The organism is Flavicella sp. IMCC45537, from assembly GCF_057197705.1.
In genome coordinates, this window is sequence record NZ_CM170067.1 from 2,537,541 (window position 1) to 2,595,211 (window position 57,671).

The 57,671-nt window shown below is 33.8% G+C and carries 56 protein-coding genes and 1 tRNA gene (2 of these 57 cut by a window edge); 17 read left to right on the forward strand and 40 right to left on the reverse strand.

Annotated elements, in window-relative coordinates; translation table 11 throughout:
- A protein-coding gene (locus tag AC2DGP_RS10350; protein WP_484489988.1) for a Crp/Fnr family transcriptional regulator crosses the window boundary here: on the forward strand, positions 1–247 show its final stretch. It extends 386 nt beyond the left edge of the window; 247 of the gene's 633 nt are visible here — the last part of the coding sequence; its start codon lies off the left edge, out of view; its stop codon occupies positions 245–247.
- A gap of 1 nt (position 248) precedes the next feature.
- Here AC2DGP_RS10350 and AC2DGP_RS10355 read toward each other — a convergent pair whose 3' ends face one another.
- From AC2DGP_RS10355 to AC2DGP_RS10420, 14 genes are all read right to left on the reverse strand, one after another.
- Positions 249–758: a hypothetical protein gene (locus tag AC2DGP_RS10355; protein ID WP_484489989.1), complete on the reverse strand. Its 510-nt coding sequence runs from the start codon at positions 756–758 to the stop codon at positions 249–251.
- Positions 759–768: 10 nt separating this feature from the next.
- Positions 769–1,215 (reverse strand): DUF2846 domain-containing protein, encoded by a 447-nt coding sequence (locus AC2DGP_RS10360; protein WP_484489990.1) that lies wholly within the window; start codon positions 1,213–1,215, stop codon positions 769–771.
- Positions 1,216–1,402: 187 nt separating this feature from the next.
- On the reverse strand, positions 1,403–2,758 hold the full coding sequence (locus tag AC2DGP_RS10365; RefSeq protein WP_484489991.1) for a T9SS type A sorting domain-containing protein: 1,356 nt from the start codon (positions 2,756–2,758) through the stop codon (positions 1,403–1,405).
- A 258-nt stretch (positions 2,759–3,016) separates the two neighbouring features.
- Positions 3,017–3,877: an ATP synthase F1 subunit gamma gene (gene atpG / locus AC2DGP_RS10370; RefSeq protein ID WP_484489992.1), complete on the reverse strand. Its 861-nt coding sequence runs from the start codon at positions 3,875–3,877 to the stop codon at positions 3,017–3,019.
- 109 nt (positions 3,878–3,986) lie between these two features.
- Positions 3,987–5,567 carry a F0F1 ATP synthase subunit alpha gene (gene atpA / locus AC2DGP_RS10375; RefSeq protein ID WP_484489993.1) on the reverse strand — a complete coding sequence of 527 codons (1,581 nt, stop codon included), beginning with the start codon at positions 5,565–5,567 and terminating at the stop codon, positions 3,987–3,989.
- 22 nt (positions 5,568–5,589) lie between these two features.
- Positions 5,590–6,147, reverse strand: a complete 558-nt coding sequence (gene atpH, locus AC2DGP_RS10380; protein WP_484489994.1) for an ATP synthase F1 subunit delta — start codon at positions 6,145–6,147, stop codon at positions 5,590–5,592.
- A 6-nt stretch (positions 6,148–6,153) separates the two neighbouring features.
- Entirely contained in the window at positions 6,154–6,654 is a 501-nt protein-coding gene (locus tag AC2DGP_RS10385; RefSeq protein WP_484489995.1) for a F0F1 ATP synthase subunit B, read from the reverse strand.
- An 80-nt stretch (positions 6,655–6,734) separates the two neighbouring features.
- Positions 6,735–6,926: an ATP synthase F0 subunit C gene (gene atpE, locus AC2DGP_RS10390; protein WP_139957468.1), complete on the reverse strand. Its 192-nt coding sequence runs from the start codon at positions 6,924–6,926 to the stop codon at positions 6,735–6,737.
- A gap of 33 nt (positions 6,927–6,959) precedes the next feature.
- A complete protein-coding gene (gene atpB, locus AC2DGP_RS10395; protein WP_484489996.1) occupies positions 6,960–8,072 on the reverse strand; it encodes a F0F1 ATP synthase subunit A in 1,113 nt (370 codons plus the stop codon).
- Between the two features lie 111 nt (positions 8,073–8,183).
- The gene (locus AC2DGP_RS10400; RefSeq protein ID WP_484489997.1) at positions 8,184–8,573 is read right to left on the reverse strand and encodes a DUF6168 family protein; all 390 of its coding nucleotides are present in this window, start codon (positions 8,571–8,573) and stop codon (positions 8,184–8,186) included.
- Between the two features lie 2 nt (positions 8,574–8,575).
- Positions 8,576–8,803 (reverse strand): AtpZ/AtpI family protein, encoded by a 228-nt coding sequence (locus AC2DGP_RS10405; protein WP_484489998.1) that lies wholly within the window; start codon positions 8,801–8,803, stop codon positions 8,576–8,578.
- The gene (locus AC2DGP_RS10410; RefSeq protein WP_484489999.1) at positions 8,766–9,155 is read right to left on the reverse strand and encodes a bactofilin family protein; all 390 of its coding nucleotides are present in this window, start codon (positions 9,153–9,155) and stop codon (positions 8,766–8,768) included. Before AC2DGP_RS10410 ends, AC2DGP_RS10405 begins: the two co-directional genes overlap by 38 nt.
- Before the next feature lie 31 nt (positions 9,156–9,186).
- Positions 9,187–11,391 carry a type IX secretion system periplasmic lipoprotein PorW/SprE gene (gene porW, locus AC2DGP_RS10415; RefSeq protein ID WP_484492498.1) on the reverse strand — a complete coding sequence of 735 codons (2,205 nt, stop codon included), beginning with the start codon at positions 11,389–11,391 and terminating at the stop codon, positions 9,187–9,189.
- Positions 11,392–11,598: 207 nt separating this feature from the next.
- Positions 11,599–12,552, reverse strand: coding sequence for an NAD(P)H-dependent flavin oxidoreductase (locus tag AC2DGP_RS10420; protein WP_484490000.1), 954 nt, complete (start codon positions 12,550–12,552; stop codon positions 11,599–11,601).
- Between the two features lie 156 nt (positions 12,553–12,708).
- On the opposite strand from AC2DGP_RS10420, the gene AC2DGP_RS10425 reads away from it, so the two are divergent.
- Positions 12,709–13,758 carry a 2Fe-2S iron-sulfur cluster-binding protein gene (locus tag AC2DGP_RS10425; protein WP_484490001.1) on the forward strand — a complete coding sequence of 350 codons (1,050 nt, stop codon included), beginning with the start codon at positions 12,709–12,711 and terminating at the stop codon, positions 13,756–13,758.
- A gap of 79 nt (positions 13,759–13,837) precedes the next feature.
- On the opposite strand, the gene AC2DGP_RS10430 is transcribed toward AC2DGP_RS10425, so the two are convergent.
- The 8 genes from AC2DGP_RS10430 to AC2DGP_RS10465 all read right to left on the reverse strand — a co-directional run bounded on the left by AC2DGP_RS10430 (position 13,838) and on the right by AC2DGP_RS10465 (position 20,476).
- Positions 13,838–14,335 (reverse strand): YybH family protein, encoded by a 498-nt coding sequence (locus tag AC2DGP_RS10430; protein WP_484490002.1) that lies wholly within the window; start codon positions 14,333–14,335, stop codon positions 13,838–13,840.
- Positions 14,336–14,420: 85 nt separating this feature from the next.
- On the reverse strand, positions 14,421–14,999 hold the full coding sequence (locus AC2DGP_RS10435; RefSeq protein WP_484490003.1) for a Crp/Fnr family transcriptional regulator: 579 nt from the start codon (positions 14,997–14,999) through the stop codon (positions 14,421–14,423).
- Positions 15,000–15,019: 20 nt separating this feature from the next.
- Positions 15,020–16,867 (reverse strand): M1 family metallopeptidase, encoded by a 1,848-nt coding sequence (locus tag AC2DGP_RS10440; RefSeq protein WP_484490004.1) that lies wholly within the window; start codon positions 16,865–16,867, stop codon positions 15,020–15,022.
- Positions 16,868–16,887: 20 nt separating this feature from the next.
- Positions 16,888–18,564: a S8 family peptidase gene (locus AC2DGP_RS10445; RefSeq protein ID WP_484490005.1), complete on the reverse strand. Its 1,677-nt coding sequence runs from the start codon at positions 18,562–18,564 to the stop codon at positions 16,888–16,890.
- Between the two features lie 18 nt (positions 18,565–18,582).
- Positions 18,583–19,443, reverse strand: a complete 861-nt coding sequence (locus AC2DGP_RS10450) for an MBL fold metallo-hydrolase (protein WP_484490006.1) — start codon at positions 19,441–19,443, stop codon at positions 18,583–18,585.
- Positions 19,444–19,587: 144 nt separating this feature from the next.
- Positions 19,588–19,661: transfer RNA gene (locus AC2DGP_RS10455), tRNA-Cys, on the reverse strand.
- Between the two features lie 112 nt (positions 19,662–19,773).
- The gene (gene folB, locus AC2DGP_RS10460) at positions 19,774–20,133 is read right to left on the reverse strand and encodes a dihydroneopterin aldolase (protein WP_484490007.1); all 360 of its coding nucleotides are present in this window, start codon (positions 20,131–20,133) and stop codon (positions 19,774–19,776) included.
- A gap of 112 nt (positions 20,134–20,245) precedes the next feature.
- A complete protein-coding gene (locus AC2DGP_RS10465; protein ID WP_484490008.1) occupies positions 20,246–20,476 on the reverse strand; it encodes a hypothetical protein in 231 nt (76 codons plus the stop codon).
- A gap of 176 nt (positions 20,477–20,652) precedes the next feature.
- On the opposite strand from AC2DGP_RS10465, the gene AC2DGP_RS10470 reads away from it, so the two are divergent.
- The 7 genes from AC2DGP_RS10470 (at position 20,653) to AC2DGP_RS10500 (ending at position 28,827) form a co-directional block, all read left to right on the forward strand.
- Positions 20,653–21,705 carry a class I SAM-dependent methyltransferase gene (locus AC2DGP_RS10470; protein WP_484490009.1) on the forward strand — a complete coding sequence of 351 codons (1,053 nt, stop codon included), beginning with the start codon at positions 20,653–20,655 and terminating at the stop codon, positions 21,703–21,705.
- A gap of 92 nt (positions 21,706–21,797) precedes the next feature.
- Positions 21,798–23,891 (forward strand): glutamine--tRNA ligase/YqeY domain fusion protein, encoded by a 2,094-nt coding sequence (locus AC2DGP_RS10475; RefSeq protein WP_484490010.1) that lies wholly within the window; start codon positions 21,798–21,800, stop codon positions 23,889–23,891.
- A 47-nt stretch (positions 23,892–23,938) separates the two neighbouring features.
- Positions 23,939–24,994 (forward strand): nucleoid-associated protein, encoded by a 1,056-nt coding sequence (locus AC2DGP_RS10480; protein WP_484490011.1) that lies wholly within the window; start codon positions 23,939–23,941, stop codon positions 24,992–24,994.
- An 18-nt stretch (positions 24,995–25,012) separates the two neighbouring features.
- A complete protein-coding gene (gene dut / locus AC2DGP_RS10485) occupies positions 25,013–25,444 on the forward strand; it encodes a dUTP diphosphatase (RefSeq protein ID WP_484490012.1) in 432 nt (143 codons plus the stop codon).
- Positions 25,445–25,498: 54 nt separating this feature from the next.
- Positions 25,499–26,869 (forward strand): serine hydrolase domain-containing protein, encoded by a 1,371-nt coding sequence (locus tag AC2DGP_RS10490; protein WP_484490013.1) that lies wholly within the window; start codon positions 25,499–25,501, stop codon positions 26,867–26,869.
- A gap of 3 nt (positions 26,870–26,872) precedes the next feature.
- Positions 26,873–28,033, forward strand: a complete 1,161-nt coding sequence (locus AC2DGP_RS10495; RefSeq protein WP_484490014.1) for a glycerate kinase — start codon at positions 26,873–26,875, stop codon at positions 28,031–28,033.
- A 5-nt stretch (positions 28,034–28,038) separates the two neighbouring features.
- Positions 28,039–28,827, forward strand: a complete 789-nt coding sequence (locus tag AC2DGP_RS10500; RefSeq protein WP_484490015.1) for a PhzF family phenazine biosynthesis protein — start codon at positions 28,039–28,041, stop codon at positions 28,825–28,827.
- A 54-nt stretch (positions 28,828–28,881) separates the two neighbouring features.
- Here AC2DGP_RS10500 and sufD read toward each other — a convergent pair whose 3' ends face one another.
- The 5 genes from sufD to AC2DGP_RS10525 form a co-directional block, all read right to left on the reverse strand.
- On the reverse strand, positions 28,882–30,204 hold the full coding sequence (gene sufD / locus AC2DGP_RS10505; RefSeq protein WP_484490016.1) for a Fe-S cluster assembly protein SufD: 1,323 nt from the start codon (positions 30,202–30,204) through the stop codon (positions 28,882–28,884).
- An 11-nt stretch (positions 30,205–30,215) separates the two neighbouring features.
- Positions 30,216–30,968, reverse strand: a complete 753-nt coding sequence (sufC, locus tag AC2DGP_RS10510; RefSeq protein WP_484490017.1) for a Fe-S cluster assembly ATPase SufC — start codon at positions 30,966–30,968, stop codon at positions 30,216–30,218.
- A 12-nt stretch (positions 30,969–30,980) separates the two neighbouring features.
- Positions 30,981–32,429 (reverse strand): Fe-S cluster assembly protein SufB, encoded by a 1,449-nt coding sequence (sufB, locus tag AC2DGP_RS10515; protein WP_484490018.1) that lies wholly within the window; start codon positions 32,427–32,429, stop codon positions 30,981–30,983.
- A gap of 30 nt (positions 32,430–32,459) precedes the next feature.
- Positions 32,460–32,789 (reverse strand): HesB/IscA family protein, encoded by a 330-nt coding sequence (locus AC2DGP_RS10520; RefSeq protein WP_300326402.1) that lies wholly within the window; start codon positions 32,787–32,789, stop codon positions 32,460–32,462.
- A gap of 177 nt (positions 32,790–32,966) precedes the next feature.
- The gene (locus AC2DGP_RS10525) at positions 32,967–33,497 is read right to left on the reverse strand and encodes a hypothetical protein (RefSeq protein ID WP_484490019.1); all 531 of its coding nucleotides are present in this window, start codon (positions 33,495–33,497) and stop codon (positions 32,967–32,969) included.
- A 195-nt stretch (positions 33,498–33,692) separates the two neighbouring features.
- Between AC2DGP_RS10525 and thiL the strand changes: the two genes are divergently transcribed.
- Entirely contained in the window at positions 33,693–34,751 is a 1,059-nt protein-coding gene (thiL, locus tag AC2DGP_RS10530; RefSeq protein WP_484490020.1) for a thiamine-phosphate kinase, read from the forward strand.
- A gap of 81 nt (positions 34,752–34,832) precedes the next feature.
- Here the strand turns inward: thiL and AC2DGP_RS10535 are convergent, their stop codons facing one another.
- The 3 genes from AC2DGP_RS10535 to AC2DGP_RS10545 form a co-directional block, all read right to left on the reverse strand.
- Positions 34,833–36,224, reverse strand: a complete 1,392-nt coding sequence (locus AC2DGP_RS10535) for a sulfatase-like hydrolase/transferase (protein WP_484490021.1) — start codon at positions 36,222–36,224, stop codon at positions 34,833–34,835.
- 92 nt (positions 36,225–36,316) lie between these two features.
- On the reverse strand, positions 36,317–36,859 hold the full coding sequence (locus tag AC2DGP_RS10540; protein ID WP_484490022.1) for a hypothetical protein: 543 nt from the start codon (positions 36,857–36,859) through the stop codon (positions 36,317–36,319).
- 115 nt (positions 36,860–36,974) lie between these two features.
- Positions 36,975–38,849 (reverse strand): ABC-F family ATP-binding cassette domain-containing protein, encoded by a 1,875-nt coding sequence (locus AC2DGP_RS10545; protein ID WP_484490023.1) that lies wholly within the window; start codon positions 38,847–38,849, stop codon positions 36,975–36,977.
- 196 nt (positions 38,850–39,045) lie between these two features.
- On the opposite strand from AC2DGP_RS10545, the gene AC2DGP_RS10550 reads away from it, so the two are divergent.
- The 6 genes from AC2DGP_RS10550 to AC2DGP_RS10575 all read left to right on the forward strand — a co-directional run bounded on the left by AC2DGP_RS10550 (position 39,046) and on the right by AC2DGP_RS10575 (position 46,391).
- Positions 39,046–40,734, forward strand: a complete 1,689-nt coding sequence (locus tag AC2DGP_RS10550) for an ABC transporter ATP-binding protein (RefSeq protein ID WP_484490024.1) — start codon at positions 39,046–39,048, stop codon at positions 40,732–40,734.
- Positions 40,735–40,926: 192 nt separating this feature from the next.
- Complete coding sequence (locus tag AC2DGP_RS10555) at positions 40,927–41,490, forward strand: hypothetical protein (protein ID WP_484490025.1); 564 nt, start codon at positions 40,927–40,929, stop codon at positions 41,488–41,490.
- Positions 41,491–41,571: 81 nt separating this feature from the next.
- Positions 41,572–42,915 carry a hypothetical protein gene (locus AC2DGP_RS10560; RefSeq protein ID WP_484490026.1) on the forward strand — a complete coding sequence of 448 codons (1,344 nt, stop codon included), beginning with the start codon at positions 41,572–41,574 and terminating at the stop codon, positions 42,913–42,915.
- Complete coding sequence (locus AC2DGP_RS10565; protein WP_484490027.1) at positions 42,902–44,254, forward strand: LPP20 family lipoprotein; 1,353 nt, start codon at positions 42,902–42,904, stop codon at positions 44,252–44,254. Before AC2DGP_RS10560 ends, AC2DGP_RS10565 begins: the two co-directional genes overlap by 14 nt.
- Positions 44,255–44,361: 107 nt before the next feature.
- Entirely contained in the window at positions 44,362–45,132 is a 771-nt protein-coding gene (gene lolB1, locus AC2DGP_RS10570) for a lipoprotein insertase outer membrane protein LolB1 (protein ID WP_484490028.1), read from the forward strand.
- Between the two features lie 170 nt (positions 45,133–45,302).
- Positions 45,303–46,391, forward strand: coding sequence for a murein hydrolase activator EnvC family protein (locus AC2DGP_RS10575; protein WP_484490029.1), 1,089 nt, complete (start codon positions 45,303–45,305; stop codon positions 46,389–46,391).
- Positions 46,392–46,460: 69 nt separating this feature from the next.
- On the opposite strand, the gene AC2DGP_RS10580 is transcribed toward AC2DGP_RS10575, so the two are convergent.
- The 9 genes from AC2DGP_RS10580 to AC2DGP_RS10620 all read right to left on the reverse strand — a co-directional run bounded on the left by AC2DGP_RS10580 (position 46,461) and on the right by AC2DGP_RS10620 (position 55,358).
- Positions 46,461–46,970, reverse strand: a complete 510-nt coding sequence (locus AC2DGP_RS10580; protein ID WP_484490030.1) for an acyl-CoA thioesterase — start codon at positions 46,968–46,970, stop codon at positions 46,461–46,463.
- Between the two features lie 56 nt (positions 46,971–47,026).
- Positions 47,027–48,730, reverse strand: a complete 1,704-nt coding sequence (gene recJ, locus AC2DGP_RS10585) for a single-stranded-DNA-specific exonuclease RecJ (RefSeq protein WP_484490031.1) — start codon at positions 48,728–48,730, stop codon at positions 47,027–47,029.
- A 127-nt stretch (positions 48,731–48,857) separates the two neighbouring features.
- Entirely contained in the window at positions 48,858–49,277 is a 420-nt protein-coding gene (locus tag AC2DGP_RS10590) for an OsmC family protein (RefSeq protein ID WP_484490032.1), read from the reverse strand.
- A gap of 49 nt (positions 49,278–49,326) precedes the next feature.
- Positions 49,327–50,823 carry a GH3 auxin-responsive promoter family protein gene (locus AC2DGP_RS10595; protein ID WP_484490033.1) on the reverse strand — a complete coding sequence of 499 codons (1,497 nt, stop codon included), beginning with the start codon at positions 50,821–50,823 and terminating at the stop codon, positions 49,327–49,329.
- Positions 50,824–52,281 (reverse strand): murein hydrolase activator EnvC family protein, encoded by a 1,458-nt coding sequence (locus tag AC2DGP_RS10600; protein ID WP_484490034.1) that lies wholly within the window; start codon positions 52,279–52,281, stop codon positions 50,824–50,826.
- Positions 52,282–52,318: 37 nt separating this feature from the next.
- Positions 52,319–52,897, reverse strand: coding sequence for a nicotinate (nicotinamide) nucleotide adenylyltransferase (gene nadD, locus AC2DGP_RS10605; protein ID WP_484490035.1), 579 nt, complete (start codon positions 52,895–52,897; stop codon positions 52,319–52,321).
- Positions 52,898–52,901: 4 nt separating this feature from the next.
- Positions 52,902–53,474, reverse strand: coding sequence for a guanylate kinase (gene gmk, locus AC2DGP_RS10610; RefSeq protein ID WP_484490036.1), 573 nt, complete (start codon positions 53,472–53,474; stop codon positions 52,902–52,904).
- A gap of 23 nt (positions 53,475–53,497) precedes the next feature.
- Positions 53,498–54,355, reverse strand: a complete 858-nt coding sequence (locus AC2DGP_RS10615; protein WP_484490037.1) for a YicC family protein — start codon at positions 54,353–54,355, stop codon at positions 53,498–53,500.
- Positions 54,356–54,458: 103 nt separating this feature from the next.
- Positions 54,459–55,358: a DMT family transporter gene (locus AC2DGP_RS10620; RefSeq protein WP_484490038.1), complete on the reverse strand. Its 900-nt coding sequence runs from the start codon at positions 55,356–55,358 to the stop codon at positions 54,459–54,461.
- 108 nt (positions 55,359–55,466) lie between these two features.
- On the opposite strand from AC2DGP_RS10620, the gene AC2DGP_RS10625 reads away from it, so the two are divergent.
- Entirely contained in the window at positions 55,467–56,498 is a 1,032-nt protein-coding gene (locus tag AC2DGP_RS10625; RefSeq protein ID WP_484490039.1) for a glycosyltransferase family 9 protein, read from the forward strand.
- A 4-nt stretch (positions 56,499–56,502) separates the two neighbouring features.
- Here the strand turns inward: AC2DGP_RS10625 and AC2DGP_RS10630 are convergent, their stop codons facing one another.
- Positions 56,503–57,671 carry the 3' portion of a hypothetical protein gene (locus tag AC2DGP_RS10630; protein WP_484490040.1) on the reverse strand. The gene runs 226 nt beyond the window's last position, so 1,169 of the gene's 1,395 nt are visible here — the last part of the coding sequence; the start codon falls outside the window, past its right edge — the gene reads right to left on this strand; it ends in the stop codon at positions 56,503–56,505.

Below are 57,671 nucleotides of genomic sequence, written 5' to 3' on the forward strand. Positions count from 1 at the left end.
AAATAGAATGAAAGAAATGCTAGAGGCAATCGACTCTATTGCTTTTTTAAACATGGATGAACGCCTATTAAAATATCTACGAGATAAAGCCATGGTAAACGGTAATGAAGCCATTAAAGCAACGCATCAGGATATAGCTTTTGACCTACATACCAGTCGAGTGGTAGTATCTCGTTTATTAAAAAAGTTAGAAAAAGAAAGGAAAATAAAACTGAACAGAAACTTAATAACAGTTATTGACCTTTAGTTTATTTAAATCTATAGCCTGCGTGTAATCCAAAAACTGGTGAAACACCGTCATAACCGGTCGCAAAACTAATTCCCATTACACCTCGCAACACCAAAGGAACATCAGCAAATCTATATCCGAAACCTACGTCCCATAATATTGCGCTACCTTTGTACTCACTTCTTCCAGGAAATGTTGTCAATAATTTGGGATTTGTAATTTCTTTATACCCAAACAAAACATCCATATCTAAGAAAAATCTTGATCCGAATCTGATATTTGGACCTAAATAATAGGCATTAAAACCATCACCAAAACCAGCTGAAGCTTTTACTCCCAGTGCTCCTTCATGCATTTTTAAAGCATCATACACACCATGCACTCCAAAACCGTATACAGCATTGCTAAAATCATATTCATCCGGGCCGTTTGTTACAACTCCTGCGTATAAAGTAAATTTCTCACTATTATCGTATTGAGCAAAACTTAAAATTGTCCCCAAAAAGAACGCCAAAATAATTTTATTCATAGTAGTCTATTTAATTTCTGTATGCACTTATTAGTAGCTTTAACTTTTGCATTTCTTTCTTTGCTGTCTCTTCCTTAATTTCAGTCAAGGTAGGTCTATTACCATTCAAGCCCAAACGTTCGTCTTGTCGAATAAAATAATGCTCATTGGCTTTAACATCTAGTTCTATTACAGCAGAACTTTCTGCAGAAAATGCGGCAAATGAATACACACCAGGTTTTAATTCCCATCTAAAAAAAGTACCCGGGCCAGTTCCTCCTGCATCTAAACCATTTATTTTTATATTGGTAGATAAGGCAGCTGCGAACATTCTGTTAGGACGATAGATATATACTACCCCCTTGTCGGATACCTTTGTAAACTCTTTGGCTTTCATACTAGCTTCGTCTGTAGCGTTAGATGTTGATGCACATGAAACCATGAATAGTACCGAAAATAGAATCATTATTTTTTTCATATTACAAAATTAAATATTTTTTACAATCCTAAAACTAATCATGTGTAACTTATTCATATCAAAATACTCTAACTATCGTAATATATAAAGAATTGTAAATTCAACCATCCAATTCTGTTAGTGAATGGTAGGAATAAACAAATAAATGCCCCAATTTACATTGAGGCATTTATTATTAATTTTGAAGCTATCTTTTCACAAACTTCATCGAGAGGTATTTATCATTCGTTTTTATTCTCGCAATGTAAATGCCTGTGGAAAGTTGCGAAACGTTAAGTTTCTTTTCTCCTATTAAATTGGAAACTATCAGATTCCCTGAAAGATCAAATACTTCCATTTGTTCAATAAAAGCCTGACTAATAATTTCTAATTCTTCTTTAACAACATTTGATTTCAGTCTAAAATCTATATTTTCAACAGAAGAATTTGAAGCTGTAGCAGCAACAACTAAATATCCCTGTGAATCCAATTCTAAAGAATTACCTAATCCCGCACCATCAGCAACAAACTGGGATAACTGGGTACTTGTTAAACCGCTAGCATCTGTACCAAAACGGATTACATTTTCTTTGAACCCTGTAATATTTACCACAGCACCAACATCAAAAGTAAAACCATCTGAGGCATCAAAATTAATTGCCGTTACTGCGTCATCTATATTTAAATTAAATACACAACTAGTACTTTTCATATTCAGTGCTCCTAGGTTACTTAAGTTTGCATTTACATTCATATTTAATGTATTACCATTATTCATTTTAATAGTACTTTCAAGGCAATCTGCAGTATTTATCGTAAGATTATTAGATACACCTTGTCCACTTGATATCCAAACATCATCTGTAACAACATGTGAGGCATCTGTTGCGATAAAAATATTCGTATTTGAATTCATGTAAATCTCCTTCGCTGAAATGGTTGCATTACCTAATAAATTATAAGCTCCTACCTGAGAAAAAGTAAACCTCCAATCTGGAGTACCAGTACTAACCAACTCAGTTGATACAAAATCACCTTTCATATTTACAATCCCCTTATTATTAATAACCATAACACAGTCAAATAACACAGAACACGTTGCTTCAAAATTTAAAGTAGCATCAGTTTTAAAATTTCTAAACGCTAAGGAACCTTTAAAGGTTTTATCCGGTACAAACAAATCATTCTCAATAACAAAATCATTATAAAATGAAAATGAAGAAGTACCTGTTATAACATTATCAAATACAATATTTGCAGCATCCCAATAAGAAGTTGTTGCAACATCAATTTGTAAATGTAACGTCCCAGAATTCGTTTCATTGATTTCATAGTTTCCGGAGGCAGTGTCAGAGATTAATTTATTCCCATAGATATCAGTATCTAAATTAGAAATCTCTTGTTGAACAGTAATTTCTTCTAAAGTCATAGCATCCGGAAGTCCTGCTGACCAATTCAAAGCATCTGACCATAAATTGCCAGTTTGTCCACCGATAAACGTTGTTTGGGCGTACATACCTACCACAAAAAACAACGATAAGATAAATAAGTATTTTGTCTTCATAATGTAATATTTTTTGGTTTTAACCAAAATTAAATTTTACATCATCTATCAAAATAATATTTCGACTAAACAAAAAAAACTATAGATGAATAGACGAAATTCTACTATATAAGAAAAGTTAAATACTGTAAAAAAGAAATCTATCTACAATTCCATCCCATTAAACAACAAAATGGAATAAAGTAATTATCCAATATCATTAAAATAAAAAAGCCGTAACAAAAATGTTACGGCTTTTTAAAAATATGTGTTTTAAAACTATGCATTCAATGCTTCCGCACCACCCACAATTTCTAAAATTTCATTTGTAATAGCAGCTTGACGTGCTTTATTGTATGTCAACAATAATTCATCTCTCAACGCATTTGCATTATCTGTTGCTTTATGCATTGCAGTCATACGAGCTCCATGCTCAGATGCAAAAGAATCACGTAAAGCTTTAAACAATTGTGTTTTCAAAGATTTTGGAATTAATGCTGAAATTATTTCTTCTTTTTGAGGTTCAAAAATATAATCTGAAGAAACATTAACATCACTTTCTACCGGTTTGATAGGCAAAAATTGCTCTACTTGAACCAATTGAGTTGCAGCATTTTTGAAACTATTATAAACTATTTCAATCTTATCATAAGATCCAGCTACAAAAAGCTCCATTAGATTGTCTGCAATTGCAGCTACATTTCCAAAAGATAAATCATCAAAAACTTCACTCTTATTCTCAATAACAGTAAAATCTTTCCCCAAAATATCATTTCCTTTTTTACCAATAGTTAACAAATCAATTTGCTTACCTTGATACTTTTCAGCAACTACTTTTCTTGTTTCTTTGATAACATTAGAGTTGAAACCTCCACACAAACCTCTGTTAGAAGTTACGACAACCATCAACACTTTAGAAACATTTCTTTGCTCTGAATAAACTCCACCTGCATCAGCATCTAAAGTTGCGCTTAAGTTTTGCAACAACTCGGTAAGTTTATTTGAATAAGGACGCATAGCAGTAATTGCATCCTGAGCTTTTTTCAATTTAGCAGCAGAAACCATCTTCATTGCTTTCGTGATTTTCATCGTCGAACCAATAGAAGTAATTCTGTTTCTAATTTCTTTTAAGTTTGCCATTTCTTATTTAATATTTTGTCGATTATGTCAAGTAGTAAACTACTTAAACTTTACAATGACTCAAATTAATATAGAGTAGTCAATCAACTACTCTATATTAACTAATAATTTATGAAGCGTATTTCGCTGAAATTTCAGCAGCAGCAGCTTCTAATACATCTAAAGATGCTTTTTCTAATTTTCCAGATTTCAAAGAATCTAAAGTATCTCTATGCTTAGTATTCAAGTAAGAAATGAAATCAGCCTCAAATTCTTTTACTTTATTTACAGGTACATCTTTCAATAAGTTCTTTGAACCTGCATAGATAATAGCAACTTGATCTTCTACTGTGTAAGGATCGTTTTGACCTTGCTTTAAGATCTCAACATTTCTTTCACCTTTAGAAATTACGTTCATTGTTGCAGCATCTAAATCAGAACCAAACTTTGCGAAAGCTTCTAGCTCACGATACTGTGCTTGATCTAACTTTAATGTTCCAGATACTTTTTTCATAGACTTGATCTGTGCAGAACCTCCTACACGAGATACAGAAATACCTACGTTAATCGCTGGACGAACCCCTGAGTTGAATAAATCTCCATCCAAGAAAATTTGTCCATCAGTAATAGAAATAACGTTTGTAGGGATATAAGCAGATACATCTCCCGCTTGCGTCTCAATAATTGGCAATGCAGTTAATGATCCTCCTCCTTTGATTTTACCAACTAATGAAGGTGGTACATCATTCATTTTTTGAGCAATAGCATCATTGTTGATTACTTTTGCCGCACGCTCTAATAATCTAGAGTGTAAGAAGAATACATCCCCTGGGTAAGCCTCACGTCCCGGTGGTCTTCTTAACAACAAAGAAACCTCACGGTAAGCTACCGCTTGTTTTGATAAATCATCATAAATAATCAATGCTGGTCTACCAGTATCTCTAAAATACTCACCAATTGCAGCACCTGCAAAAGGAGCGTATACTTGCATTGGAGCCGGCTCAGAAGCACTAGCTGCAACAACAGTTGTATAAGCTAAAGCACCTTTTTCTTCTAATAAGTTTACAATACCAGCAACAGTAGAAGCTTTTTGACCAATAGCAACATAAATACAGTAAACTGGGTTTCCTGCATCATAAAATTCTTTTTGATTCAAGATTGTATCCAAAGCTACAGTAGACTTTCCAGTCTGACGGTCACCAATGATCAACTCACGCTGTCCACGACCTACAGGAATCATTGCATCAATAGATTTAATTCCAGTTTGCAAAGGCTCAGTTACTGGCTCTCTAAAGATTACACCAGGAGCTTTACGCTCTAAAGGCATCTCAAAAGTTTCACCTTCAATTGGTCCTTTACCATCAATCGGGTTTCCTAAAGTATCTACAACACGTCCAACAATACCTTCACCTACATTTAAAGATGCGATACGCTCTGTACGTTTTACAGTAGATCCTTCAATTACTGAAGTAGATGCACCTAAAAGTACAACCCCAACATTATCTTCTTCCAAGTTCAATACAATACCTTCTAAACCTGATTCAAACTGAACCAATTCTCCGTACTGTACGTTAGATAAACCGTATACACGAGCAATACCATCTCCAACTTGTAAAACCGTCCCAACTTCACTCAATGAAGCCGATGCTTCAAAATTTGTCAATTGTTCTTTTAAAATTGCTGAAACTTCAGCTGCTTTAATTTCTGCCATCTTGAATTATTTTGATGTATAATTAAATTTTTGCAACAAAATGACTATTGTCAAATTGTCTTTTCAATTCGTTAAAATTATTTGAAATACTTGCGTCGTACTGGATATCACCAACACGTAAAATAAATCCTCCTAAAATATCAGCATCCACCACGTTCTCAACAATGGCTTCATGACCTGTTAGTTCTTTAATTTTCGCTAGTACTTTCTTGTTTAATGCCGCTGTTAATGGCACTGCGGTTGTTACTCTAGCAACATCAATAAGTTTGTCATGGTCAAACAAAATTGTATACTGCTTCGCAACCATTGCCAACAATGGCAATCTTTTATTCTCTCCCAACAATTTGATCGCACCTAAAGTGATTTGATCTACTGCTTCAGAAAAGATAGCATTCAAAGCATTAATCTTAAGTTCTGCTTTGATTACTGGGCTACTTAATACAAGAGCAAGTTCTTCGCTTTCAGAAAGAGTTTTAGCGATCAACTGCATAGAGTTATTCACTTCTGTTTCTTTCTTAGAATCTTTTGCAAGATTCAATACTGCTTTTGCATATCTAAGTGCTGCTCTAGTTCCTTTCATCTTATCTTAGTTTAAAGTAACGTCACCTAACATTTTGTCAACCAATGCTAGTTGATCCTCTTTAGCCGCTAATTCTTTTTGAACTACTTTTTCAGCAATGTCAATTGATAAATGAGCAACTTGAGACTTTAAATGTGCAATTGCAGCTTGCTTTTCTACTTCAATCGCAGATTTTGCAGCATCAATAATTCCACTTGCTTGTTCTTGAGCTTCCTCTTTAGCGTCAGAAATAATTTTTTCTTTTATTTCACGAGCATCTTTTAACAAAGCATCTCTCTCTGCTCTAGCTTCTTTTAAAATTCTTTCGTTATCAGCATTCAAAGATTGCATTTCTTTCTTAGCTTCTTCAGCTGATTCCAATGCATTCTTGATACCTTCTTCTCTATCGTTTACTGCTTCTAAAATTGGTTTCCATGCAAACTTCTTTAACAAAAGAACCAATGCTACAAATAATACTGATTGCCAGAAAAATAAACCTAATGAAAATTGTTCTATTAATTTTTCCATCGTGTGTTTTGTGTTTTTTAATTAATTTTAGGATAAACAATAGCTACAACCAACCGTTGTAGCTATTTGTTTGTTTTGTCTTATGCTGCGAATAAAGCTGCGAAACCGATACCCTCGATTAAGGCTGCTGCAATCAACATAGCAGTTTGAATCTTTCCTGATGCTTCTGGTTGACGAGCAATAGCGTCCATTGCTGAACCACCAATTCTTCCAATTCCAACAGCTGCACCGATTACGATCAATCCTGCTCCAATGTAATTTAATCCTTCCATGATATATATATTTAATTATTAAACATTCAATTTTTAGTGATCATCATGCTCTTCAACTGCAGAACCGAAGTACAACGCAGAAAGCATAGTGAAAATATAAGCTTGTAGCGCCGCTACTAATAACTCTAATAATGATAAAGCAAATGCCAATCCAAATGACAATGGACTACCAATCCAGTTTTTAAAGATGAACATCATTCCAATGATACTCATCAATACGATATGTCCTGCAGTAATATTTGCATACAAACGAATCATCAATGAAAATGGCTTAATGATCGTACCTAACAATTCAATTGGAATTAACAAAATCTTCATTGGTGTTGGTACTCCTGGCATCCAAAAGATGTGTCCCCAGTAATTTTTATTAGCCGTAAATGTTGTCAAAAGATAAGTTATCAATGCTAAAGACAAAGTAACAGCAATATTGTTTGTTACATTAATCCCTACAGGTGTCAAACCTAATAAGTTCACAATCCAGATAAAGAAAAACACAGTTAACAAGTAGCTCATGTATTTTCTGTAGTGCTTTTTTCCAATATTAGGGATAGCAATCTCATCTCTAACATATAAAATCAAAGGCTCTAACAATCTACCAAAACCTTTAGGCAAAGCACTTGTTTTGTAATTTTTTGCCATTCCAGTAAAAACCAAAAACATAAACAAAGAAACCAAAAAGATGAAAGTAACATTCTTTGTGATAGAAAAATCAACTGGCTTTATGTTTGTTGCATGGTGGTGATCATCATAAGAGATAGTCCCTGCTGCATCCGTTTTATAAATTTTACCGTGGTAAAGTTTAAAGAAGTTTCCATTATTCTCTGCAACTGTTTCACCGTGATGAAATTTTGAAGAAGAAAAAACGTTTAATCCAGACTCTGCATCATACAAAATAACCGGTAAAGGCATCCCTACATGATTCTCTTTCCCGTGCTCATCTTCGTAAGAAAACAGACCAAAATCATGAGAATCCAACAAGTGATGGTTGATAAATGCTTTAATTTCCTCCCCTAAAGAAGCCTCAGCTTCTTCAGTATGGCTAGTTGAATGTTGAGTATGTTCATCATTGTGGTGTTGCGCTACCGAAATAAACGAAACTAAAAACAATAAAAACGTAATCTTTTTGATTAAAAAATCTCTTCGCATAATCTATAAATAAACGTGTCTTAAAAACGCTGCAAAGATATATTTTTAAACGTAATGGAAAAATTAATTTTCAGATTATTTTTTTTCCTAAAATCTCAGGCAATTTATTCCTTATTTTTTTGAGAAATTCAAAATCTTAACAACACCCAAAGTCTCTAAAAACAAGCACAATAGATACGGAACAAAGAAAGACAAAAACTCTAATCTAGAAATATCTCCATCCTGTCTAAATTCAGGTGAGAAAAAAATAAAAAACACAGCAAATTTCAACAGGCTTCCTGCCATGAACAAAAACCCTAACTGATCACTGAATTTTTTTTGTAAAAAACTCAAACTTGAAATAATAAAAATTGCTAAAATTACATTTGCATAATACCCCTGAATTATCATGTTTTCATAGGGAGAATAGCCTAAAAACCTCAACAACTCAGTATGAATATAAAAAATAAGACCTGCAATTATTACCAGTCTGACAGAAAAGAGAACCGTTTTTTTTGACATTGTTATTCTTTGTCTTCCATATTTTTTAACTGTTGTAACATACTATACATAGAAATTACAAAAGCAAAAAGCACCAACAATAACGTCAGTGTTTTTTCAAATCCAAAATAAACATCCAATTTTTTGCCTAAATAAGCTGCCAAATAAATGGTTACACCTAGTTGAATCCCTATTCCGGAAAATCTAATAAATTTATGAAGCGGTTTTTTCTGAGGATTTTTTTGAACCATCTTTATTTAATTCTTTAATCATGCCTTTCATACTACATGTTGCATTGAAAGAAGCACCAGGTTCAACGGTTAATTTACCAATCACAACATCACCATGTATCACAGCTGTTGATTTTAAGGTTAACATATCACTTACAGAAATATTTCCGGATACCTCCCCTTCTATATCTGCATTAGTACATTCTATTAAGCCTTTTACATTTCCTTCTCTCCCAATAATGACTCTACCATCCGCACGAATACTTCCTTCTACAGAACCATCTATTCTAAAATCTCCTTCAGAATGAATATCTCCAACAATTGAAGTTTTCTTACCAATTACATTTCTTTCTAGAACAGGACTTTCTTTCATCTTTTTTTCTTTAAACATATTAAGGGGTACTTTATTTCAATTTTCTCATCAACTCCTTCGCTCTTTTGCCTTCTTCTGTATTAGAATAATTTAAGACAATATAGTCGAGAGCCTCCATAAATGCTTTTTTACCTTTTGTTTTTGCTAAGGCATAAGCTTTTAATAATTCAAGTTTTGGTACTATCGGTGTTCCTTCAAAGGTACGCAACGCTTTTGAAATATCATAAATCGTTTGTAAATAGTCTCTAGATTTATAGGTATAATAGATTTCTCTATAAGCACCCTCAGGCGTTTTATCACTCTTGCTATCTATTACCTCTTCTGGGTTTAAAATCATTTGTGCAAATACCGAATTAGGAAAACGTCTTACCACAATACCACTATAATAATCAGCTTTTTCTTGATTCCCCATCGCTTCATATATCCTAAACAAATGGTAATTTGTCCCTAAAACCAATTTATCCTCAGGAAAAATTTCGATTAATGTTTCTAAAGTCTCAGCCGCAAGTTCATATTCCTTAAACTGCTCTTTATAGATTAAACCTAGTTGATAATAAGTACTGCTTCTTAAATTAGAAATACTATCTATCTCTTTCAAAGTAGACGGCAACTGATTTACATAGTACGCAACCTTATACTTTTCTGGCATTTCCTCTTCTCCAGTTGCATTATCTGTTTTCACAACAATCAACTGATCATCTCTCAATCGAGTATTATCAGACCATCTCCAATTATCCGTAAGCTTCCTTGATCCCCATACACGTTTAAACTCCTGCTTCCCAAAACTTACTGTTTGATCACTGTAAAAATACCAATCACCATTTTTATTAGAAGCCTTTACAGCTGTTTGAGCACTAGCAAGTCCTGTTTCTTCATATTTTTTTAAATCCTCTAAAAACTCTGCCTTTTCTTTTGCTTCTTGCTCTTCCTTTTTTAAATTCTCTATATATACTGTAAAATGCTCTACTTGCTCTTCCTTATCCATAGCAAGTACATTCCATATACTATCATTCCTTTTTATCACATCTTCAAAAACCAAAACAGACTCTAGGCCCTGTTTCTTTCTTTTGAGTTTCCTTATTCTTTTTGAATCGATATTTCCTGAAACTTGCAATACACTATCATAAAAACTACTTGCCGTAGCATAATCAGTGTCGTCAAAATAAATATCTCCAGAAGCCTCATATGACAACCCTTTTTGAAAACTTTTGGCATTCTTAGCATGTACGGAATTTTGATAGTTCTGCAGCGCCAATTCTTTGTCTCCATTATTACTTTGTAACAATGCCAAATGATAATAGAGCTCATCTAAATAAGGCCTATTCTCTCTAATTTTAATTAGTTTTTCTAGTTGTGGTATTGCTTCCTCAGGTACGCCTCCTAACTGAAAGTTTTTAACTTTCTCGATTTCTGCATGAATCTTATAATCATAGGGTGCTTTTTTAAAATCTATTATTTCCTGAAAAGCAGTTTGAGAATTATTTAAATCATTCTCTTGACGATACAACTGTCCTAATATAAAAAGGTTTCTAGATTTTTTAGTTGGGTTTTTACTTTCCTCAACAGCACTATGCAAACTACGAATAATCATCTCTGTACTGTCTATCTGACTATATGCCATAGCCATAGTAATATAGGCATCTTCCAAGTTTTTTTGATCTATTGCATCCTTTTCTAAAAAGACTTCTAAAGAAGCAATCGCAACATCTTCATTTTGCATTCTAATATCCGCTTTAGCTTTCCAAACAATAGTTTCATCTATCAAACTTGCTTCTGGATAATTTTTAATAACATAATTAAAAGCTTCCATGGCCGGAACAAAACGACTTGTATAATAACGAGATTTCCCCAACAACAGATACGCCTCATCAATTCGGCTATTTTTCTCCTTCCCTCCAATATTCATGGAATGCTTCTGAACAGCCTTCACAGCTTTCTCCTCTGCCAATTCAAAAGAAGTTAAATTTTTATCTTCCTCCTTTTTCTTTTTATTCTTCTTAGAAGCTTTTGACTTCTTTTTGTAATCAGGAATATCGATTTTACCCTCCTCAATATTCAAAGGCTCTATAGGTAGTATTTCCCAATAATTATCTTGATATTTCTCGTTGATCTCATTCAAACCAGCCTGAAATGCAATCTCACCATTGTACAATATATTGTACTCAGTCGTCATAGCATGGTACTTTCTATTTACGAAGCTGTCTTTTTTAGTACTGCAACTAAAAAGCAACAACACAAGTCCAATACACAAAAAAGGAAGTTTTTTAACCAAGATTAATAGGATTAGAATTCTATTTAAGTATTTTTTTACTCAAACCTAATAACGCAAAACTACAAATAATATTACTCATTCATATCAGCTGATTAAGATAGAGACAAACTAATTAAAAAATCTAGTGTTCAAAAGGAAAGATAAGAAGTAATGGTCGTTGATTTAAATCCATCAAATAAACCTATCAATAATAGTTTTTACCGATTCGATTTTGGTTGTATATTCAATGGTGGGACCTGCTACCCAAACCGTTTTATAGGTTGCTTTCATGGCGGCATTCTCCACATCATTTGTTCCTTTCAAATAACGTAATAACTTTACCCACTTTTTAAGTTTTTTGTTTCTATTTAGCACACACTCAATCCAAGTTTCATGAGTTCCTATTTTTTTCACATACGGTGTATTGATAACAGTACAAGGGGTTCCAGAAATTTTTTGAGTAACCACAATATCATCAGCCCCATAAGAAACGCAAGCTTCTTTATACTCTTGCGATACACCAGCTTCCTCTGAAGCTATAAAAGGACTCCCAATAGAAACACCAACAGCACCATATGAAAGCACCTTATCTAACTCCTGCTTACTTCCAACACCTCCTGCCGAAATTATGGGAATAGAACAATGAGCATTCAATTGAGTTATCAACTCTTCAGGACCAAAATCCCCACGATGTCCACCGGCTTTATTATTTACTGCAATCAAAGCATCACACCCCATATTTGCAACCTTTATTCCATGATTTAAATTTACAACATCACAAAAAACCTTGATCCCTTTTTTATGCGCTTCATCAATAATCAGTTTCGGGTTTCCCAAAGACGTTATAATAAAATCAACCCCTTCCTCACAACATATCCTAAGCTGATCTTTATATTTTAGGTTAGATTTATTCACTATGATATTGATCCCAAATGCCCCCTTTTCCGGCTTCACTTTTTTTAATTCCTGAATAGCAACTCTTAGCTTATCGGTAGTTCGGAAATTCAAAGCGGGTATGCAAGCAGCTACATTTTTTTCCATTGCAGCTTTTACCATAGCCACATTAGACACCAAAAACATTGGCGCTACAATAATTGGATGAGCAATATTTAATAATTCCTCTAAAGTTTGTTTTCCATCTTCCATAAGCTAACACTGAAGCAGTAAATAAAGATAAGGATTTAATAGTGCTTATCACGGTAACAAATGTTAATTAAAGATTTATAGGTATTTTTTTTAAAATCTTCTAAGCACTACTAATAAGTTTCTTATTTTTGCAGCACATTTTATTATACATTACTTATGCCTCATTTTCACACATTAAAAATTAAAGAAATTGTAAAAGAAACAAGCTCTGCTGTCTCTATTCTTTTCAATATCCCAGAGGATTTAAAAAAGGTTTTTGCTTTTAAAGCAGGACAATATCTTACAGTTCGCACAACAGTAGACGGAGAAGAATTAAGACGTGCTTACTCAATATGCTCATCAGAAAAAAGTGGCGATGTAAAAATCGCAGTAAAGGCTATTGAAAATGGTAAGTTTTCAAATTACGCATACAATTCATTAAATTCAGGTGACTCTTTAGAAGTTGCTCCTCCTGAAGGAAACTTTACAATTGACACAAAAAGTGATCAACTAAAAAACTACCTTGCTTTTGCTGCAGGAAGTGGAATTACCCCTGTTTTATCCATGATAAAAACAGTTCTAGAAGACGAACCCAAATCAACATTTACTTTAATTTACGGTAACAAAACAGCAAATAGCACCATCTTCAAAAGTGAACTCGATGCGTTGGCTAAAAAGTTTATTGCTCGTTTTAATATTAAATATGCTTTTTCACAAGAACAAAGCTCGGGAACTATACAAGGTAGAATCGACAAAAAAGCTACCAATTATATCGTTAGAGAAAAATTCAATCACTTAAATTTTGACGATGTTTTTCTTTGCGGACCTGAAGAAATGATCAACGAAGTAAGCACAACTCTTAAAGAAGATGGTTTTTTAAAGGAAAATATCAACTTTGAATTATTTGTATCTTCTGCAGACACTAAAGATGTAAGTTCTGCTGATGGTGTTTCAGAAATTACAGTACTTGTAGACGATGAAGAAACAACGTTTACCATGGATCAAAAAGACACTATTTTAGCAGCATCACTACGTCACAACTTAGATGCTCCTTATTCTTGTCAAGGTGGTGTTTGTAGTAGCTGTATGTGTAAAGTAACGGAAGGAAAAGCTATCATGACGTCAAACAGTATTCTAACAGAAGATGAAATAGAAGAAGGGTTGGTATTAGCTTGTCAAGCTCACCCAACTACAGCAAAAATTGCTGTTGATTTTGATGACGTTTAAAAAACAAGAAATTTCTACATAAAAAAAAGCCGACTAAATATTTAGTCGGCTTTTTTTATATAAATAACTACACGTACAATTATTTCGCGCTTGTCTTATTAAACATATATCTTGCTATCTTCCACTGTCCTAAAACTTTTTTAAACACAAACAACTCTCTATTCGACTCGGGTGCTTTTACTCCATTAGCCAGAATATGAACCGTTCCTTCCGAACTAGTAACAGCAAATGCCATATCCCCTTCAATTTCTATTTCTTTGATATCAAAAACAATATCCAATTGTATTTGAGAAAACACAAATTGATACGATTTTAAAATCTGTTCTTTACCAACTCCACTAGGTGCTTCTGTTGGCATAAATATTCCATCTTTCGTATAAAGAGATTGCGCCAACTTTGCATCTGAATTCACCAATGCTTTTTGATATTCTGCCAACAAAGTCTCTATTTGTTTTCTGTTTTCACTTTTCATAATTTCTGTTTTTTTAGTGTTAATGTTTTCTTTTTCAGGAATTGAATTCTTACCAAAGGCTACCAACAAAATTGCTGAAGCCATAATGATTATTCTTTTCTTCATATTGTATCTTTTTTTGGCTGATACAAATTTCCAGAAAAGAAAACTTCACTACCTATAAGGTATCTTAAGAAAACATTTGAAATAACTAAATTGTTGCAATTTTTTTTCGAATAGTACTTAAAAACTCAGGAGTCACTCCCAAATAAGAAGCAATTTGAACGTTAGAAATGCGTTCAAAAAAATAAGGATATCGCTTTAAAAAATCCAAATACCGCTCCTCTGCAGTGGAACTGATATTTTGAAGAATTCTTCGTTGTGAACTCACCAAAGCATTCTCTGTGAAAACTCTAAATATCCTATTAAATTTTGGATAATCTACAAAAAGACTGAGCTGCCCCTTTTTACTAATTTCTAATACTACAGAATCCTCTAGGGCTTCAATATACAACATACTAGGCTCTTCACTATGAAAACTCCCTATATCACCAATCCACCAATTTTCAATTGCAAACTGCAAATTATGTTGCTTGCCTTTTTCATCAACAAAATACATTTTAAAACACCCTTTTACAACAAACGTATTGAATTTGCATACCTGTCCTTGCTCTAACAAAAAATGTCGCCGTTTAACCGTTCTAAGCTTAAACAAAGAAGTCACTGCACGCTCCTCCTCCTTATTCAAAGTGAGTATCTTATTAAAATACAACAACAAAGAATCAACCATAAAAGTATATTATTTTGCTGTTAGTCAATCTTTATTCTTGGAAAAACATTATTCTCTGAATCCGTGTCTGCCATCAATCGAGAAGGATCAATCTGAACTGACTGAATGTTTTTAGTAGTCACAAATTCATAACCTGGAGCAACCCACGACCAACTTTCCAAACTAGTAGCAGAAGTTGGTTTTGCACCTCTCATCATTTTTAATGGAATATAAAAATCCTCAACCGAACCATCATCATAGGTTACGGATACATCGATAGGCATTGGCATTCTTCCAATTCTATTTAGAACAACCTTATTTGAGTTTTCTACCGAAACAGAATAATCGATAGTGTGTTTAGTTTGAGTCCAATAATTTAAATACCAATCCAACTGAATTCCAGAAATTTTCTCAGCCGTCCTTTTTATATCATTGGGTGTTGGATGCTTGAATTTAAAATCTTCGTAATATTTCTTTAAAGTTTTCACTACATTTTCTTTGCCTATCACATATTCCAATTGAGAAAGAAAAATAGACCCTTTACTATATGCAGCAATTCCATAAGCAAAATTATAATGATAAGCATCTGCCTGTGTGGTCAATGGTTCCTCTATATTATAATTCAATAAATTATAATATCCTTTATATGAACCTTCTAAAGGATTGGTTTTACCCTCCTTTAAAACCATATTCTCAGCATGACTTGAAATATATGTAGTAAACCCTTCGTCCATCCAAGGATGTTTAGACTCATTCGTTGCCAACACAAATTGGAACCAAGAATGGGCCATTTCATGTGCAACTACACCTACCAAACTCCCAAAAGATCGTTCGCCGGTAACCAAAGTACACATTGCATACTCCATTCCTCCGTCACCTCCCTGAATAACAGAATATTGTTTATACGGATAAGCTCCGATATTTTCGTTATAGTATGCAAGTAACTCAGCAGTCTTAGGCTGTAAGTCCCTCCAATTTTTCAAATATTCTTGATCCATTTTTTTCTTATACAGAAAATGCAACACCGTCCCACTTTCAGTATTCAAAACATCATGTTTAAATTTTGGATCAGCAGCCCATGTAAAATCATGAACTTTTGGAGCAATAAAATGCCACGTCAATTTTTTCCCTTTCTGCTTTTTTACTTTGAAACCCTTCTTCTCATAACCATAGCCTACTTCATTTGCGTTTTCAAGATATCCTGACCCTCCAACGATATATTTTTTGTCAATATGTAGCGTCACATCAAAATCACCCCAAACTCCGTGAAATTCTCTTGCTATGTATGCATTCGCATGCCATCCTTCAAAATCATATTCTGCTAATTTTGGATACCATTGTGCCATTGAAAGCGCAACTCCTTCCTTATTATCTCTTCCTGCTCGTCTAATTTGCAACGGAACTTGACCTAAAAACTCCATATACAAAACAGTTGTTTCACCTGACTGGATCGGCGTATTTAAAACTACCTCTAATATCGTTCCATCTAGATGCGTCTCCACTTTCTTGTCATCTTGAACCAATGACAACACCTTAATAAACCCTATTTCATCGGGTTTTAAAACAGAAATTCTACTTGTTACAATAGGTTTTTCTTCTGTACCTGATTTCTCAACCATTCTCCCATCAGGATCTTGAATATTCTGCAAACGAATATCCATCTCACTACCTGGCTGAAATGCATTAAAATACAAATGGTAATAAACCTTATCTAAAACATCAGGAGAATTATTCGTGTAAGTCAACTTTTGTTTCCCCTTGTATTGATACGATTTTACATCCATATCAATATCCATTTTATAGGAAACATGTTGCTGCCAATAGGTTGTATTCTGAGCAAAAGCAACTATTGAAAAACAAATACTAAACAAGGATAGAGCTATTCTCATAAGACTAGGAACCTAAAAATTTATTTTTTCTTTTTCTTAGCAGTCATTTCTTCCGCCATTTTTACTGCATTGTACGCATTGACAATTCTACCAGACACACACAAATCAGATAAATCAACCAATTCGTCTTGAGTTCCTGGTTTGATGACCTTAAAATTAATTACCGTACCAGAATTCATTAAAATATGCTTGACTTGACTTGCAGATAATTCTGGATAGTAAGAGCGAATCATTGCCGCAACTCCAGCAGTAGAAGGAGACGCCATAGACGTACCACTTAAATACTGATATTCACTATTTGGGACAGTTGCATACACATCTACACCAGGTGCAAACACATCTACATTAATTTGACCATAATTAGAAAAAGTAGCCAACATATGCTCATCATAACTAGAACTCATTGCACCAATCGTAATCATATTATCAGAAATTTCTTCCTTCATATCCGGTGCATCATTAGGATAAGATGGAACTTCATCAATATTATCTGCATCATTTCCGGCTGCATTTACAATTAAAACATCGTGCTTTTCTGCATACTTAATTGCATCGTGTACCCAATCCGCATGCATAGAATACCCTTTTCCAAAACTTGTATTGATAACCTTAGCCCCATTATCTACAGCATATCTAAATGCCAAAGCAACATCTTTATCATATTCATCACCATTTGGAACGCAACGAACCGACATCAATTTTACATTTTTTGCCACTCCATCAACACCTTTTCCATTATCATTCGAGGCTAAAATAATTCCAGCGACATGTGTTCCGTGAATTTCATCGTCTTGATGATTTTTCGGGTTTCCATCTCCATAATACTTCGTACTCATATCATTTTCATCATCCCCTAACAAATCTTTCCTTGGATTAAAGTCAAGATTATAATGACTATCCACAGAAGATGTATAATGCTCTACACCTCTTTTGATCTGTTTCATTTCAACCGGAATGGTAGTCCCTCCTTTTAAAACATTCATCGCTAGTTCTCTTTGCTTTAACAACATTGGATCTTCTGTAACAATAGCCTCTACATCCGAAAGCGAATAAGCTTCTTTTCCTGTATTTGCTACCATTGCATTATGAGATGTTTCAAACATATTTAAATAGAAAGCGTATTTTTCTTTTTCAGAAGCAGCTTCTCCTAATTTCTTATCAAAAATCTCTTTCAGCTCCATATATTCATCATACTCCGCTTTGTCTTTATCTTCAATTTGACTTTCTGTTTTCCCATCAAATTTCTGAGACTTTAGTTTGATGATTCTGGTAATCTCAAGATTTTCATCATAAATATCTCCTAAAAAGTTCCATCCATGAACATCATCTATGTATCCATTTTTATCATCATCAATTCCATTTCCAGCTACTTCCTTAGGGTTTGTCCACAACACATCTTTTAAATCCTCATGCTCTAAATCAATCCCAGAATCATTGACTGCCACAATTACCTGTGTAGATTCTTTCCCCTTTAAAAACTCGTATGCTTGCAACACACTCATACCTGGAATGGTATCTGTAGCAATATCTGCATGCCCCCATCTTTGTTTCTCATCCTCTGTTAACGCAATATTTTTGGCGCTAATATTAATCCCATTTTGCACAGCAACTGGAACAGGAATTTTATGAATTGACTTACAACTAACAAGGGTTGCTGTAATTAATGAGGTTACATAAAGCGGTTTTAATAATTTCATATTCTATATTTTAATAAATCAACTGAACACTTCGTTAAAAGTATAACTATTTTGGAGACGCACTCCTTTATCGGTATGTTTTACAGTACACAACTCATGATGAGCATCGTGTTCTAAAAACAAAATAAATTCTTTATCTGCTGCCTCATTTAAAAAAAGGGCTTTCTCATCCATTGTAAGTAAGGGTCTTGTATCATACCCCATTACATATGGCAACGGCAAATGCCCAACGGTTGGCAATAGATCTGCTGCAAAAACAAGAGTTTTTCCTTTATATTGAATATGAGGAATCATTTGTTTCTCTGTATGACCATCAACACTCAATATGCCAAAATTCAATTCAGAATCTGACTGAAAACTTTCTCCTTTCAAATCAACAAACTGCAACTGACCAGACTCTTGGATTGGTAAAATATTTTCTTTTAAAAAAGAGGCTTTTTCTCTTGGGTTGGGAACTGTTGCCCATTTCCAATGTGCTTCATTAGACCAATAAACAGCATTTTTGAAAGCAGGCTGATACCCTGTTTTATTTTTATTCCACTCAATCGCACCTCCACAATGATCAAAATGCAAGTGAGTTAAAAACACATCCGTTATTTGATCTCTATGAAACCCTAATTTAGCCAATGAACTATCCAAAGAAAAATCTCCCGAAAGATAAAAATACCCAAAAAAAGTATTTGATTGCTTATTCCCGATTCCCGTATCTATCAGCATCAATCGATTTCCATCTTCAATCAACAAACAACGCATCGTTAAATCTATCATGTTGTTTGCATCTGCTGGATTAGTGCGCTGCCAAATACTTTTAGGCACCACTCCAAACATAGCTCCTCCGTCTAATTTGATGTTTCCAGTTTCAATCGGGTAAATTTTCATAAAATTTATTTAGAAAGGAAAAACCAAAATACAATTTAATGTGGAAGTTTCCTTGCAAAAACCCTACAAAAATGAGGAATAAATAAATCTCACCATGTTAAAGAAAACAAAAAACCACCTATCGAAATGATAGATGGTTTAAACTGGAGGCGTCGAGCGGATTCGAACCGCTGTAGATGGTTTTGCAGACCACTGCCTAGCCACTCGGCCACAACGCCATTAAGGCTGCAAATTTAGTTATTTTTCTAATTTGCACAAGATTTTTTTATTGAAATATTATTTTTTTCTTGCCCTGACAAGTAAACCCATTATAAATCAACAACAAAGGCTTTATTTCCGTTTCTTTTTAAGCACAATTGTTACTTGCTCTACATCACCTCCAATAGGTGGATTAATCTTAGAAACCGCCGTTTTCACTTTTGAAACCATTGGAATCTCATCTAATACCCTATCTTGAATTCGTTTTGCTACATGCTCTAACAGCTCAGAACGAATATCCATTTCTTCCTTAACAATTAAATTTAAATGTACATAATCAACAGTATCACCTAATTTATCAGATTTACTAGATTTTTTCAAATCAGCTTTCACCTCAATATCAACCCTGTAATCAGAACCAATTTTTGCTTCTTCCTCTAAACACCCATGATATGAGTAGGTACGAATATTCTCAACTTTTATAATTCCCATGATCTTAATTTGAATGCAAATTTAGCAATTCACACTAAAGAAATTGAAATCAGAAAGTCTTATTTTCTAAAAATGTCGAAGTAAATAATTTACTTCGACATTTTCAAAACCACTATAGGGTTCCATCTCTTTTTCGCAATTTTAATCCACTAATATGCTGGGCAACAAAACGCTGAATAAAAGACATACGCTTTAATTCATTTGGTCTAAAAAGATCTGTTCGATAATTTTTTATTTTACGAATTCTCTTTCCTGCATAATGCTGTCTTCCCCATCCTGTAGGTGATTTTAATTTTCCTAAATCACCATTAGACATACTAGAATCTAAAGTTTGGTCCATCATAATACATAACTTTAAGGTGAAACAATAGGTACTAGGCATCAAAAAATGCACTCTATAACATACGAAAAACTAATCAAATATCCAAAAAAATGTTCATTATTGAAGCCCCAAAAGAAGCCCATGAATTATTTTTCATTAAGAAATTGTCGTTTCTTTGAATTCACAAATCATCTACCATGAAAAATACTGAAATTAAAACAACTATTGACAAAGCCTCTGTTAGACTTTCTAAAAAACTAATAAAACTCGACATTTCACAATTAAATCTTTCAGAATACAACACTTCATACTTTAACAAATACCTTGTAGACCTTGAGTTCTATTCCAACCTATACAAGCAACTATTAACCAGAGCAATAAGCAAACTAAAAAAACCAATTCATGAAAGTACATTTATAGATTATGGAGGTGGATCTGGATTTCTATCTTTCTTTGCTAAAGAACTCGGTTTCAAAACTGTTATTTATAACGACCTATATAACTTATCAGTAGTGGATGCTAAAAAAACATCGAAAGCTATTCAAATTAATATTGATTACTTTATTTGTGGGGATTGCGAAGAACTTGTCGAAAATTTAAAATTAAACAAACTAAAACCCGATTTAATTTGTTCGTTTGATGTTCTAGAACACATATATGATTTAGATAAATGGTTTAGGGAAATTTCCGGAATCTCCAATCCATTTGATCTTATTTTTACCACAAGTGCTAATTCTAAAAATCCATTTATCACGAGTCGTCTAAGAAAACTACACCATAGAGCTGAATTCTTAGGAACAAAGAAAACCAATGAATGGAAAAAAACAGACTCTAACCTTGCTTTCTTTGAATTAAGAAAACAAATTCTTCGAGAGAACTTCCCAAAAGAGACACAAGAAACTATTAAAACACTTGCAACCAAAACAAGAGGTCTAAAAAACAACGACATCCTTACTCAAGCGGATAAATTTATTAAAACAGGAAAAATGGACCACCAACCGACTGACCCTACCAACACCTGTGACCCATTAACAGGAAACTGGACAGAAAATTTAATCAATTTAAATCAACTTAAGGCAATCATAAACTCTTACAATATGCAGGTTGAAATAAAAAACACTCAATATGCTTATAATTCAAATAAAAAATTAAACCACCTAAAAAGTATTTTAAATTTTGTTATCAAAACAATTAATTCAGATATTCTATTTCTTTCTCCTTCCTACTCTATAGAGGTGGAAAAAAAATAAAACTAATAAAAAACTTCACCATTCAAAAAAGAAACTATTCCCCCTATTTTCTTTAAATTTGTGCCTTTAATTAACATTTCAACTTGTTGAAGATGACAGAAGAAAAAAAGTCTTTGAACTTTCTAGAGCAAATCATTGAAGAAGATTTAAACAATGGTTTACCACAAGAGAAGCTACGTTTCAGATTTCCACCAGAACCGAATGGTTATTTACATATCGGTCATGCCGCATCTATATGTTTAAATTTTGGATTGGGATTGAAATACAATGCCCCTGTAAACTTGCGTTTTGACGATACAAATCCTGCAAAAGAAGAGCAGGAATATGTAGATGCCATCCGTAAAGATGTAAAGTGGCTAGGCTTCCAATGGGACCAAGAGTTTTTCTCATCTGATTACTTTCAACAACTTTATGACTGGGCTATCCAACTTATAAAAGAAGGAAAAGCTTATGTAGACAACCAGTCTTCTGAAGAAATGGCTTCTCAAAAAGGAACTCCCACCGAACCGGGTGTTAACGGACCTAATAGAGATAGATCAGTAGAAGAAAATCTTGATTTGTTTTTAAAAATGAAGAATGGTGAATTTGAAGAAGGTTCTCATATCTTAAGAGCAAAAATAGACATGCAGCATGTAAACATGCATATGCGTGATCCAATTATGTATCGTATTCTTAAAAAAGAACACCATAGAACAGGAAATGATTGGTGCATATACCCTATGTACGATTGGACTCATGGTGAATCTGACTACCTAGAACAAGTATCTCATTCAATCTGTACTTTAGAATTCAAAAGTCATAGAGATCTTTATGAATGGTATGTTGATCAAGTGATTGACCCTAAAAACCTACGACCTAAACAACGTGAATTTGCAAGGAGAAACTTAAGTTATACCGTTATGAGTAAACGTAAACTTCTTCAAATTGTAGAAGAAGGAGTTGTCAATGGCTGGGATGACCCACGTATGCCAACAATTTCTGGATTACGAAGAAGAGGATACACACCAGAGTCTATTCGAAAATTCAGTGAAACGGCTGGGATTTCTAAGAGAGATAACGTAACAGATGTTGCCTTATTAGAATACTGTATAAAAGACGACTTGAACAAAACAGCACCAAGAGTAATGGCTGTTCTAGACCCTTTAAAACTTGTTATCACTAATTACCCAGAAAACAAAGAAGAATGGGTAACAGCAGAGAACAATCCCGAAGACGAAAAGGCAGGATCAAGACAAGTTCCTTTCTCAAAAGAAATTTACATTGAAAAAGAGGATTTTAGGGAACAAGCTAACAAAAAATTCTTTCGTTTAAAACTAGGTGGTGAAGTACGTTTAAAAAACACTTATATCATTAAAGCCAATGAGGTAGTAAAAGACGCTGAAGGGAATATTACAGAAGTACACTGTACTTATGACGAAGACTCCAAAAGCGGAAGCGGAACCGAAGCAAGCAAGCGAAGAGTAAAAGGAACGCTTCACTGGGTTTCGATTGCGCATGCAATAAAAGCAGAAGTTCGTCTATACGACAGACTATTTACTGACGAAGCTCCTGATGGTCATAAAGACAAAGATTTTAAGGAGTTTTTAAATCCGAACTCATTAAATACAGGAACTGCTTTTGTTGAACCAAGTTTAGAAGCCACCAAACCGGGAGACAAATACCAATTCCAACGTAAAGGTTATTTCTGTACAGATACAGAGAGTACGGAAAAAAAATTAATCTTCAATAAAACGGTTGGACTTACCGACTCATGGGCTAAGCAAGAAAAAAAGAGCAATGCACCTGTTAAAAACGAAGCATTTGAAAAAGTGGGCCCGCTTGCTGGAAAATTCCTGAAGGCTAGAAGTGATGAAGAAAGAAACGAATTGAAAGCCACTGTTAAAGAATTAAGCAACAGTATTCCTTTTGAAGCTTTGCTTACTCCTTTTGAAACTGCAAAATCAAATAAAGAAGTCTTAGCTTGTTTGCTTGTATTGGAAACAGGTATTAAAACTGAATTAAATCAAGCTTTTACAAAATTCATTGAAGAGACCTTGAAGATGAAAAATGCAGCTATTAAAGTGGAAATTGTAAAATACCTTCTATCGCATAACAACTTAAAAGAGCAATTCAACAATTTACTACAAACCCTAAAAGAACAGGAACAAAACCCTTATGTAAAAGGATTGCTAGAGAATTCATTATAAAATTAAATGCAGTAGAAATACTGCATTTTTTATTTAAACCAAACTTTATGATTCAAACCGAAGAAACTTTTATTAGTCAGACCATACTTCATAAAATAGGGAATAAAAACACGGATATTGACAATGTATACTCAGAGAATCTTTTAAACACAGAAGATGAAGAATTATACAAACTACTCTTTTCAATGAGCCTAAAACCTTTTGGAAGAATTAATGAGTTTTTCAATTTCAAACATGCTACACACCTCTCCATGAACGAAATGTTTACTTATTGTGCTGAAACGTTTTCAGATCCGAATACCTTTATTGACAATAGCAAACACATAGCAAAACATCTCTTTGAGCAATCTTCTTATCCGCAAATAAAAACTGGAGATTTAATTGTTTCTTATTTTTCTGATATTTTTATCAAAGGTGAATTAGTCGATGCTATTGGTGTTCTAAAAATTGAAAAGAGAACACCTTTTTTTCAAACCTTCAAAGAAGGTAAAGAAATAGTTCTAGGAATCGATAAAGGAATCAACCCGGGAAAATTAGATAAGGGTTGCCTTATTTTAAACACAGAAAAAGAGAACGGATTTACAGTATTAACTATAGACAACAACAACTATGATGCTGCCTATTGGAAACAACATTTTTTAGGCATTGACTTTGCCGATGATGACAATGCACAAACAAAACACTTTCTTGACATGTGCAAATCTTTCTCAAATACGGTTGTACAAGAGAAACTTGGAAAACAAGAACAAGCTGATTTTTTAAGTACCACGCTGGGGTATTTTGCAGAAAAAGACATTGCAAGTCCAAAGGAATTTGAAGAACAAATTTTCGAACACAACGACAGTATTAGAAATGCATTTATCGAATACAAAGAATTATTTGAAGAAAAGAAACAAATAGACTTTTGGGATGAGTTTGAAGTTTCAAATTCTGTATTTGAATCTCAAAAGAAAAAGATAAAAAGCGACATCAAACTAGATACACACATACAAATAAAATTAGACCTCGAAAACCCAAGCTCTTCAAAAGAATATCTTGAAAAAGGATTCGACGAAGAAAAACAAATGCATTTTTACAAGGTATATTTTAATTCAGAATTATAAAAAACACAACTAAATCATATGGAAATTCAAATCATAAACAAATCCAAACACGACCTACCTCACTATGAAACCATTGCCTCGGCTGGAATGGATTTAAAAGCAAACCTAAACGAACCAATTGTTCTAAAGCCTCTTGAAAGAGCCATTATTAAAACGGGCCTTTTCATTGCCTTGCCAATCGGAACAGAAGCCCAAGTAAGACCAAGAAGCGGATTAGCTGCTAAGAAAGGAATCACAGTTTTAAATAGCCCGGGTACCATTGATGCTGATTATAGAGGAGAGATAGGTGTAATTCTGGTAAACTTATCAAATGAAAATTTCACTATTAATGATGGAGAGCGCATTGCGCAATTGGTTATTGCTAAACATGAACGCGCAGAATGGCTAACTGTGGAGGAATTAAACGAAACGGAAAGAGGAACCGGCGGTTTTGGAAGTACAGGAATATAACCGAACCTGCATTCCAAATAATTTATCTAAATTAGAGAGCATAAAGATCTTACTATGAAAATTTTTAAAATCGTAGGTATCCTACTCGTAATTATTTTGGCTATTGTAATATACACACAATACCCAAAACTAAATATAATTGCAGGTTACGCCTCTAAAAACATGAGTTCAAATGTATTTCATGCGCAGAGAAACATAGAACATGTGCACAATTCAGACAATAATGTTCCGTCTATTAAGATTGCTAAAACTTCTGTTGACTTTGACACAAAAATAACCACCTCTAGTGTACTGGGAATTTTATCCCGAAAAACACTCTATAGAGATGGACAAGGAGCGGTTGTAATCGATAAGGATTTTGACGTCAACCAAAAATTTCTAAAACCGAAAAGAACAAAGAACACAAGCGCACTTCCTTACCCTTACGGAACAGGAGAGCCTTTAGACTCTGTTTTCTCAAACATAGATTATCATAAATTAAACATCGCAATTGACAGTGCTTTTAATGAAGATAGCAAGGAATTTTTAAAAAACACAAGATCCGTTCTAGTACTCTACAAAGATCAAATCATTGCAGAACGTTATGCAGATCTATTTAACAAAGAAACCGAATTTTTAGGATGGTCTATGGCCAAAAGTTTACTTGCCACTGTAATTGGGACACTTGAATACAAGCAAGGTTTTGACATTCAAGAACCGCTTGTTAATTTCATGAATCTTAAAAACTGGAAAACAGACGAACGTAAAAATATAACCACCGCTCATCTTTTGAAAATGGTAAGCGGACTAGAATGGGAAGAAGATTACACCAAAATATCGGATGTAACAAAAATGCTCTTTTTAGAAAGAGACATGACAAAAACACAAGCCTTAAAGGAGCTTGAATACGCACCAGGCACTCATTTCAACTATTCTTCAGGAACCACAAACCTTATCTCTGGTGTACTGCGATCACAATTTAAAAGTCAACAAGAGTATCTTGATTTCCCATATACAGAACTAATTGATAAAATAGGAATGAACTCCATGCTTTTTGAAACTGACATGGAAGGAAACTATGTTGGCTCGTCTTACGCTTGGGCAACTACAAGAGATTGGGCTAAATTAGGTTTATTATACTTACACAAAGGAAACTGGAATGGCACACAAATCTTTAAAGAATCTTGGGCCGATTATGCTTCGCTTCCTACAAAGGAGTCTAAAAACGAATACGGCGCTCAATTTTGGACCAATACAGACGGCTATATGCCAGATGCTCCAAAAGACATGTACTATGCAGATGGATATCATGGACAACGCATTTTTATCATTCCGTCTAGTGATCTTGTAATTGTTAGAACCGGATTAACACATACCAAAAGAACAGGCTCTTATGATATTATGAATACCTTAGTAAGAGACGTTCTAGCAGCAATAAAACAATAACTAGTGAAATTTGTAATTGCTCCCGACAAATTCAAAGGTTCACTTACTAGTTTTGAATTCTGTAATATTGCTGAAAAAGAAATTTTAAGAATTTTCCCAGATGCAAAAATAATCAAACACCCCATGGCAGATGGAGGTGATGGCACCCTTGAAGCCCTAAGACACAACTTACAGGCTCAACGAATCTCTACGACCGTAAAAAATGCATTTTATCAACCTATAAAAAGCAACTATCTTTATGTCAAAACCTCTCAAACTGCCATTATTGAAATTGCAGAGGCCTGCGGAATTAAAAGACTTGGAACACACAAACTAGATTGCGCCAAAGCAACTACCTATGGAGTTGGCGAACTCATAATAGATGCTATTGAAAAAGGGGCTAAAAAAATTATCCTCACCTTAGGAGGAAGCGCAACCAATGATGCTGGAATTGGTATGGCCGAAGCCTTGGGTTTCAGATTTAAAGACAAGCACAACAAAACAATCCTCCATCCCACAGGCAAAAACCTATGTGAAATTCATCATATAGAAGATTCAAACATAGATCCAAGACTCCAAAACATTCAATTTGAAGCAGCCTGCGATGTTACCAACCCTTTTCATGGAACAAATGGAGCGGCCTATGTCTATGCACCACAAAAAGGCGCCAACGAGAAACAAATTTTACTTTTAGACAAAGGTTTGAAACAATTTTCAACCCTGGTACAAGACCAATTTTCAATCAACTTACAAAGCATCCCTGGGTCAGGTGCGGCAGGTGGATTTGGCGGTGGTGCCTGTCTTTTTCTAAATGCAAAACTCACCCCAGGCATTGAACTTGTAAAAAGCCTAACCCATTTTAATCAATCCATCAAAAATGCCGATTGGATCATCACAGGAGAAGGTAAACTAGACAACCAAACCTCAGCTGGTAAAACAATTTTAGGAATAATCCAGTCCGCTAAAAAACAAAACATAAAGGTAGCCGCGCTATGTGGCTCTATAGACCTAGACAATCATAGTAAAAGCAAATTACAATTAGACTACACAGTAGCAATCTCAAAAGAAGAAGAAAACCTTAAAGACGCATTTAAAAACGCTCCTCAAAACTTACTACAAAGCTGCATTAAACTGTGTGAACATATAAAATCCACATCCAATAAACTATATTTGGATAAAAAATAGCTTTTATGAAAATCACACTTTACCAAGTAGACGCCTTTACTGAAAAACTATTTGGAGGAAACCCTGCGGCAATATGCATCCTTGACCAATGGCTAGAACCCTCCTTAATGCAATACATTGCTGCCGAAAACAACTTATCTGAAACTGCTTTTGCTGTCAGAAAACAAAATATTTATGAAATTCGTTGGTTTACACCTACTGTTGAAATAGACTTATGCGGGCATGCAACTTTAGCGACAGCATTTGTTCTTTTTAACTATTTCAACACCGAAGCAACCGCGATAGAATTATACTCTCATAGAAGCGGCTGTCTACATGTAAAACTCAAGAAGGACGGAAATATGGTTTTGGACTTTCCGATAGACAAACCCAATAAAGCTGAAACAAATCTAAGTCTTAACAAAGCAATGGGAAAGACACCATTAGCCACCTACAGAAGCAAATCCGATTACATGCTCCTCTATGAATCACAAAAAGAAATCGAAGCGTTACAACCAGAACTATCAGCTCTTTCACAAATCAAAACAAGAGGAGTCATCGTAACGGCACCAGGAGACGAAGTAGATTTTGTATCTAGATTTTTCGCACCTGCCTCAGGCATTGATGAAGACCCTGTAACCGGATCTGCTCATTGTACCTTAACTCCATACTGGAATAAGAAACTAGGAAAAAACACCTTAATCGCAAAACAAGTTTCTAAAAGAGGAGGTGACTTAACCTGTCAGCTAGAGGGGAATCGAGTAAAAATCTCAGGAAAATGTACTCTCTATATGACTGGAGAGATTCACGTTTAAGAATAAAAAAAGCCGACTAAAATTAGTCGGCTTTTTTTATATTATATCAGAATCTTACAAATCAAAACCAATATTTACATCTAATTTCTTAGCTATAATTGCATTTATTTTTGTTTTCAATTCAGGTATTTTTACATCTTTTAAAGCATCATTAGAGAAAGCATACATCAACAATGCCTTTGCTTCTTTCTTAGGAATTCCGCGTTGCTGCATGTAAAACAATGCACTCTCATCAAGTTGTCCAATTGTACAACCATGAGAACACTTTACATCATCTGCAAAAATTTCTAATTGTGGTTTAGAATTCACTGAAGCCTTAGCTCCCACAATAACATTATTATTTTGCTGATAAGCATTAATTTTTTGAGCCGCTTGCTCTACGATCACCTTACCATTAAAGACACCTGTAGAGTTATCGTCATAAATTCCTTTATACATTTCGTGAGATTCACAATTTGGTGCTTTGTGTTCTACTAATGTATGATTGTCCACATGTTGTTTTCCATTCAAAATAGAAATACCATTCATATGAGATACACAGTGCTCACCATTTTGATAAAACTCTAGGTTGTTACGAGTAAGCTTACCGCCAAAAGAAAAAGTATGCACTGAAGCAACACTATCTCTTTGCTGAGAAACATAAGTACCGTCTACTAAAGAAGCTGTTTCTACATCATTTTGCATTTTGTAAAAATCAACAATACCTCTTTTGTTCACAAAAATTTCAGTGACAGCATTTGTTAATGTTGTATTTGAAGTCAAACTTTGATGACGTTCAATAACTTGAACATGTGCATTCTCTCCAACAATTACTAAATTTCTTGGTTGAATAAGAATTTCTTGCTCTGTACCGGTAGAAAAGTTAATAATTTGAATAGGCTTAGGAACCACTTTGTTTTTAGGGATATTGATATACGCACCCTCATGAGAAAAAGCCGTATTCAAATCAGATAAACTATTCTTTTCACCTGCCAATTTATTAAAATAAGCATCGATCACCATTTTATATTTTGGCTTTGTCAATGCAGAAGACATTACACAAATATCCAAGCCATCATGTGTGGTGTTTGATAAAAAAGAACTGAATTTCCCATCAATAAAAACCAAATTATAACAATCTGTTTCATTGATAAAATATTTTTTCACATCCTTATAAGCCAAAGATGCTTCACTCTTTGGAAACACATTATAATCATGTTTTAACACAGTGTTTAAGCTTGTGTATTTCCATTCCTCATCTTTTTTTGTAGGAAATCCCTTGTTCTCAAAATCGCTGAATGCCTTCGAACGAATGTCATGAACATTTGAATCTATATCTACCTCAACCTTGTTTTCAAAAGCCAAAAAAGAGGATACTAATTTTTCTTTTAATTCCATTTTATTTGAAATTATGCGTTCAACTCTTCTTTGATCCAATCGTATCCCTTCTCTTCTAATTCTAAAGCCAATTCTTTAGTACCAGATTTCACGATTTTTCCGTCGTGCAATACATGAACAAAATCAGGAACGATATAATCTAACAAACGTTGGTAATGAGTAATTACAATTACAGCATTGTCTTTGGATTTTAATTTATTTACTCCATTCGCTACAATACGCAAAGCATCAATATCTAATCCAGAATCAGTCTCATCTAAAATCGCTAATTTAGGCTCTAACATAGCCATTTGAAAAATCTCATTTCTTTTCTTTTCACCTCCTGAGAATCCTTCATTCAATGAACGAGATAAGAATTTTCTGTCAATTTCTAACAATTCAGATTTTTCGCGAATTTTTTTCAATAAATCTTTCGCCGGCATTTCTTCTAACCCCTGCGCTTTTCTTGATTCATTGATAGAAGATTTGATAAAGTTAGTAACCGTAACACCAGGAATCTCTACCGGATACTGAAAAGATAAAAACACACCTGCATGAGCTCTTTCTTCAGGAGCCATTTCACTAATGTCTTCTCCGTTCAATTCGATTGAACCCCCTGTTACTTCGTACTCTTCTTTTCCTGCAATTACAGAAGCCATTGTACTTTTACCGGCACCGTTTGGCCCCATAATAGCATGTACTTCACCTGCTTTTACTTCGATATTTAATCCCTTAAGGATATCTTTATCTTCTATTTTAGCTTGTAGATTTTCTATTTTTAACATCGTAATATTTTTTTATCCTACGGATCCTTCTAAACTAATTTCTAATAATTTTTGAGCTTCAACAGCAAACTCCATTGGTAACTTATTCAAAACATCTTTACTAAAACCATTTACGATTAACGCAATAGCTTTTTCAGTATCGATCCCTCTTTGATTACAATAGAACAATTGATCTTCTCCAATTTTACTTGTAGTTGCCTCATGCTCTACTTGAGCTGTCGTATTTTTAGCTTCTATATACGGGAAAGTATGCGCTCCACATTGATCTCCCATCAACAATGAATCACATTGAGAGAAGTTACGTGCATTTTCTGCCCTTGCATTGATTTGCACCAATCCTCGGTAACTATTTTGAGACTTTCCTGCAGAGATACCTTTTGAAATGATTGTACTCTTGGTATTTTTCCCAAGGTGAATCATCTTTGTACCAGTATCTGCTTGTTGGAAATTGTTTGTAACAGCAATCGAATAAAACTCACCTACGGAGTTATTTCCTTTAAGAATGCAAGATGGATATTTCCAAGTTACTGCAGAACCTGTTTCAACTTGCGTCCATGAAATCTTTGCATTTTTCTCGCAAATCCCTCTTTTTGTCACAAAATTATAAACTCCACCTGTACCTTCTTTGTCCCCTGGGAACCAGTTTTGGACAGTAGAATATTTTATTTCTGCATCATCCATCGCAATCAACTCTACTACTGCAGCATGCAATTGGTTTTCATCTCTGGCAGGAGCTGTACAACCTTCTAAATAACTTACATAACTACTTTCATCTGCAATCAACAACGTACGCTCAAACTGACCTGTACCCCCTTCGTTAATTCTAAAATACGTAGACAATTCCATTGGACACTTTACTCCTTTAGGAATATAACAGAAAGATCCATCAGTAAAAACTGCTGAATTTAATGCTGCATAAAAGTTATCCGTTTTTGGAACTACTGTCCCCATATACTTTTTCACCAATTCAGGATGTTCTTGAATTGCTTCAGAAATTGGCATAAAAATAATCCCTTTCTCTGCTAAAGTCTTTTTAAAAGTAGTTGCTACAGAAACTGAATCTACAACAATATCTACTGCTACTCCTTGCAGTTTCTTTTGCTCATCAACTGAAATTCCTAATTTTTTGTACATCTCTAATAAATCAGGATCTACATCATCTAAAGTCTTATTTGGATCTGCTTTTTTAGGTGCAGAATAATAACTTATTTCTTGAAAATTAGGTTTTTCATAATTTACGTTTGCCCATTCAGGCTCTTCCATTTGTTCCCAAATTCTAAAAGCATCTAAACGCCATTCAGTCATCCATTCTGGCTCATTTTTCTTTTTAGAAATTGCACGAACAACATCTTCATTCAGTCCTTTTGGAAAGGTATCCGACTCTATATCTGTATAAAAACCATACTCATACTCTTGAGTTTCCAGTTCTTTTTTTAAGTCGTCTTCAGTATACTTTGACATAATTAATTTAAAATTAAAAGAGTTAATAAATTAAAGAGAAAACGACTCTCCACATCCACAAGTTCTACTTGCATTTGGATTGTTAAAAACAAAACCGGTTCCATTCAATCCACCAGAATATTCTAAAGTAGTACCTACTAGATATAGAAAACTCTTTTTATCAACAATAATTTTAACTCCATTGTCTTCAAAAACCTTATCCTCTTCACTAGAGTTCTTGTCAAAATCAAGATCGTAGGACAAACCTGAGCAACCTCCACTTTTAACACCTACACGAACAAAATCTGTAGCAGAATCATACCCATCATCCGTCATCAATTCGATAACTTTCTTTTTTGCTATGTCTGAAACTTTTATCATAATTAAACTCCTTACTTTATTAAGTGTTTGCAAAGATACAACATGTATCCTGTATTTAGAACAAATCTAACCTGTATTTCTTTATGTGTTAATAGAGGTTATTTATACATGCTCCTTACAGCAAAAAGAAAAAAAATGTGTCATGTAAATTCGCATCTACTCCCTAAAAAAACAGGCCTACCATCTGTACATCACCCCAACAAAACCGCTTAAGCGCCAAGGATCCTCTTCACCATAACGTTCTACCAAGTCAGATCTATGTTTCATATTTCCTAACAATGTAGCACCCCATTTTTTTGTAAAAAAATATCGAAATTCTCCATTTAATTCAAAAAAAGGCTCTTCAACACCCAATTCTCTTCTTACAATAATTCCTACGCCAGGCCCTGCTGCAATCTCCCACCTATTAAATCTATTTTTAGAATCCTCGAAACACAACAAATAATTAACACCTACACCTATAGCTCCATAACTGATTGCATTGAAATTTTCTAAAAAAAAATGATACTCCAAATTTTTATGTTTGTAGGCAAAACGAAACAATAAATTCCACTCTCCAGTCTCACTTGTTTCATAAGGACCAACCGCTCTCATTTTAACATCATATAACAAGGAAGTTCTAAAGCCTTTTTCTGACTGACCAAAACTTGAATTAGAAAAAAAGACCACTACACATAAGATCAGACTAAACTTAAATAAGAATTTCATATTTTATTTTTTTTGGGGGAATTAACTCCATCACAAAACAAGTTTTGTAATTTCATTTCAATTTAGAGATAAATTCCAACAACACAAAACACGGTATTTAACAATCAATAAAAGGTAGTATAACATTCATTTATGACATAAAATTGGGTAAACTCAGAAAAAAGAAAGATTTTTGCAGTTCGAAATTCAAGAATAATGTTAGAAGATAAAACACCAAACAAAACAAGCTTAGCTGAATTAGGAGAATTTGGTTTGATCAATCACTTGACTGAACATTTCAAAATCACTCAAGACTCTACAGAGAAAGGAGTTGGAGATGATGCTGCAGTTTTAGACCACAACGGACTTAAAACACTTGTTACAACAGATTTACTTGTAGAAGGAGTACATTTCAATTTAATGTACATGCCGTTGAAACACCTAGGTTACAAATCAGTAATGGTAAATTTATCTGACGTATATGCTATGAACGGTGAAGCAAAACAAATTACCGTTTCCATTGCAGTTTCTAACAGGTTTCCTCTTGAGGCTTTGGAAGAATTATATGCCGGAATTCAATTGGCATGTAACACTTACAATGTAGATTTAATTGGAGGTGACACCACTTCCTCTCAAACAGGTTTGCTTATTAGTGTAACAGCACTTGGTACAGCAGAACAAAAAGATATCGTTTATAGAAACGGAGCAAAACCTAATGATTTATTAGTTGTTTCTGGAGATTTAGGTGCTGCCTACTTAGGCTTACAAGTTTTAGAAAGAGAACGTAAAGTTTTTGAAGTGAATCCAAACGCTCAACCAGATTTAGATCAGTACACTTACCTGGTAGAAAGACAACTAAAACCAGAAGCACGAAAAGATGTTCCTAAACTTTTACGTGAATTAAATATTTTACCAACTAGTATGATCGACATTAGTGACGGTTTATCTTCTGAGGTGATACACTTATGTAAAAACTCTCAAGTAGGAGCAAATGTATTCGAAGACAAATTACCACTAGACCCACAAGTTATCTCTACAGCAGAAGAGTTTAACATGGACAGCACAATGATTGCCCTGAATGGTGGAGAGGACTACGAACTATTATTCACCATATCGCAAGATGATTTTGAAAAAATAAAAGGAAACCCACATTTCTCTATTATAGGTCATATGACAGACCAAAACGAGGGAATCAATCTAGTAACAAGAGCAAATCAAAAACTAGAACTGACAGCACAAGGTTGGGATGCCATGTTGAAAAAAGAAAAAGAATAGTACACTTTTTTCATATATAAAAAAACAAAAAGTACCCTTCGACAAGCTGAGGGTACTTTTTTTATGAACTATTTTCTCTATCTACTCCCCTCTTACTCTCTTCCCTTCTGATAAAAGATTAGTATAATTTTCTTGCTGAGTAGTCGACAAGTCTCCTGATAACAAATTCGTTGCTTCATATGGGTCTGCAGACAAATCGTATAATTCTTTTACATCAGTATCTATTTCATAAATCAACTTATATGTGGCATTTCTTACGGCATAGTGACCATTATCATTTCCATCTCCAGGAACCTCCGTATAGATATATTCTTTCGAAGTAGCATTCGTATCTTTCAACAAGCTTATTATACTTTTACTCTGGTTAATTTCAGAAACATCTACCCCAGCCAATTCTGCAATAGTTGCGTACAAATCTACTGTATGCACCAACGCTTCAGACTCACGACCTAAACGGGTCCCTAAACCAGAAACTACAAATGGCACATTGACTCCCCCTTGATAAATAGAACCTTTAGAATGTTTGGTCTTATCTGCGTATTGAGATACTCTTATTGGAGTACCGTTATCTCCAATATATATAATGATGGTATTTTCTTTTTCTTCTTCAGACATTGAGTCTATAAACCTTCCCATTTCATAATCCATAGCCTCTAACATTGCTAAATACATATTTAAACTGGTACCAGCTCTAGACTGTGAAGCCTCAGAAATCAAATAATCATCTGGCATATGGATAGGACTATGCGCAGCATTATAGGCTAACCAAATAAACCAAGGTTTGGTTTGTTCATCACGCCAATCAATTGCAAGTTGCGTATATTTTGTTGTTGAATAATTTTCCATTCGCTCAGCATCCGTGGTAGAAGATAGCGTTGTAAGAATTTCATTTTCTATTAGATCATACGACCAGTAATCAGGAACGCCTGAAGATAAATTTCCACTAAAAGTACCCACGTTTGTAACGCTTGTAGGATGATCTACATCGTGCCCTAGATGCCATTTTCCAAAAACTGCCGTTGCGTAAGCATTGCTTGTATTCTCATTAATATAAGATTGTAACGATTTATGAGAACTTGACAAAGATACATTTCCTCCTGGCGCCTTAATGCCATTTTGAACACCATGTTTCCCTGTAATGATAGAAGCTCTCGTAGGTGAACATCTAGCATAAGCCCATGCATTGTCGAAAACCAAACCATTATCCATCAACTTTTCGAGGTTAGGCATCTCTGGTTTTACTGCGTTCAAATCCTCCAAATAGTTTGGAGTCGCATCAACACTAACATCATCAGCAATGATTAACAAAATATTTGGATGGTCTGTTTGAACATCATTTACCGGATCTTCTGTTTCCTCTTCCTCCTCCTCTTCTATAACAACCTCCTGTTGTTCTTCTTCAACAAGAGCATCAGAACAAGCAACAAAAAAAGGCAAAAACAAAAACAGAATTGAATAAAAAAGTCTTCTCATGGTAGTAATAATCTAGTTAAATACAATAGGTTATATACATAACAAGTCAATTTAACATTACCCTACCCCTTCTTTTGGAAATTAACCTTCTTTCAATTCCACACAAATACCAAACCTGAATATACATTATAACGCATTTGAAAATTGTCTTGATAAATCTCCTCTAAATCACTTCTATACCTATAATTAACACCTAACTCTAAACCGATATTTTTAGTCATAAAAAATCTAATACTACTATCGATCGCAAAATTAAACATCAGAACTTTTTCTTCAAAATCCTGATTTCTTTTTATGAAGCCAACGTCAGCACCAACAGGCAAAACCCACCTATGAAATTTCTTGGGATCTTTTTCTAATAAAAATTTATATTTAAAAAACAATCCAAAACCATAGTATTCAATAGCAGGAAACAACTCAGTAAAAGCACCTATTTCATATCTTAAGTGATGACAGGCGACACGTATGGTCATATCCAACTCACCATGCTCACTCGTTTCATAAGGGCCCTCAATTGCCATTTTAGGATCCAAAGAGATAGAAACCAAACCTTGACTTTGTGCACTAGAACTTGCTATACTAAAACAACTTAGCACAAAACTCAATACCCATATTTTTAGAACACCCTTTTTCATAACATTAATTTTTTTAAACTAACGTATAATAGGGGGTGGATAACTAATTTAGTAAATTAGAACCCTAAAAACAAGAATCTTATAAAGTATTTTTGACCTCTAAAAAAATAAAGGTTTAACCCTCCATTTTTGCAGACAAATCAAACCAACGTTCTTCTTTCTGCTCAATCTCGTCAATAATTTTTTGAAGCTTAATCGAAATTTCATTTACCTCATTCGGTGCAACTTCTCCATTAGCAAATTGAGTTTCTATTTTTTCTTTTTGCTTTTCTAGTTTTGCTATATCTGATTCCAAAGTACCAAATTCACGCTTTTCATTATAGCTCAATTTTACTTTTGGTTTTGAAACCTCTTTTTCTTTTGGCTGGGCTATTTCTACCTTAACCTTGACCTCTTTTGTCTCTTTTGGTTTAGAATCTTCGTAAGCTCTATAATCAGAGTAATTACCAGGAAAATTCTCAACCACTCCTTCTCCTCTAAAAACAAATAAAGAATCTACTATTTTATCCATAAAATATCGATCGTGAGAAACGACTAATAAGTTCCCTGGAAAATCTAGTAAAAAAGCTTCCAAAACATTTAAGGTTACAATATCTAAATCATTTGTAGGCTCATCTAAAATCAAAAAATTAGGATTCTGAATCAACACAGCACATAAAAACAATCGCTTGCGTTCTCCTCCACTTAATTTTTCTACGAAATCATACTGACGTTTTCTATCGAATAAAAAACGTTCTAAAAGTTGACTTGCAGAAATTTTATTCCCTTTTGCCAACGGAATATACTCTCCAAACTCTTTGATAACCTCAATTACTTTCTGACCTTCTTTAACGGTAATTCCACTTTGAGTATAATAACCATATTTTACAGTTTCACCCAAAATAATTTTACCTTGATCCACAGGCTCTTTCTGAGTAATTAAATTTAGAAAACTCGACTTACCAGTTCCATTTTTACCGATAATCCCAATACGCTCTCCTCTTTTGAAAACATACTCAAAACCATCCATAATTTTTAAGTCGCCATAAGACTTATACACTTTATGCATTTCAAGAATTTTACTTCCCAAACGCTCCATATTAATCTCAAGCTGCACTTTGTGCTCTATTCTTCTATTGTGTGCTTTTTTCTTAATCTCAAAAAAATCATCAATTCTAGATTTAGATTTTGTGGTTCTCGCCTTTGGCTGTCTTCGCATCCAATCCAACTCTTTTTTGAATAAATTCTTCGCTTTTTCTTGCACTACTTGTGCTAAGGCAATTCGCTCCTCTTTTTTCTGAAGATAGTAAGAATAATTTCCTTTGTAACTATACAATTCCCCTCCATCCAATTCAATAATTTCGTTACAAACACGCTCTAAAAAGTAACGATCGTGGGTTACCATAAACAAGGTGATTTTTTCTTTCGCAAAAAAGGACTCCAACCACTCAATCATCTCTAAATCTAGGTGATTGGTTGGCTCATCTAAAATCAACAGATCTGGTTTATTAATCAATACTGTTGCCAAGCCCAAACGCTTTTTTTGACCTCCTGACAAACCTTCTATCTTTTGATGAATATCATCAAATTTCAACTTAGATAAAATTTGTTTGTATTGCGTTTCAAAATCCCATGCATTATACTGATCCATTAAATCAAAGGCTTTTTGATAAGCATCGGTATCTTCTGGGTTTTCTAAAGCATTTTCATATTGTTGAATTACTTTTAAAACCGGATTTTCTGAGGCAAAAATCACCTCTTCTATCGTCAGCTTCGGATCAAACTTATCATCCTGAGCCAAATAAGCAACTTGAATATCCTTTCGGATTACCACCTGACCTGTATCAGAAGTATCTCTTCCTGCAATAATGTTTAAGATGGATGTTTTTCCTGTACCGTTTTTTGCAACAAAGGCAATTTTTTGATCTTTATTAATTCCAAAAGATAATTTATCAAACAATACGCGCTCTCCATAAGCTTTGGAGATATTTTCTACAGATAGGTAATTCATGAAGTCTTTGCTATTAGGATGGCAAAGATACAGAGACTCAAGGCAATATTAATACTATCCAGTAAAAAGATACATTTCAAAAATTTTACAAATTAAAATAAAATAGAAAACCACTTTTTTTAGGTACTTTTATCTTTCTTAAAAAAGAAAAACACTCCCACTAAAACGACACCTATTTAGAGGGTAAATGAAAAAGATGGCAAAAAACAATCTACTAGAAGTCAAAAACCTAAAAATCTCCTTTCCTTCAAAAAATGAACGAAACGAAATGGTACATGGTATTGATTTTCAAATTCAAGAAAATGAAATTGTAGGAATTGTAGGAGAGTCTGGTAGTGGTAAATCAATTTCATCATTAGCCATTTTAGGGTTATTAGATAAAAAAAACAGCTTTTTAGAAGGAGAAATTCTTTTTGAAAACGAAAATTTGTTAAGCTTAAAAGAAAAAGAATTTAGAGCTCTTAGAGGCTCTGAAATTTCTATGATTTTTCAAGAACCCATGAGTTCTCTAAACCCAAGCATTACCTGTGGTGCTCAAGTCATAGAAATTTTACAACAACATCAAAAAATTTCTAAAAAAGAAGGACGAGCAGAAGTCGTTCGTTTGTTTGAAAAAGTAAAACTGCCAAGAGCAACGGAAATGTTTGACTTGTATCCGCATCAAATTTCGGGTGGACAAATGCAACGTGTTATGATTGCCATGGCAATAGCCTGCAAACCAAAATTATTAATTGCTGACGAACCAACAACGGCATTGGATGTTACGGTTCAAAAAAACATTATCTCTCTTTTAAAAGAACTACAACAAGAAACTGGGATGAGCATTTTATTTATCTCTCATGATCTTTCTTTAGTTTCAGAAATTTGCGATCGGGTTGTGGTAATGTATCAAGGAAATATTGTAGAACAAGGTAATGCTAATGCGATATTTAAAAATCCTCAAAACAATTATACAAAAGCGCTTATTCAATCGAAACCAAGTATTGAGGTTCGCTTAAAAAAACTTCCTTCAGTAAAAGATTTTATTGAAAACACCGTAGAAACAGAAATATATTCATCAGAAGAGAGAGCACTTTTCCATAAATCAACCTATGCTCAAAAACCACTTTTAGAAATCATCGATCTAAAAAAATATTATCTAGGCAATAAAAAATGGTGGTTTCAAAAAGACACTTATGTCAAAGCTGTAAACAATGTGTCGTTTAAATTATACCCCGGAGAAACTCTTGGTTTGGTTGGAGAGTCTGGCTGCGGTAAATCTACACTAGGAAGAACTTTAATGCATTTAGAAAAGGCAACTTCTGGATCGGTTTTGTACCAAGGAAAAGACCTAACCCAACTCTCTAAAAAAGACATAAAAAAACTAAGAAAGGATATTCAAATCATTTTTCAAGACCCTTTCTCTTCCTTGAACCCAAGAATAACGGTAGGAGAAGCCATCTTGGAACCTATGAAAGTTCATAAGCTTTATAAAAATCATAAAGAACGAAAAGAAAAAGTACTATCGATTCTAGAAAAAGTGGGGCTGCTACCAGAGCATTTCAATCGCTATCCACATGAATTCTCAGGAGGGCAAAGACAACGTATTGGAATTGCTAGAACCATAGCTCTACAACCTAAACTAATTATTTGTGATGAATCTGTATCTGCTTTAGATGTATCTGTGCAAGCACAGGTATTAAACCTACTAAACGATTTGAAAAAAGATTTTGGATTTACCTATATCTTTATTTCACATGATCTTTCTGTGGTAAAATATATGTCCGATCAACTTGTTGTAATGAACAAAGGTAAAATTGAAGAACTTGGAGATGCAGATGAAATTTACCAAAACCCAAAATCAACTTATACTCAAAAACTAATTTCATCGATTCCAAAAGCGTAAAAACCTATAAAAGGACTTAAAAAAAAATGTAAATTGCTAAAAAAAGACACGCAACATACTGCTCTGAATTTAAACAACTTGAATATTTAAAAACATTTTCAAAAAGCCTCTCTAAACATTTTTTAAGAAAATTTTAAAAAACATGGTACAGTTCTTGAAAATACAATCAACAAATAAAAAATTATGAAAAACATGAAAAAAATTACACAAGCCCTTTTGATTATTGCTTTAGCTATAAACTTTACAGCATGTAAATCTAAACAGCAAACTGTTTCTGCCGGACCAGGGGAAGAAGAAATAATTATTCCTTGCTCTGGAGAAGATTTTAGATCAGACAAAAAATACATCCGAGCAAGCTCAATGGGAGAGAGTCAAGATATGACCATCGCTAAAAAGAAAGCAAAAAATAACACCTTGCAAGAATTAGCAGGTAAGGTTCAAACTACAATTCAATCTGTGGTAGATAACTATCAAAACTCTACAGGAACACAAGACGGAGAAAATATCTCTAAACGTTTTGAAGCTTTAACAAGAGAGGTTGTGGATGTTGAATTAAGCAACTACACTACATCATGTGAAAAACTTACAAAAACTAAAGATGGGAAATACCGTTCTTATTTAGCCTACGAAATAGAGGTTGATGCTTTGATCAAACCTTTAAGTGCTAAAATTTCTCAAGATGAAGTTCTAAAAATTGACTACAACTACGAAAAATTCAAGAAAAATTTTGAAGACGCGCTAAGCAAAAACAAATAAGCTTTTCTAATCCTAATACTAAAATCACAATAAGAGAGTTCCACTATTTTATTGTGATTTTTTTTAAAAAAGCATCTCTCTATGAAAAACTGCCTATACCTATTGATGGCAGCGGTTCTCTTGGTTTCATGTAAAGCCAAAAAACTAAGAAAACAAGCTTATCAATTCGAACAACACGGAGCTTTTGAACAGGCTTCTGACTATTATTATAAATCCTTACAAATTGACAACAACAACGTTGATGCTATTGTTGGATACAAAAAAAACACACAAATTGTTTTAGATAACATTTATGAAGAGTTTTACACTGCCTTTAAAAACGCAGACTACAAATCGGCTATTTATCTTTACGATGATGCAGAACAACTAAAAGCAAAAGCAAATAGAGTTGATGTTAAACTTCAGAAACTAAATGATTATAGTGTATATTACAACGAAGCACTTGACCATTATTTGGAAAAACAATACAACAAGGGCATACAATATTTAACTCTGGAGAATTTCAATGCTGCAAAAACAATTTTTAGTGAAATTGTTCACTTTAATGAAATTTTCAAAGATGCTAAGTACCAGTTAAAAAAAGCAACTTTAGAGCCCCTTTATCTAGATGGTATAAAATACTTAGAGACAAATGCTAACAGAAAGGCATATTATCAATTTAATGACATTTTAAAACAAAATGACTACAAAGATGCCTTGCAATTAAAAAATGAGGCGTTAGAAAAAGCTACCATAAAAATAGCTATCAGGCCCTTTGTTGCAAACAGAAATTACAGTAAAACTAAACAAGAATTTAGACAATATTTTATTTCAAATCTTAACGAGATTCCTTCTCCTTTTTATAAAATCATTGAAGTTCCTTCTTTAAAAGCAGGACAACCTTTGGACACACAACTAAATCTTGCGAAAAAATCTGGAGCAAAAGCCTTGTTTTCATTAAATATTGACAATGTTTCGTTTCACAAATCGCGACTTACAAGTGAGCGTTACAAAGCTTACCAAAAAGTTAAAACCTCTTACAAAGACGAAGCCGGAGAAACCAAAACAAAGATTGCATACAATAAGATCACAACAAATCTCTATAGTCAATCAGAACAAGCAAGTATCAACCTAGAATATAAACTTATCTCTACCATAGACAGAAGTGTACTTATCAACAAAGTATTGAGAGATCAAATATCTGATCAAGTACAATACATGCGCTATAATGGAGACTACGAACAATTGGTCCCTGGGTATTGGGAGCACCAAAACAAGGCCCATATTTCAGATAAAATTAGAGACTATTCATCAGATGTAAGACAATTACAATCTTATTTCAAAACTAGATCATCTTTAAAATCTTCCTCAGTTTTATACAACGAACTCTTAAAAAAGATGAACAATGATTTCACTCAACCAATTGCTGACTATGACCCAAATTAAAATTATAAGACTTTCTTTTATTCTTCTATTAGGTCTCTTATTTAGCTGTGGTAGCTCAAGAAAAGCTGCACAACAGTTTGAGGACTTACCCTTATGGGTGAAACAAAAACCGCAAAACGAACTTACTTATTATGGTGTTGGTAAAGCGGCAAAGTCGGGATTCCCCGACAGATATATAAAAACGGCAGAAAGACAAGCACTGGCTGATTTAGCAGAACACATTTCTGTAAATGTAAATACAAATTCTCTTTTATATCAATTTGATATTGATAATGAAAAAAGTGACTTTTACATGAATAAGCAGAAAATTGAGAGTTCCAAATTCATAGAAGGCTATACTATTTCTAAAACTTACGAAAACGAGGATTACTATTGGAATTTAATTGAAATTTCTAAAACAAAGTATGAAGAACTTAGAATAAAAAGAAAAAACACAACCTTAGAAAAAGCCTATGGATTTTTTAAAACAGCACAAATTAAATTAGATAAAAAAGATCTCTATGATGCTACTTCGTTTTTTGTAAAATCACTTGAGACCTTAAAACCATATTGGGGAGAAAAAACAATTTTCACAAAAAACAACGGCGAAAATATTGATCTCACCATAGCTAATATAGATGAACTTCATTCTCTATTTAAAAATTTAGAGGTTACAAAAAACATCCAAACAATAAAAGTAGCTAGAGGAGACCAATTGAATAACATGAAACCTGTGGCTATTTTGACCCATGATTCATACGGCGCCATAGAACATTTTCCTTATACTATATCTACTTCTTTCACTTTAGAAAAGTCTAAACAATTATTCACCCGAAAACAAGGAGAAATCACAGTATTACCAACAATCGTTGCTAGTAAAAACCAACAAGAAACATTAACTGTTACAATAGATGGTAAAGAAATTTTAAAACAACTTACTACAGACCTCATCCTTAGAAAAATATTGACAAATTCTGTACCCAAACCTATAAACGCTTCTTTTAAAATTGAGGTCACCCAACCATTTATTGATGTAAAATTAACCACAAAAAACAGGGCCTTAGACCTACAAGGAATATCGATCAAAACAGCGAGTTTTTTTGATAAAAAAGGAATTTACAAACCCTTAAAAAAGTCTGACCTATCATATAAATTATGGATAGAAATCAATCCCGTTGATACAACCTCTTTCCTAGTGAATACGAAGCTAAATAGTGTGTCAAATCAAAAACTATACATCACGAGCAGAACCATTAAAATAGACCCTTTTGTTTATGACACTAAAGAAAAAATTCTGAACAGTATTTTTAACACAATCAAAAGAAAAGAACTTACAAAAGTTTTAGAAATAATGGAGTAATTTATAAGGTTAAGGAACTTTTATGAAATAAAAAGAAAGTCAAACTTCATAAAATTGTATCTTGCCCCAATTAGCATTTACAACAATAATATTCTTAAGTTTTAATCATGAAACTACAGCATTTTCTGTTTATCATTCCCTTTATTTTAATGTCTTGTGGTGGTGGTAAAACCATTACCAACAGAGCAGATATTAAAATCGAAACTCCAAAAAAGATATTAAAAAATCACTCAAAAAGTAAGTTTGACAAAAACACGCTGAGTGCTGATCTAAAACTTAACTTTAATAGAAAAGGCAGATCACAAAATGTAAACGTCAAATTAAAAATTGAAAAAGACAAGCAAATATGGATGAGTGCAAACGTATTTGGTTTTCCTGTTGCAAAGGCATTGATTACACCAGAACGTGTTAGTTATTATGTAAAAATAAACAAAACCTATTTTGATGGTGATTTTTCAGAAATCAACCGTTTATTAGGTGCGAATTTAGATTTCACTATGCTACAAAATCTTTTGTTGGGTGATGCTTTATTTGAAATGAAACCAAAAAACTACCAGGCTTCCATTGACCAACAGGCTCATCTTTTAACACCTGTTCAAGGCAACGAACTCGTTGATTTATTATTTTGGATTCATCCTTTAAACTATAAAATTGAAAAGCAAGAAATTCGTACTTTTGAAAGCAACAGATTTTTATCCGTAGCATATTCAAACTATACTGAAATTGATGCTACTCCGATTCCTGGACGTGTTGAAATTGTTGCAAAAGACGACAAAAACAATGCCTCTATTCGTTTTGATTTTAAATCTGTAAAATTGGATGAAGAGTTAACTTTTCCATACAAAATACCAAGTGGTTATAAAAGAATCATTAAATAATGTTGCGTCAACCCTCTATTGCTTTGAAAAACAAAAACCTTAAAAAATTCATGTTTCGTGTTCTTTTTATTTTTTGTCTTCTGCTTCTCAATTTTTCAGTTACTGCCCAAGCCCCAACTCAAAAATCTCTAGAAGCAAAAAGAGCTCGACTTCAATTAGAAATAAAAAAAATGAATTCTCTGCTATTTGAATCTAAAGCAGAAGAAAAAGATATCCTTCAAGATATTGCCAACTTAAATAGAAAAATCGCTGTTCGTTCTAGATTAATTAGAACGATCAATCAAGAAGAATCTGTTTTAAATTCAAAGATTAAAAAAAATAAAAATCAAATTGCTACCCTTGAAAAAGAACTACAAGTTTTAAAAGACGATTATGCTGACATGATTTACATGTCCTATAAAAGCAAGTCTATGCAAAGCAGGTTGCTATTTATTTTATCTGCAGATAGCTTTCATCAAGCCTACAAAAGATTCCAATACATGACTCAGTACACAGAGTACAGAAAAGAACAAGGTGAAGAGATTGTGTCTCAAACTAAAAAAATAACAGCACTCAATGATGATTTAAAAATTCAGAAAATTGAAAAACAAAATTTAATTGCAGCTCAAAAAGAAGAACAAGCTAAAATTGAAATAGAGAAAAAAGAACAGGAAGTATTAGCAAAAGAAGTTACTGCTGAAAAGAAAAAATACACCGCTCAAATAAAAAAGAAACAAGATGAAGAGCGAAAAATTGACAAGCAAATTGAGAAAATAATTAGAGATGCAATTGCTGCAGCAAACAAGAAAAACTCATCAAAAAAATCCTCTAATTTTATTCTTACACCAGAAGCTAAAATTTTAGCCTCTAAATTCGCTACAAACAAAGGTAAATTACCTTGGCCTGTTACCAATGCCCTTGTGGTTAGAAAATACGGAAAAATACCTCATGAGACTTTAAGAGGAATCACTATTCAAAGTAATGGAATTCATATTGCCACAAATAAAAAAGCCAGAGCTAAGGCAATTTTTGAAGGTACTGTGCTTGCCATTCAAGTAAGCTCAAATGGTATCAAAACAGTCTACATCCAACATGGTAATTATATTTCCTTATACAGCAACCTTGCTACAGTAGCATTGCAAAAAGGTGATAAAGTAAAACTACAACAAAGTATTGGTGAAATACACACGGATAAAGTAACGGGTAAAACTATTTTAAAGCTCCAAATTTGGAAAGACACCAAAACGGAAAATCCTAGTTATTGGCTTTTAAAATTGTGATTTTTTTCTATTAAAAGAAAGAAGTTCACCGCTAGAATAAACTAAGTTTTTCAGATTTTCTCTGCGTCGTTATTCAAACAAAGCCTTTAACTCTGTTGCCTCATTCGGCTTCATTTTTCCAGACACAAGCAAGCTTAATTGTCGACGACGTAAGGCAGCTGTAAATCGTTGTTTTTCTAACTTCGTTTCAGGAACCAATTCTGGAACTTTTATTTTATTCCCTTTTTCGTCTACAGCTACAAAAGTATAAATGCATTCATTCACCTTTGTTCGCTCTCTAGAAATTCTATCTTCTAGCCATACATCTGCATAGATCTCCATAGAAGAACCAAAAGCTCTTGAAACTTTAGATTCAATCGTTACGGTACTTCCAACAGGAACCGGCTTTGTAAAAACAACATGATTTACAGAAACGGTTACCGCAATAGCATTAGAATGACGTTGCGCAGAAATACAACAAATTCGATCTACTCTTGCCAACAATTCACCACCAAACATACCATTTAGTGCATTGGTATCACTTGGTAATACTAAATCTGTTGTAATTGCTAAAGATTCTTTTGCTGTTTTTTGCGCCATAATAATTTGATCAATTCAAAGTTACAAAATAGAAACACTAATTTATCAAGGATAATTCACAATTCCTCTGCTTTAATATCTTTTAACATCAATTGCAACGAAGTAGTCCCTTGCCAATGATTTTCACCAACAGTAAAAGCTGCCTTAAAAGCATTCCCAGATTTTGTCAATTCATATTTATCTCCTAAACCAAAACCAATAGCATTATAGGTTTTATTATCAGCGCCTGAAAGTATATTCAATTTCAAATGCGACTTATCGGAGCCAACAGGTTTTCCATAACCGTTATCTCTCAAACCATTTGCCATAAAAACTGGATGCATATTTTGTGGTCCAAAAGGAGCCATTTGACTCAAAATTCGATAAAACTGAGGCGTAATATCAGACAAAAAAACCTCATTATCAATTAGCACTTCGGGAGTTCTTAATTCCTCTGGAATGCTATTTTTTACCACTTCCTCAAACTTAGCTTTGAATTTATCATAGTTCTCTGGCTTTAATGTCAAACCTGCAGCATACTTATGACCACCAAATTGCTCTATAAACTCACTACACTCATGCAAAGCATCATACACATCAAAACCCTTTACTGATCTTGCTGAAGCTGCTAGCTTATCTCCAGATTTTGTAAAAACCAATGTAGGACGGTAATAAGTTTCAATTACTCTGGAGGCAACGATACCAATAACTCCTTTATGCCAATCTTCTTGATACACGACACTCGTATAATATTCTTCTTCCTTATTTTCTCTTATTTGAGCAAGTGCCTCTTCTGTAATTTTTTTATCGAGTTCTTTTCTATCGGCATTATTGGTTTCAATAGCTGCAGCAAATACCTCAGCTTTAGCTAGATCTTTTTCAGAAAGTAATTCTACAGCATACAAACCATGTTTCATTCTTCCGGCTGCATTTATTCTAGGAGCTATTACAAATACCACATCGGTAATAGTCAACTCTTTTTTATCCAACTGTTGGATAATTGCTTTAATTCCTGCTCGGGGATTCGAATTAATCACCTTCAAGCCTTGAAACGCCAAAATTCTATTTTCACCTGTCATGGGAACAATATCAGCGGCAATAGCTGTTGCCACTAAATCTAAATAAGGTATTAACTCATCAAAAGACTGCCCTTTTCTTTGGGACAAAGCCTGAATCAATTTAAACCCAACACCACAACCACACAACTCGTCATATGGATAAGTACAATCTTTTCTTTTAGGGTCTAATACAGCTACTGCCTTAGGAATGGAATCTCCCGGTCTATGATGATCACAAATAATAAAATCAACTCCTTTTTCCTTAGCATAGGCAACTTTATCGATGGCTTTGATACCGCAATCCAGAGCAATAATCAATGAAATATCATTATCAGAGGCATAGTCTATTCCCATATACGACACCCCGTATCCCTCCTTATACCTATCGGGTATATAGGTGGTCACTTGTTCATAATCTGACAAAAGATAAGAAGACATTAAGGCCACAGAAGTAGTACCGTCGACATCGTAGTCTCCATAAACCATAATATTTTCACCCTTATGAATAGCCTGTTCTATTCGCTCCACGGCGAGCTCCATATCCTTCATTAAAAAAGGATCATGCAAGTCTTCTAAATTAGGTCTAAAAAAACATTTGGCCTCTTCAAAAGTTTCAATCTCGCGCTGCACTAATAATTTGGCAATCGGACTAGCGACCCCCAAAGCCTTTGCCAACGAAGTTACTTTTTCAGAATTTGGAGCTGTTTTTAATTTCCAGCGCATAGTATTTTCTTTTAAAACCCGAGTTTACTCAAGTTACAAATTCACTTAGATATAAAAAAACCAATCCTAGTAAGAATTGGTTTTCGTTTTATTTTTAGTCGTTAGAAATCCCAACGAACCTAAATATTTATTGTTCGATATATTCCGTTGAGACAGTAACCTCAGCAAACTGACGAAACATCTCCATAACTCCACAATATTTTTCAACAGATAACTTCACTGCCTTTTCAATTTTAGCGGTCGCAAAATCACTACCATAAAACTTAAAAGTTACGTGTACTTTTTTGTAAAATTTAGGATCAACATCCGTTAACTCACCAGCAACATCAATAGAAAAATCTGCTACCTCAGCACGCATTTTTTTTAATAGTGAAGATATATCCATCCCTGCACAACCTGCTAAAGCAGATAACATCATTGCTTTCGGACGAACTCCTTTCCCTTCACCTCCAAACTCTTCGGCTCCATCAATCAACACTTTTCCACCTGGTCCTTCCGACTCAAAGTGCATTTTTCCTTTCCAACTTAACTCTACATTATGTGTCATCTTAAATTCTTTTAAATATTATAAAACAGCTACAACTGTATTTTCATTTTTATTCTACCACAAAATTCTCTAATACATCAGCCACCTTTCTATTATCTGATAACTGTGGTATTTTATTTTGGCCTCCAAACTTACCAATAGATTTCATGTATTCATGAAAACCACCTTTTTTAACCTTACTAATTTCTAGAGGCCTTAACACCTTTCCTTCAATCAGATCAAAATAATATATGTTTTGAGATTGCATAGAAGCATCTATTTTATCGGCAAAAACCTGTAAATCTTTCGGAGCTTTTTCAAACTCAATAAACCATTGATGATACGGAAGTCCGCTTTCAGGATTTACCTGTGGTGCCACGGTAAATTCACTAATATTAACTTCAGTTCCTTCCATTGCATCTCTTAAAGCTTGTTCTACTTCTTTCCCGATTACATGTTCACCAAAGGCGGATATAAAATGCTTAATTCGTCCTGTTACTCTTATTCTATATGGATTTAAAGTTGTGAATTCAACAGTATCACCAATATTATACCCCCATAATCCAGCCGAAGTATTCAAAATAATCACATAATTTACCCCTAATTTCACATCCTTTAACGAAAGACGTGTCGGATTTTCGTTAAAAAACTCATCCGCAGGAATAAATTCATAGAACATACCACTATCTAATTGCAGCAACATTCCTTTATGAATCTGACTGTCTTGATAGGCAATAAACCCCTCAGAAGCGGGGTACAATTCAATATAATCAATCTTCTTCCCTATCAAAGCCTCGAACTTATTTTTATAAGGCTCAAAGTTTACTCCACCGTAAATAAAAAAATTAAATTTTGGAAAAAGCTCTGACACAGTTTTCCCTGTTTTTTCTTGTAGCTTCTCAAAGTACATCTGAACCCAAGATGGAATTCCGCTTATTACAGTCATATCTTCGTTGATGGTTTCATCAACAATAGCATTTACCTTTGTATCCCAATCTTCAATACAATTTGTTTCCCAACTAGGCATTCTATTTTTTTGCAAGTATTTAGGCACATAGTGTGCTACAATACCACTTAACCTACCTAAACTTACCCCATTTTTATCTTCTAAGATGGGGCTTCCTTGTAAAAACATCATCTTTCCATCAACGAAAGAAGCGTCATTGGTTTGTGCAATATAATGCAATAACGCATTTCTAGCGGCCTTGATATGCGTTGGCATAGACTCTTTTGTAATTGGAATATACTTTGCACCAGAAGTAGTCCCTGAAGTTTTTGCAAAATACAATGGCTTTCCTTTCCACAAAACATCACTCTCCCCTTCTACTACCCGATCCACATAAGCACGTAACCCTTCATAATCCACTACAGGAACATTTGCTTTAAAATCTTCATAAGTTTTGATTTTTTCAAAATTATGATCTTTTCCAAACGCTGTATGCTTAGCCCCAGAAATTAAATTCTGAAGTACTTTTTCCTGGGTCTCAATAGGCTTTTTAGCCCATCTATATACTCTCTTCTCAATGAATTTTGCAAACGGAATTGCAAATGCTGCTTTTATACTCATTTATTCGAATTCAATAAAATTTATTGGGTTTACGGAATACCCTTGATACCACATTTCAAAATGTAAATGCGGTCCCGTGCTATATTCTCCGCTTGACCCTGCCATAGAAATCACTTCTCCAGATTTCACCAAATCTCCTTGATCTCTATACAATACCTCATTATGCTTATAAACAGATATATATTTATTTGCATGCTCTATTATTACCACATAGCCTGTTTCTACTGTCCATTCTGCAAAAACAATTGTACCATCTGCGACTGCTTTTACTCCTGTTCCTTTCGTTACTGCAACATCAACAGCAAAGTGTTTATCTTTCACACTGTATCCATCTGTAACAATCCCTTTTACTGGTGCAAAAAACACCACTTCATCGGTTCGGCTCGTTTCAAAATCAAACAAACTATAACGATCCTCTCTTTCAACATCCTCTCGAAAAATAGAATCTTTAGAAGATCTAACCAATAATTTTTCTTCTGTTTCATCTACTTCTTTGAAAGGCTTTTCATCCGCGATTTCGCCAATTTTTTTTTGTCTTTGGTCTAAAACTTGAAAAGTTAAACTATCAATAATAGCATCTTTCTCAAACAAAGAAGCATTTAAACTAGTTAATTCTTTCTGGTGTGAGGCTAACAATTTCCCCTCATTTTCTTTGTACTCCTTTTGCAATAACTCTCTAACTTCTTTTCTTACTTTTTCAGCATTTTTATTCTGAAGCGCTATAGAAGCCTGTTTTTCTTTAGATAAGGACTGCAAATTATGTTTCGACTCAATATCCTTTAAGGCTATTTGTTTTTTCAATTCTGAATTTTCCTTAGTAAAGGAAAGAATATTCAATTTCAATTCCTGAAGTGAATCTTGCTGTTTTTCAATGGTAAGTACATAATCCTCTTTTAACTGATCTAAATTCTTTTTATTTAAATCCTGCAAAGAACCTTCCGTTTCTTGATGTTTTTTCTGTAACAAATCGGTTTGTCCTTTGTACAATGCCTTATAAGTACTATCCATTTCTTTCCTCACCCTTTCAATAAGCGCAGCAATAGAATCATTTCTAACCGGAAATTTAAGAAGCTTACTTTTGTCAACCTCAACATTTTTGTAAGGTAGGGTTACATCTACTAGCGTATCTTCTCCTATTAAAATTGGACGAATAGCGGCTGTAAATTTTGTAAGCACATCTACCTCCGACTGTAAAGAATCTACTTTATAGAACAAAGAAGTGGCTTGTTTTTTTAAGGCTGTTGAAGAATAACCCGGTATATACTCTTTGATGGGTGTAAAAGCTATTATAAATACAGTAATTAAGACCAATAAAATACTGAAAAGTCCACCAAACACAAATACATTCAAACGTGTTAATTTAAACGAAAACCTCTCTTCAAAAGAAGCCTCATTTAAAACCACAAGTCTAAACTTTTTGGTTAATTTTTTCTTTAAATTATTCTTTGTCGTCTTCATTTAGCTACACAAATATAATAAGTATGGCTCTCAAAATTTATTTTTTATAAAAATTCATTTGTTCCACATACTCCCATACTTTTGGTGGTAATAGAGGCTTTACATTTTTACCGGCTTTGATTGATTTTCTAATATGGGTTGATGAGATTTCAACAATAGGAGCATCTATCTTATGAATCCTATTATTATCAAATGAAACTTCTTTTTTTTGCTCATACACTCTAGGATATACATAGATATTGTGATTCTCCACAATTTCAGTATAGTTTTTCCATTTATGTAGATTCTGTAAATTATCCTCTCCCATAATCAAACTAAACTGATATTTAGGATACTTTTCTTGAATGTGAACTAGGGTGTTAATCGTATAAGAAGGCTGAGGCAATTGAAACTCAATATCTGTTGGTTTAATTTTAGGATACGCTTCTGCCGCCTGATACACCATTTCATATCTTTGATAGTTATCTAATAAAGTAGCTTTCTTTTTAAATGGGTTATGCGGTGTCACCACCATCCAAACTTCATCTAAATCGGAATTCTCAACCATGTGATTGGCTATAATCAAATGACCTACATGAATAGGATTAAATGTTCCAAAATACAAACCGATATTCATGGCCTTACTTTTGAATAAAATTATTTACAAGATTGAATGCATCTTTTTTAGCAACCTCCAAATCGTCATTGATTAAAATCACATCAAAATCTTTGGCATAGCTGATTTCTTTCTCTGCTTTTGCTACACGCTCTAATATTTTCTCTTCACTATCTGTTTGACGCAAACGCAAACGCTTTTCCATCTCCTCTACAGAAGGCGGCTTTACAAAAACGGCCAAAGTTTCTTCAGGAAATTGTTTTTTGATATTCAATCCTCCGATCACATCTATATCAAAAACTACATGTTTCCCCATGCTCCAAATCCTATCCAATTCAGATTTTAGGGTTCCATAGCAATTGTCTGTATACACCTCTTCCCATTCCAAGAATGCATCTGCTTCTACTTGCTTTTTAAACTCTTCTGGACTTAAAAAATAATAATCTTTCCCATGTTCTTCTTGACCTCTAGCTTCTCTTGAAGTAGCTGAAATAGAAAAATCTAAACCTAACGCCTCTTCTTTTAACAAATGCCTTACTATGGTAGTTTTACCAGAACCTGAAGGTGCCGAAAAAACAATTAACTTCCCTTTTGCCATTATTTTTTACTTATCCGTTTGAATTATAAAATATTCAATACTTGTTCTTTAATTTTCTCCAACTCATTCTTCATCTGAACCACGACTTGTTGCATCGTTGCGTAGTTAGATTTAGAACCAGTGGTATTGATTTCTCTTCCTATTTCTTGCACAATAAAACCTAATTTTTTACCATCAGATTTCTCATTATTTAATTCTTCAAGAAAATATTCTAAGTGATTTGCTAAACGAACTTTTTCTTCGTTGATATCTAATTTTTCTAGATAGTAAATAAGCTCTTGTTCAAACCTATTTTCGTCAATGGTAACGCTCAATTCATCTATAGCTTTTCTCAAACGCTCTTTTACATGATTCAATCGTTCTTCATCAAGTCTTTCTATTTCTTCTAAAGCTACTTGAATATTCTTGATTCGTTCTCTAAAATCAGCCTCTAAAGAATGTGCTTCGTCTTTTCTATATTGCACTATCTCAGCAATTGCAGAATCTATCCCTGCAGCTATTTGTTCCCACTCCGTTTCATCGATTTCTTCTCTAACCGACTGTAAAGCATCTGGCAACCTCATGGCAATTTCCAAAAACTGAATATCGGTCCCCTCAGACAAACCTCTTAATTCTTGTATATACTTACCTACTACCTGTTTATTGATAACTGTTTGAGTTTCCTCTCCCGTCATTTCAACATAAATAGAAAAATCAACTTTTCCTCTTACCAAACTAGAAGCAAGCTGCTTACGAATCCCTAATTCCTTTTCACGGTAATAAGAAGGCATTCTGGTGTTTAAATCTAAATTTTTACTATTTAGAGATTTTACTTCAATTGTTATTTTTTTGGTTGGTAACTGCAAAACAGCCTTACCATAACCAGTCATGGATTGTATCATCGATTGAATCTAAAAATTATGCAAATTTACTGATTTTAAACTAGACTATCTCCAACGATTCTCTAAGATATCTAACCAATCATTTATTAAAACAAACAGCTTGTTATTTCACAGAAGACATCTCGTTCACCGGCTTTGTAACCAAATACACACCAAGACAAATAAGCAATGTAGTTGATACTTTTACCAAAGAAAGAGAATCACTCCCCACAAATAAAGCATACATTGAGGCAAATACAGGATGCAAATAAACAAACACACTTACAGTGGTTGGTTTCAATTTAGTAAGCGCAAAAAGGTTAAATAAGTAATTAATAAAGGTTGTAAAAACAACGATAAAAAATAACTCAAAATAAATATGCCTTGGCATAGAGACCCAATCAATCAACAAAAGCTCCTCATAAGCAAAAGGCAAAACTATTGGAATACTAATGGTATACATCCATTTAATGATATGGATAGGGTTGTATTTAGCCAATAATTTTTTCACTACTACCAAATACAAACCATAAAAAGCTGCATTTAAAAACACATAAAAATTTCCAATAACAGAACCTGCACCTCCGGCAAGATCCTGCTTGTGAGTAATCAAAATAAAAGCCCCAAGTAACCCAATAAAAAGTCCGATAATTCTGGACTTTACCAACTTTTCTTTGAGTAGGATTATTGAAAAAACAAAAACCATCAGTGGAGTCACTACTGCAATTGCGGAAGCCACTATTGGCAAAGCTGTATTCAATCCTTTGTAGAAAAATAACATATTTACACTCGTTCCCAACAAAGCACAAACTCCTAGTCTAAGATAATCTTGCTTTTCAATTGTTTCTGCTTTTATAAATAAACCAAACAACCAAAACAACAGAGCAGAACCTATTACTCTAAAAAATATCAAGGCAAACGGTTGTACAAAATTAGGCATTACATCTTTCGCTACCGTATAGGACACCCCATAAATAATAGCAGTTGAAAATGCAGCAAGTAAGGCGATGGTTCTTAAATTCATTAGACCTGTTTTGAACTGCAAATATGCGGTTATTTTTTGTCTCCCACTGATAGATTCCACTATTCTTTCGCACAAATACTGTACATTTACCCTCAGAAATTTTATGATATGGGAAACAAAAAAAACATCTTAGTTATCCGCCTATCAGCCATGGGCGATGTTGCTATGACTGCTGTGGTTATAAAAGCTTTACTGAATCAAAACGACAACATTAGAATAACACTACTATCTAGAAGTTTTTTAAAACCTATTTTTGCAGACATCCCAAATGTTACGTTTTTTGCAGCTGAAACCAAAGGGAGACACAAAGGAATTTTTGGAATCTATAGACTTTACAAAGAGTTAAAAAATCTTGACATACATGCCATTGCAGATCTCCACAACGTTATGAGGTCTAAACTTCTGAATTTCTTTTTTGGGAATACTCCTTCCGCAACATTAAACAAAGGAAGAGCCGAAAAAAAAGCCTTGGTAGCCATAGAAAACAAAGTTTTCAAACAACTCAAATCTACACATGAACGCTATGCAGATGTGTTTCGAGAATTAGGTTATACTATTGATCTTTCCAATATAAAGCTAGAGAAACCCCAAGCTCTAAACCAAAATCTAATCGATATTATTGGAGTTTCTACTAAAAAACTCATTGGGATAGCTCCTTTTGCGCAACATGAAAGCAAATGGTACCCACTTGACTTAATGGAGAATATTATTGAAACACTTTCGAAAAACCCCAACACTACACTTCTTTTATTTGGAGGCGGAGAAAAAGAGGTTTCACAACTCAACGCTATTGCAAACAAACATGAGAATACTATCTCTATTGCAGGAAAAATAAAACTTACCGATGAATTATCTCTTATATCTAACCTAGACTGCATGTTAAGTATGGACTCTGGTAATGGACATTTCTCAGCTTTATACGGAATCCCAACGGTAACTCTCTGGGGAGGAACTCATCCATATGCCGGCTTCAGACCTTTTAATCAGCCAAACGAAAATTCATTTATTCCAGATTTAAAAAAATATCCTCATATCCCTTACACTGTTTACGGAAACAAAATGCTTGAAGGATATGAGGATGCTATGAGAACTATTGAACCTGCATCGGTTTCCAATAAAATTCTCGAAATAATTAAGTAAAGAACTAGTTACCAGTACCTTTATAATCTATAATATTCACATCTAATGAAATACTATTAATGGTTGAAGAAGAGGAATTTAAACCAACTGTAATTTTTCCATAAATATAATTATCAATATCATAAACCTGATAATAATCATAACCTCTTTCCTCATAACTATCAAAATTAAGCTCTATTTTATCTCCATTATCAAAAACCATCTTTAAAAGACCTTGTGCTTTTACATAAGTATAAGAACTAACAAAAACAGCATACATATATTGACTCATCAAAAAAGGAGGTAAATTTCTAACATGATACTCTGTTCTATACGCATCATCTTCAAATTTTGCTGATTTATGAACATCAATTACCGGATCATTTCCATCGATAGCAATAGAAGTAAGAATTTCGCAAACACTATTTACCTGTTCGACAGTTTTATCAACTAAAATACCTTCTTGTTCATTACCTACAAACCTACCCAAATACACATCTGTTGGTAACGACAATTTATAGCCTATCTCCTCGGACTCTATCATTGTAACCATCTTCGACAAAAACACAGGAACTCCTGTATCAATAGATGTAGAATGCCCAAAACCATAAACATTATTCTCATCTACAAAAGACGCCGTACCTGTTGCATAGAAATTCATATAGGTTCCTTGTAATTCAATTAAAGAAATAGAATTCCCTGGGATAACATCATCCTGACTCATTGACTTCACAGATACTAGTTCTTTTCCGACCCTAGCACTCTGCTCTTCTATCTTGGCATTTTTATAAACATCAAACACTCCTGTACTATCATTAGACATATAAGACGAAAACGACTCACTATCAACACCAGTCACCGAGTAACTTAAGTTTAAACTGTTAAAATTTGATTTAGCAGCTGAAGTTTCCCTCGAACCAACACCTTGAACATCTTCAATGGCACGAGCTGCAAATTGATGATTTGCATACGCAAAACCGTAACACAAAATAGCGATTACTTTTCCATTTTTATCTAACACAGGGGAACCACTATCCCCTTGACCAATTACCAATCCGTCGAGCGTTTTACAAAAAACCAAACGCTCTCCACCCGCCTCATAAACTCCATCAAACAAAATATCATATTCATCTACTCGAACACCATCTCGATTAATTCTTAATTTTAAAGAATCCCCTTTAACAAAGGAATCCT

What these genes read in the sequence shown, in the direction of transcription:
- atpB (WP_484489996.1), bottom strand. Translation starts at nt 8,072, where the DNA reads ATGCGAAGAGATTTTTTAATCAAAAAGATTACGTTTTTATTGTTTTTA.
- AC2DGP_RS10600 (WP_484490034.1), bottom strand. Translation starts at nt 52,281, where the DNA reads ATGAAGACGACAAAGAATAATTTAAAGAAAAAATTAACCAAAAAGTTT.
- AC2DGP_RS10620 (WP_484490038.1), bottom strand. Translation starts at nt 55,358, where the DNA reads ATGAATTTAAGAACCATCGCCTTACTTGCTGCATTTTCAACTGCTATT.
- AC2DGP_RS10405 (WP_484489998.1), bottom strand. Translation starts at nt 8,803, where the DNA reads ATGGTTCAAAAAAATCCTCAGAAAAAACCGCTTCATAAATTTATTAGA.
- AC2DGP_RS10580 (WP_484490030.1), bottom strand. Translation starts at nt 46,970, where the DNA reads ATGGCGCAAAAAACAGCAAAAGAATCTTTAGCAATTACAACAGATTTA.
- sufC (WP_484490017.1), bottom strand. Translation starts at nt 30,968, where the DNA reads ATGTTAAAAATAGAAAATCTACAAGCTAAAATAGAAGATAAAGATATC.
- AC2DGP_RS10560 (WP_484490026.1), top strand. Translation starts at nt 41,572, where the DNA reads ATGAAAAACTGCCTATACCTATTGATGGCAGCGGTTCTCTTGGTTTCA.
- AC2DGP_RS10550 (WP_484490024.1), top strand. Translation starts at nt 39,046, where the DNA reads ATGGCAAAAAACAATCTACTAGAAGTCAAAAACCTAAAAATCTCCTTT.
- folB (WP_484490007.1), bottom strand. Translation starts at nt 20,133, where the DNA reads ATGGGAATTATAAAAGTTGAGAATATTCGTACCTACTCATATCATGGG.
- AC2DGP_RS10565 (WP_484490027.1), top strand. Translation starts at nt 42,902, where the DNA reads ATGACCCAAATTAAAATTATAAGACTTTCTTTTATTCTTCTATTAGGT.
- nadD (WP_484490035.1), bottom strand. Translation starts at nt 52,897, where the DNA reads ATGAATATCGGTTTGTATTTTGGAACATTTAATCCTATTCATGTAGGT.
- AC2DGP_RS10500 (WP_484490015.1), top strand. Translation starts at nt 28,039, where the DNA reads ATGAAAATCACACTTTACCAAGTAGACGCCTTTACTGAAAAACTATTT.
- AC2DGP_RS10480 (WP_484490011.1), top strand. Translation starts at nt 23,939, where the DNA reads ATGATTCAAACCGAAGAAACTTTTATTAGTCAGACCATACTTCATAAA.
- atpA (WP_484489993.1), bottom strand. Translation starts at nt 5,567, where the DNA reads ATGGCAGAAATTAAAGCAGCTGAAGTTTCAGCAATTTTAAAAGAACAA.
- AC2DGP_RS10525 (WP_484490019.1), bottom strand. Translation starts at nt 33,497, where the DNA reads ATGAAATTCTTATTTAAGTTTAGTCTGATCTTATGTGTAGTGGTCTTT.
- thiL (WP_484490020.1), top strand. Translation starts at nt 33,693, where the DNA reads ATGTTAGAAGATAAAACACCAAACAAAACAAGCTTAGCTGAATTAGGA.
- AC2DGP_RS10555 (WP_484490025.1), top strand. Translation starts at nt 40,927, where the DNA reads ATGAAAAAAATTACACAAGCCCTTTTGATTATTGCTTTAGCTATAAAC.
- AC2DGP_RS10615 (WP_484490037.1), bottom strand. Translation starts at nt 54,355, where the DNA reads ATGATACAATCCATGACTGGTTATGGTAAGGCTGTTTTGCAGTTACCA.
- AC2DGP_RS10410 (WP_484489999.1), bottom strand. Translation starts at nt 9,155, where the DNA reads ATGAAAGAAAGTCCTGTTCTAGAAAGAAATGTAATTGGTAAGAAAACT.
- AC2DGP_RS10465 (WP_484490008.1), bottom strand. Translation starts at nt 20,476, where the DNA reads ATGATGGACCAAACTTTAGATTCTAGTATGTCTAATGGTGATTTAGGA.
- recJ (WP_484490031.1), bottom strand. Translation starts at nt 48,730, where the DNA reads ATGCGCTGGAAATTAAAAACAGCTCCAAATTCTGAAAAAGTAACTTCG.
- atpG (WP_484489992.1), bottom strand. Translation starts at nt 3,877, where the DNA reads ATGGCAAACTTAAAAGAAATTAGAAACAGAATTACTTCTATTGGTTCG.
- AC2DGP_RS10355 (WP_484489989.1), bottom strand. Translation starts at nt 758, where the DNA reads ATGAATAAAATTATTTTGGCGTTCTTTTTGGGGACAATTTTAAGTTTT.
- atpE (WP_139957468.1), bottom strand. Translation starts at nt 6,926, where the DNA reads ATGGAAGGATTAAATTACATTGGAGCAGGATTGATCGTAATCGGTGCA.
- AC2DGP_RS10595 (WP_484490033.1), bottom strand. Translation starts at nt 50,823, where the DNA reads ATGAGTATAAAAGCAGCATTTGCAATTCCGTTTGCAAAATTCATTGAG.
- AC2DGP_RS10575 (WP_484490029.1), top strand. Translation starts at nt 45,303, where the DNA reads ATGAATTCTCTGCTATTTGAATCTAAAGCAGAAGAAAAAGATATCCTT.
- AC2DGP_RS10540 (WP_484490022.1), bottom strand. Translation starts at nt 36,859, where the DNA reads ATGAAAAAGGGTGTTCTAAAAATATGGGTATTGAGTTTTGTGCTAAGT.
- atpH (WP_484489994.1), bottom strand. Translation starts at nt 6,147, where the DNA reads ATGAAAGGAACTAGAGCAGCACTTAGATATGCAAAAGCAGTATTGAAT.
- AC2DGP_RS10400 (WP_484489997.1), bottom strand. Translation starts at nt 8,573, where the DNA reads ATGTCAAAAAAAACGGTTCTCTTTTCTGTCAGACTGGTAATAATTGCA.
- sufD (WP_484490016.1), bottom strand. Translation starts at nt 30,204, where the DNA reads ATGGAATTAAAAGAAAAATTAGTATCCTCTTTTTTGGCTTTTGAAAAC.
- AC2DGP_RS10535 (WP_484490021.1), bottom strand. Translation starts at nt 36,224, where the DNA reads ATGAGAAGACTTTTTTATTCAATTCTGTTTTTGTTTTTGCCTTTTTTT.
- AC2DGP_RS10475 (WP_484490010.1), top strand. Translation starts at nt 21,798, where the DNA reads ATGACAGAAGAAAAAAAGTCTTTGAACTTTCTAGAGCAAATCATTGAA.
- sufB (WP_484490018.1), bottom strand. Translation starts at nt 32,429, where the DNA reads ATGTCAAAGTATACTGAAGACGACTTAAAAAAAGAACTGGAAACTCAA.
- AC2DGP_RS10435 (WP_484490003.1), bottom strand. Translation starts at nt 14,999, where the DNA reads ATGGTTGATTCTTTGTTGTTGTATTTTAATAAGATACTCACTTTGAAT.
- AC2DGP_RS10625 (WP_484490039.1), top strand. Translation starts at nt 55,467, where the DNA reads ATGGGAAACAAAAAAAACATCTTAGTTATCCGCCTATCAGCCATGGGC.
- AC2DGP_RS10490 (WP_484490013.1), top strand. Translation starts at nt 25,499, where the DNA reads ATGAAAATTTTTAAAATCGTAGGTATCCTACTCGTAATTATTTTGGCT.
- AC2DGP_RS10590 (WP_484490032.1), bottom strand. Translation starts at nt 49,277, where the DNA reads ATGACACATAATGTAGAGTTAAGTTGGAAAGGAAAAATGCACTTTGAG.
- AC2DGP_RS10445 (WP_484490005.1), bottom strand. Translation starts at nt 18,564, where the DNA reads ATGAAATTATTAAAACCGCTTTATGTAACCTCATTAATTACAGCAACC.
- AC2DGP_RS10450 (WP_484490006.1), bottom strand. Translation starts at nt 19,443, where the DNA reads ATGAAAATTTACCCGATTGAAACTGGAAACATCAAATTAGACGGAGGA.
- AC2DGP_RS10420 (WP_484490000.1), bottom strand. Translation starts at nt 12,552, where the DNA reads ATGGAAGATGGAAAACAAACTTTAGAGGAATTATTAAATATTGCTCAT.
- AC2DGP_RS10365 (WP_484489991.1), bottom strand. Translation starts at nt 2,758, where the DNA reads ATGAAGACAAAATACTTATTTATCTTATCGTTGTTTTTTGTGGTAGGT.
- AC2DGP_RS10360 (WP_484489990.1), bottom strand. Translation starts at nt 1,215, where the DNA reads ATGAAAAAAATAATGATTCTATTTTCGGTACTATTCATGGTTTCATGT.
- gmk (WP_484490036.1), bottom strand. Translation starts at nt 53,474, where the DNA reads ATGGCAAAAGGGAAGTTAATTGTTTTTTCGGCACCTTCAGGTTCTGGT.
- AC2DGP_RS10385 (WP_484489995.1), bottom strand. Translation starts at nt 6,654, where the DNA reads ATGGAAAAATTAATAGAACAATTTTCATTAGGTTTATTTTTCTGGCAA.
- AC2DGP_RS10545 (WP_484490023.1), bottom strand. Translation starts at nt 38,849, where the DNA reads ATGAATTACCTATCTGTAGAAAATATCTCCAAAGCTTATGGAGAGCGC.
- dut (WP_484490012.1), top strand. Translation starts at nt 25,013, where the DNA reads ATGGAAATTCAAATCATAAACAAATCCAAACACGACCTACCTCACTAT.
- AC2DGP_RS10430 (WP_484490002.1), bottom strand. Translation starts at nt 14,335, where the DNA reads ATGAAGAAAAGAATAATCATTATGGCTTCAGCAATTTTGTTGGTAGCC.
- AC2DGP_RS10440 (WP_484490004.1), bottom strand. Translation starts at nt 16,867, where the DNA reads ATGAGAATAGCTCTATCCTTGTTTAGTATTTGTTTTTCAATAGTTGCT.
- AC2DGP_RS10470 (WP_484490009.1), top strand. Translation starts at nt 20,653, where the DNA reads ATGAAAAATACTGAAATTAAAACAACTATTGACAAAGCCTCTGTTAGA.
- AC2DGP_RS10520 (WP_300326402.1), bottom strand. Translation starts at nt 32,789, where the DNA reads ATGATAAAAGTTTCAGACATAGCAAAAAAGAAAGTTATCGAATTGATG.
- AC2DGP_RS10425 (WP_484490001.1), top strand. Translation starts at nt 12,709, where the DNA reads ATGCCTCATTTTCACACATTAAAAATTAAAGAAATTGTAAAAGAAACA.
- lolB1 (WP_484490028.1), top strand. Translation starts at nt 44,362, where the DNA reads ATGAAACTACAGCATTTTCTGTTTATCATTCCCTTTATTTTAATGTCT.